General features: G+C 61.5%; 51 protein-coding genes and 2 pseudogenes (2 of these 53 running past the window's edge). 33 read left to right on the top strand and 20 right to left on the bottom strand.

The genetic code is table 11. The features are described from left to right. On the bottom strand, positions 1–387 hold the 5' portion of the coding sequence (locus tag AB4N64_RS13575) for an amino acid synthesis family protein (RefSeq protein WP_460126312.1). Its footprint begins 204 nt before the window's first position; the window shows 387 of its 591 coding nt (coding positions 1–387); the start codon lies at positions 385–387; the stop codon falls past the left edge of the window. Between the two features lie 336 nt (positions 388–723). Between AB4N64_RS13575 and AB4N64_RS13570 the strand changes: the two genes are divergently transcribed. Further along, positions 724–1,851 carry a GGDEF domain-containing protein gene (locus AB4N64_RS13570; protein WP_460126311.1) on the top strand — a complete coding sequence of 376 codons (1,128 nt, stop codon included), beginning with the start codon at positions 724–726 and terminating at the stop codon, positions 1,849–1,851. 6 nt (positions 1,852–1,857) lie between these two features. On the opposite strand, the gene AB4N64_RS13565 is transcribed toward AB4N64_RS13570, so the two are convergent. Next, positions 1,858–2,862 carry an AraC family transcriptional regulator ligand-binding domain-containing protein gene (locus AB4N64_RS13565; RefSeq protein WP_460126310.1) on the bottom strand — a complete coding sequence of 335 codons (1,005 nt, stop codon included), beginning with the start codon at positions 2,860–2,862 and terminating at the stop codon, positions 1,858–1,860. 227 nt (positions 2,863–3,089) lie between these two features. Here AB4N64_RS13565 and AB4N64_RS13560 point away from each other — a divergent pair, with 227 nt between their 5' ends. Both AB4N64_RS13560 and treS read left to right on the top strand, forming a co-directional pair. Next, entirely contained in the window at positions 3,090–3,839 is a 750-nt protein-coding gene (locus AB4N64_RS13560; RefSeq protein ID WP_460126309.1) for an EAL domain-containing protein, read from the top strand. Between the two features lie 100 nt (positions 3,840–3,939). Continuing rightward, positions 3,940–5,991: a maltose alpha-D-glucosyltransferase gene (gene treS / locus AB4N64_RS13555; RefSeq protein ID WP_460126308.1), complete on the top strand. Its 2,052-nt coding sequence runs from the start codon at positions 3,940–3,942 to the stop codon at positions 5,989–5,991. Between the two features lie 230 nt (positions 5,992–6,221). Here treS and katG read toward each other — a convergent pair whose 3' ends face one another. Both katG and AB4N64_RS13545 read right to left on the bottom strand, forming a co-directional pair. Beyond that, positions 6,222–8,480 carry a catalase/peroxidase HPI gene (gene katG / locus AB4N64_RS13550; protein WP_460126307.1) on the bottom strand — a complete coding sequence of 753 codons (2,259 nt, stop codon included), beginning with the start codon at positions 8,478–8,480 and terminating at the stop codon, positions 6,222–6,224. 307 nt (positions 8,481–8,787) lie between these two features. After that, on the bottom strand, positions 8,788–9,297 hold the full coding sequence (locus tag AB4N64_RS13545) for an Lrp/AsnC family transcriptional regulator (protein WP_460126306.1): 510 nt from the start codon (positions 9,295–9,297) through the stop codon (positions 8,788–8,790). 197 nt (positions 9,298–9,494) lie between these two features. Here AB4N64_RS13545 and AB4N64_RS13540 point away from each other — a divergent pair, with 197 nt between their 5' ends. From AB4N64_RS13540 to mdeB, 3 genes are all read left to right on the top strand, one after another. Further along, a complete protein-coding gene (locus AB4N64_RS13540) occupies positions 9,495–10,511 on the top strand; it encodes a 1-aminocyclopropane-1-carboxylate deaminase (RefSeq protein WP_460126305.1) in 1,017 nt (338 codons plus the stop codon). A 209-nt stretch (positions 10,512–10,720) separates the two neighbouring features. Then, a complete protein-coding gene (locus AB4N64_RS13535; RefSeq protein WP_460126304.1) occupies positions 10,721–11,128 on the top strand; it encodes a transketolase in 408 nt (135 codons plus the stop codon). An 18-nt stretch (positions 11,129–11,146) separates the two neighbouring features. Then, the gene (gene mdeB, locus AB4N64_RS13530; RefSeq protein WP_460126302.1) at positions 11,147–13,846 is read left to right on the top strand and encodes an alpha-ketoglutarate dehydrogenase; all 2,700 of its coding nucleotides are present in this window, start codon (positions 11,147–11,149) and stop codon (positions 13,844–13,846) included. Between the two features lie 19 nt (positions 13,847–13,865). Here the strand turns inward: mdeB and AB4N64_RS13525 are convergent, their stop codons facing one another. Next, positions 13,866–14,852, bottom strand: a complete 987-nt coding sequence (locus AB4N64_RS13525) for an EamA family transporter (RefSeq protein ID WP_460126300.1) — start codon at positions 14,850–14,852, stop codon at positions 13,866–13,868. Between the two features lie 204 nt (positions 14,853–15,056). Here AB4N64_RS13525 and AB4N64_RS13520 point away from each other — a divergent pair, with 204 nt between their 5' ends. The 13 genes from AB4N64_RS13520 (at position 15,057) to AB4N64_RS13460 (ending at position 29,206) form a co-directional block, all read left to right on the top strand. Further along, positions 15,057–15,257 carry a YbdD/YjiX family protein gene (locus AB4N64_RS13520; protein ID WP_460126298.1) on the top strand — a complete coding sequence of 67 codons (201 nt, stop codon included), beginning with the start codon at positions 15,057–15,059 and terminating at the stop codon, positions 15,255–15,257. A gap of 222 nt (positions 15,258–15,479) precedes the next feature. Then, positions 15,480–16,271, top strand: a complete 792-nt coding sequence (locus AB4N64_RS13515; RefSeq protein ID WP_460126297.1) for an enoyl-CoA hydratase/isomerase family protein — start codon at positions 15,480–15,482, stop codon at positions 16,269–16,271. Positions 16,272–16,293: 22 nt separating this feature from the next. Beyond that, positions 16,294–17,454, top strand: coding sequence for an acyl-CoA dehydrogenase family protein (locus AB4N64_RS13510; protein ID WP_460126295.1), 1,161 nt, complete (start codon positions 16,294–16,296; stop codon positions 17,452–17,454). A gap of 18 nt (positions 17,455–17,472) precedes the next feature. Continuing rightward, positions 17,473–19,560, top strand: coding sequence for an acetate--CoA ligase family protein (locus AB4N64_RS13505; protein ID WP_460126293.1), 2,088 nt, complete (start codon positions 17,473–17,475; stop codon positions 19,558–19,560). Positions 19,561–19,591: 31 nt separating this feature from the next. Next, a complete protein-coding gene (locus AB4N64_RS13500) occupies positions 19,592–20,293 on the top strand; it encodes an NAD(P)H-dependent oxidoreductase (protein ID WP_460126291.1) in 702 nt (233 codons plus the stop codon). A 48-nt stretch (positions 20,294–20,341) separates the two neighbouring features. Next, positions 20,342–20,977: a TetR family transcriptional regulator C-terminal domain-containing protein gene (locus tag AB4N64_RS13495; RefSeq protein ID WP_460126289.1), complete on the top strand. Its 636-nt coding sequence runs from the start codon at positions 20,342–20,344 to the stop codon at positions 20,975–20,977. 84 nt (positions 20,978–21,061) lie between these two features. After that, complete coding sequence (locus tag AB4N64_RS13490; RefSeq protein WP_460126287.1) at positions 21,062–21,751, top strand: winged helix-turn-helix domain-containing protein; 690 nt, start codon at positions 21,062–21,064, stop codon at positions 21,749–21,751. A 187-nt stretch (positions 21,752–21,938) separates the two neighbouring features. Next, entirely contained in the window at positions 21,939–23,573 is a 1,635-nt protein-coding gene (locus tag AB4N64_RS13485; RefSeq protein WP_460126285.1) for a 5-guanidino-2-oxopentanoate decarboxylase, read from the top strand. 279 nt (positions 23,574–23,852) lie between these two features. Further along, positions 23,853–25,859 (top strand): aminotransferase class I/II-fold pyridoxal phosphate-dependent enzyme, encoded by a 2,007-nt coding sequence (locus AB4N64_RS13480; RefSeq protein ID WP_460126283.1) that lies wholly within the window; start codon positions 23,853–23,855, stop codon positions 25,857–25,859. A 27-nt stretch (positions 25,860–25,886) separates the two neighbouring features. Further along, the gene (locus tag AB4N64_RS13475; protein WP_460126281.1) at positions 25,887–26,669 is read left to right on the top strand and encodes a transporter substrate-binding domain-containing protein; all 783 of its coding nucleotides are present in this window, start codon (positions 25,887–25,889) and stop codon (positions 26,667–26,669) included. Between the two features lie 121 nt (positions 26,670–26,790). After that, positions 26,791–27,495 carry an ABC transporter permease gene (locus tag AB4N64_RS13470; RefSeq protein ID WP_460126279.1) on the top strand — a complete coding sequence of 235 codons (705 nt, stop codon included), beginning with the start codon at positions 26,791–26,793 and terminating at the stop codon, positions 27,493–27,495. Between the two features lie 5 nt (positions 27,496–27,500). Continuing rightward, complete coding sequence (locus AB4N64_RS13465; RefSeq protein ID WP_460126740.1) at positions 27,501–28,199, top strand: ABC transporter permease; 699 nt, start codon at positions 27,501–27,503, stop codon at positions 28,197–28,199. Continuing rightward, entirely contained in the window at positions 28,199–29,206 is a 1,008-nt protein-coding gene (locus AB4N64_RS13460) for a DMT family transporter (protein WP_460126277.1), read from the top strand. The genes AB4N64_RS13465 and AB4N64_RS13460 overlap by 1 nt, the downstream gene beginning before the upstream one ends. On the opposite strand, the pseudogene AB4N64_RS13455 reads toward AB4N64_RS13460, so the two are convergent. Then, a pseudogene (locus AB4N64_RS13455) lies at positions 29,162–29,590 on the bottom strand (TetR family transcriptional regulator C-terminal domain-containing protein); the annotation flags it as partial. The gene AB4N64_RS13460 and the pseudogene AB4N64_RS13455 sit on opposite strands and share 45 nt — an antisense overlap. A 215-nt stretch (positions 29,591–29,805) precedes the next feature. Here AB4N64_RS13455 and AB4N64_RS13450 point away from each other — a divergent pair. Further along, positions 29,806–30,822, top strand: coding sequence for a M14 family metallopeptidase (locus AB4N64_RS13450; protein ID WP_460126275.1), 1,017 nt, complete (start codon positions 29,806–29,808; stop codon positions 30,820–30,822). An 18-nt stretch (positions 30,823–30,840) separates the two neighbouring features. Here the strand turns inward: AB4N64_RS13450 and AB4N64_RS13445 are convergent, their stop codons facing one another. Then, positions 30,841–31,119 (bottom strand): Rho-binding antiterminator, encoded by a 279-nt coding sequence (locus tag AB4N64_RS13445; RefSeq protein WP_460126273.1) that lies wholly within the window; start codon positions 31,117–31,119, stop codon positions 30,841–30,843. Positions 31,120–31,466: 347 nt separating this feature from the next. Here AB4N64_RS13445 and AB4N64_RS13440 point away from each other — a divergent pair, with 347 nt between their 5' ends. Continuing rightward, the gene (locus AB4N64_RS13440) at positions 31,467–32,732 is read left to right on the top strand and encodes an OprD family porin (protein WP_460126271.1); all 1,266 of its coding nucleotides are present in this window, start codon (positions 31,467–31,469) and stop codon (positions 32,730–32,732) included. A gap of 39 nt (positions 32,733–32,771) precedes the next feature. On the opposite strand, the gene AB4N64_RS13435 is transcribed toward AB4N64_RS13440, so the two are convergent. Then, complete coding sequence (locus AB4N64_RS13435) at positions 32,772–33,800, bottom strand: AraC family transcriptional regulator (RefSeq protein ID WP_460126269.1); 1,029 nt, start codon at positions 33,798–33,800, stop codon at positions 32,772–32,774. A gap of 159 nt (positions 33,801–33,959) precedes the next feature. Between AB4N64_RS13435 and AB4N64_RS13430 the strand changes: the two genes are divergently transcribed. Genes AB4N64_RS13430 through AB4N64_RS13420 form a run of 3 tightly spaced genes read left to right on the top strand, consistent with a single transcriptional unit; the run spans position 33,960 to position 37,072 of the window. Next, on the top strand, positions 33,960–34,898 hold the full coding sequence (locus AB4N64_RS13430; protein WP_460126267.1) for a beta-keto acid cleavage family enzyme: 939 nt from the start codon (positions 33,960–33,962) through the stop codon (positions 34,896–34,898). A gap of 46 nt (positions 34,899–34,944) precedes the next feature. Continuing rightward, complete coding sequence (locus AB4N64_RS13425; RefSeq protein ID WP_460126265.1) at positions 34,945–36,270, top strand: MFS transporter; 1,326 nt, start codon at positions 34,945–34,947, stop codon at positions 36,268–36,270. 10 nt (positions 36,271–36,280) lie between these two features. Next, complete coding sequence (locus AB4N64_RS13420) at positions 36,281–37,072, top strand: SDR family oxidoreductase (RefSeq protein ID WP_460126263.1); 792 nt, start codon at positions 36,281–36,283, stop codon at positions 37,070–37,072. A 41-nt stretch (positions 37,073–37,113) separates the two neighbouring features. Here the strand turns inward: AB4N64_RS13420 and AB4N64_RS13415 are convergent, their stop codons facing one another. Then, positions 37,114–38,016 carry a LysR family transcriptional regulator gene (locus AB4N64_RS13415; protein ID WP_460126261.1) on the bottom strand — a complete coding sequence of 301 codons (903 nt, stop codon included), beginning with the start codon at positions 38,014–38,016 and terminating at the stop codon, positions 37,114–37,116. 106 nt (positions 38,017–38,122) lie between these two features. Between AB4N64_RS13415 and AB4N64_RS13410 the strand changes: the two genes are divergently transcribed. Together AB4N64_RS13410 and AB4N64_RS13405 are read left to right on the top strand one after the other, a co-directional pair. Next, positions 38,123–39,460 carry an MFS transporter gene (locus AB4N64_RS13410; RefSeq protein WP_460126259.1) on the top strand — a complete coding sequence of 446 codons (1,338 nt, stop codon included), beginning with the start codon at positions 38,123–38,125 and terminating at the stop codon, positions 39,458–39,460. Beyond that, on the top strand, positions 39,457–40,731 hold the full coding sequence (locus tag AB4N64_RS13405; RefSeq protein WP_460126257.1) for a glucarate dehydratase family protein: 1,275 nt from the start codon (positions 39,457–39,459) through the stop codon (positions 40,729–40,731). Before AB4N64_RS13410 ends, AB4N64_RS13405 begins: the two co-directional genes overlap by 4 nt. Here the strand turns inward: AB4N64_RS13405 and AB4N64_RS13400 are convergent. Beyond that, a complete protein-coding gene (locus AB4N64_RS13400; protein WP_460126255.1) occupies positions 40,715–41,014 on the bottom strand; it encodes a DUF7693 family protein in 300 nt (99 codons plus the stop codon). The genes AB4N64_RS13405 and AB4N64_RS13400 overlap by 17 nt on opposite strands. A gap of 220 nt (positions 41,015–41,234) precedes the next feature. On the opposite strand from AB4N64_RS13400, the gene AB4N64_RS13395 reads away from it, so the two are divergent. The 3 genes from AB4N64_RS13395 (at position 41,235) to metE (ending at position 45,912) form a co-directional block, all read left to right on the top strand. Then, positions 41,235–42,242 carry an ABC transporter substrate-binding protein gene (locus tag AB4N64_RS13395; RefSeq protein ID WP_460126253.1) on the top strand — a complete coding sequence of 336 codons (1,008 nt, stop codon included), beginning with the start codon at positions 41,235–41,237 and terminating at the stop codon, positions 42,240–42,242. A gap of 107 nt (positions 42,243–42,349) precedes the next feature. Further along, entirely contained in the window at positions 42,350–43,390 is a 1,041-nt protein-coding gene (locus AB4N64_RS13390; RefSeq protein ID WP_460126251.1) for a GGDEF domain-containing protein, read from the top strand. Between the two features lie 233 nt (positions 43,391–43,623). Then, positions 43,624–45,912 (top strand): 5-methyltetrahydropteroyltriglutamate--homocysteine S-methyltransferase, encoded by a 2,289-nt coding sequence (metE, locus tag AB4N64_RS13385; protein WP_460126249.1) that lies wholly within the window; start codon positions 43,624–43,626, stop codon positions 45,910–45,912. A 70-nt stretch (positions 45,913–45,982) separates the two neighbouring features. On the opposite strand, the gene AB4N64_RS13380 is transcribed toward metE, so the two are convergent. The 3 genes from AB4N64_RS13380 to AB4N64_RS13370 form a co-directional block, all read right to left on the bottom strand. Beyond that, the gene (locus AB4N64_RS13380) at positions 45,983–46,576 is read right to left on the bottom strand and encodes an LOG family protein (protein ID WP_460126247.1); all 594 of its coding nucleotides are present in this window, start codon (positions 46,574–46,576) and stop codon (positions 45,983–45,985) included. A gap of 97 nt (positions 46,577–46,673) precedes the next feature. After that, positions 46,674–48,080, bottom strand: coding sequence for a MocR-like pyridoxine biosynthesis transcription factor PdxR (pdxR, locus tag AB4N64_RS13375; protein ID WP_460126245.1), 1,407 nt, complete (start codon positions 48,078–48,080; stop codon positions 46,674–46,676). Beyond that, positions 48,049–48,699, bottom strand: coding sequence for an FMN-dependent NADH-azoreductase (locus AB4N64_RS13370; RefSeq protein ID WP_460126243.1), 651 nt, complete (start codon positions 48,697–48,699; stop codon positions 48,049–48,051). Before AB4N64_RS13370 ends, pdxR begins: the two co-directional genes overlap by 32 nt. 199 nt (positions 48,700–48,898) lie before the next feature. Between AB4N64_RS13370 and AB4N64_RS13365 the strand changes: the two genes are divergently transcribed. From AB4N64_RS13365 to AB4N64_RS13355, 3 genes are all read left to right on the top strand, one after another. Continuing rightward, positions 48,899–49,348 carry a carboxymuconolactone decarboxylase family protein gene (locus AB4N64_RS13365; protein ID WP_460126241.1) on the top strand — a complete coding sequence of 150 codons (450 nt, stop codon included), beginning with the start codon at positions 48,899–48,901 and terminating at the stop codon, positions 49,346–49,348. Positions 49,349–49,412: 64 nt separating this feature from the next. After that, entirely contained in the window at positions 49,413–49,733 is a 321-nt protein-coding gene (locus AB4N64_RS13360) for a DMT family transporter (protein ID WP_460126239.1), read from the top strand. 86 nt (positions 49,734–49,819) lie between these two features. Beyond that, entirely contained in the window at positions 49,820–50,149 is a 330-nt protein-coding gene (locus tag AB4N64_RS13355; RefSeq protein ID WP_460126237.1) for a hypothetical protein, read from the top strand. A gap of 1 nt (position 50,150) precedes the next feature. Here AB4N64_RS13355 and AB4N64_RS13350 read toward each other — a convergent pair whose 3' ends face one another. Then, positions 50,151–50,933, bottom strand: coding sequence for an alpha/beta hydrolase (locus tag AB4N64_RS13350; protein WP_460126235.1), 783 nt, complete (start codon positions 50,931–50,933; stop codon positions 50,151–50,153). 209 nt (positions 50,934–51,142) lie between these two features. Between AB4N64_RS13350 and AB4N64_RS13345 the strand changes: the two genes are divergently transcribed. Next, the gene (locus AB4N64_RS13345) at positions 51,143–52,087 is read left to right on the top strand and encodes an aldo/keto reductase (protein ID WP_460126233.1); all 945 of its coding nucleotides are present in this window, start codon (positions 51,143–51,145) and stop codon (positions 52,085–52,087) included. 147 nt (positions 52,088–52,234) lie between these two features. Here the strand turns inward: AB4N64_RS13345 and AB4N64_RS13340 are convergent. The 6 genes and pseudogenes from AB4N64_RS13340 to AB4N64_RS13315 all read right to left on the bottom strand — a co-directional run. Further along, positions 52,235–52,402, bottom strand: a pseudogene (locus tag AB4N64_RS13340) (dienelactone hydrolase family protein); the annotation flags it as partial. Continuing rightward, complete coding sequence (locus AB4N64_RS13335; protein WP_460126231.1) at positions 52,392–52,796, bottom strand: heme-binding protein; 405 nt, start codon at positions 52,794–52,796, stop codon at positions 52,392–52,394. The pseudogene AB4N64_RS13340 and the gene AB4N64_RS13335, both read right to left, overlap by 11 nt. After that, positions 52,793–54,034, bottom strand: a complete 1,242-nt coding sequence (glcF, locus tag AB4N64_RS13330) for a glycolate oxidase subunit GlcF (RefSeq protein WP_460126229.1) — start codon at positions 54,032–54,034, stop codon at positions 52,793–52,795. Before glcF ends, AB4N64_RS13335 begins: the two co-directional genes overlap by 4 nt. A gap of 3 nt (positions 54,035–54,037) precedes the next feature. Continuing rightward, entirely contained in the window at positions 54,038–55,102 is a 1,065-nt protein-coding gene (gene glcE / locus AB4N64_RS13325; RefSeq protein WP_460126227.1) for a glycolate oxidase subunit GlcE, read from the bottom strand. Continuing rightward, positions 55,102–56,601 (bottom strand): glycolate oxidase subunit GlcD, encoded by a 1,500-nt coding sequence (gene glcD, locus AB4N64_RS13320; protein WP_460126225.1) that lies wholly within the window; start codon positions 56,599–56,601, stop codon positions 55,102–55,104. The genes glcE and glcD overlap by 1 nt, the downstream gene beginning before the upstream one ends. Before the next feature lie 168 nt (positions 56,602–56,769). After that, a protein-coding gene (locus AB4N64_RS13315; protein ID WP_460126223.1) for an L-lactate permease crosses the window boundary here: on the bottom strand, positions 56,770–56,931 show its 3' end. It continues 1,602 nt past the right edge of the window; the window shows 162 of its 1,764 coding nt (coding positions 1,603–1,764); its start codon lies off the right edge, out of view — the gene reads right to left on this strand; it ends in the stop codon at positions 56,770–56,772.

Genomic DNA, 56,931 nt, shown 5'->3' with positions numbered 1-56,931 from the left:
GCCCGGACCGCCGCGCTTGTTGGTGAAGCTCAGGTAGCTCTTGGCCTGGACCGCTTCGCGATAGTGGTTGCCGAAACGCAGGGTGTGGATCACCGCCGAAGCGTGCTCGATTTCGCCATCGGCACCGACCACTGCGGCCTTGCCGTACGCCTCGATCTTCTCGGCACCACCGATCAGGCCCACCAGGCGCTCGACCATCAGGGCACCGAGGTCGGAGCAGTTGGCGCGGATCTGCGGCTTGAGATCTTCAACGAAACCATTACCCACCCATGGGTTTTTCATGACCACGGCCAGGCCGATCATGGTGACGGGCTTGTCGGTGGCTTTGCCGCCTTCGATAAAGGTCTCTTCGACATAGCTGACGATCTTGCGAATTTCGAAACTCATGAGCTGCTCCATACGGGTGAAGGGTGTCTGTCCGTATGATGGTATACCATAATATCGGCAACGCAAGCGTCCGATACGGGTTTCTGTTGGTGAGGCGACAGAATGCTTATGGGTGCTGAGTCACTTGTAGGAGCGAGCATGCTCGCGATGGTCTCAAAGGCACCGCGGGGTATCAGTTAGCCAGCGTCATCGTTGACCTCCATCGTCGGAACGCCGCCCGGAGCATGCTCGCTCCTACAGGGGGAGGTGGACCGAGAATTGGAGTCGCGGTTGTGAGCGTTGCTAGCAAAGTGCCAGAATAGAGCCCCTGCGCAGCATCATTATCAGGCGGCTCTAATGGATGGCCCTGGATTGCGGTATCAACAGGAAGATTTCATCGTGAAACTGGTGCAATCAGATCGATTGCACCAACTGTTTCGTCAGTCGGTTTTAGCGGTGCTTGGCAGTTATCTCGCGGTGCTGATGCTGTGCTGGCTGTGCTGGGACCGTTTCGATCACCGGACGGTTGCGTGGTGGATCGCGCTGCTCACCGCCTCGTCGCTGGTGCGCATCATCATGTTTGCCGCTTATTTTCGCAGCCCCGACCGCGAGCGCACGCCCCAACGCTGGGAGCACATTTACTGGGTCACGCTGGTGCTGTCTGCCAGTATCTGGGGCGGCGGCGCCCTGGCGGTCATCCCGGTCGACGATCTGTTGGGCCAGACAATGGTCATGCTGTTTTGCGTGGGCATGTCGGTGAGTGCGGTGTCCTGCTATTCGGCGTACCGCTACATGACGGTCGTCTCGATCGTCCTGGTGCTGTTGCCTTGTACGGTGTGGTTGTTGGTCCAGCCTTCATCCCTGCAGGTCGGCATGGGCGTGGCGGTGATGGGGTTCGCCTCGTTCGTGTTCAGCGCCACGCGCAGCCTGTCCGAGGCGTTGGAAACCGCCTTTCGGTTGACCCGGGAAATGGAACACGCGCACAACGTATCCACCCGTGCCGCACAGACCGATGAACTCACCGGCCTCAAGAATCGCCGGGCGTTTTTCGAGAATGCACAGCATTTGTTCGGTTATTGTCGGAAAAACCACTTGCCGCTGTGCGCCCTCATGCTGGACATGGATCACTTCAAACACATCAATGACACCTACGGGCACCAGGTGGGCGATCAGGTGCTGCGGCAAATGGGTCAGGTCATCAGTTCCTCGTTCCGTGACACCGATGTGTACGGACGCCTGGGCGGCGAAGAATTCGCCGTCCTCCTGCCAAACACCTCCATCGAGGTGGCCCGTAATATCGCCGAAGAACTGCTGCAGTCGCTCGCTGGCATGATGAGTGCCCCGGTCAATCGGGTTTCGGCCAGCGTCGGTGTTGCCAGCATGAACGACGATGATCACGACCTGCATAGCCTGATGAACAACGCCGACAAGGCGCTGTATCGCGCCAAAGCTCGCGGGCGCAATCAGGTGGCAGTGGCTGAGTAACCGGGTTCAGGACGCTTGCCGATAGCATCCGGGCGTCATGCCGAACCAGCGGATACAGGCTTTGTGAAAGCTGCTCTGGTCGCGAAAACCCAGCAGCGCGCCAATGTATTTCACGCTGCGCACCGAGTTGCGCAGGAAGGTGTGCGCCAGCCTAAGACGCGCTTCATCCTGCAAGGCCGAAAAATGAATGCCTTCATCGGCGAGTCGCCGTTGCAGGCTGCGCGCGCTGATGCCCAACGCCTGGGCGATCCGGTTCAGGTCGCTGGGCACGCCTTGGGCCAGTCTCTCGGCCAGGACCCGACGAACTCGCTCGGTCATCGAGCCATTAAGCATCAGGTTCAGTCGCGTACGGGCATATTCGACATGCAGCACATCCAGTGCCGAATCGGCAGTGGGCAACGCCATCGCACAATCGTCAATGCTGAAACTCAGGCTGTTGTATGACGCACCGAAGGACAGGTTTCTGCCAAGCAGTCGCTCCAGTTGGCCGGTGTCTGCGGGCTTAGGGTAAGTGAAACTCGCTGCCACCGGGTCGGGCTTGCGATTGGGCAACAGCCAGTGGACCAGCCCCAGGATCTGCGCGGCCCCGGCATCGATGTAGGCCCGTGGCGTCAGCGACGGCTGGGTGCTGACATCCAGTCCGATCAGTTTTACCGCACCGGGTTCCTGATCCAGGCACATATGAAAGCCGTTGCAGATCAGCGATTGATAGTCCACAAAGCGTTGCAACGCCGCGCCGAGCGTCGGGCAGGACATCACCGCGTAACCCAACACCTCCAGGTTTGCCGGATGCGCGCGGGCATAGGCCAGCAGCCCAATGTCCGGGTTGCCGGTGCGTCCTGCCGCTGCCGCCATGACTTTGTAGACCAGTTCCAGCGGAACGCCATTGGGATTCGCCCAAACCTCCTCGTGGCTACTGCCGAACTCGTTGAGCAAGGCTTCCACGTTGGCTCCCGCGTCGGTCAGGACGTCGGCGAGCACCCGAAAACCGGTGCTGGTCATTCTGTGCATGCGTATTCCCGGCGTAATGGCTAAGTGATGTCGCGAAGCCGGCGCATGATCGCAATAAACAAATGCTCGCAGTCGATTAACACCACCGATGCGTTTCCAAGGACAAGCGAAAGGACTCCGGGAACACTTCCTGCGTGATGGGCGAGCGTTGATGATGGCCGGCAGTCCGCGGGTGCTGGCATAAAGCCAGTTCTGCGCCCGGCTCAATCCTTGTCTATGGATGTGACATGCACAGAGTCAAGAATTTCTACAATGAATTGGCCCAGGGCAAACTGGTGCTGGCGTTTCAACCGGTGGTCTGGATGCCCGACAGCGACCGGGTGCTGTACCAGGAAGGGCTGCTGCGACATATCGATGCCAGTGGGGAGGGGGTGTACCCGCTGGTGATGCTCGAACAGTTACAGTCCATGCGAGAGTTGGATCGCAGCGTGGTGGGGTGCGTGATTGATCGCCTGCTGCATGACGAGCACCTGCGCCTGGGCTGCAACATTTCTGCGCAAAGCGCGATCATCGACCCGTTCTGGCACTCGATTCTTGCGCGATTGCGCGAAACGCCTTCGGTGGCGGCGCGACTGGTTATTGAGATCACCGAGAGCGCCACGCCACCGAGCACTTCGGCGGCCATCGAATTTGTCCTGTGCCTGCGTGAGCTGGGCTGCCGGGTGGCCATCGATGATTTTGGCGCGGGTCTGGGCACCCTGGAATTCATCCGCAAAACCCGGCCGGACATCGTCAAGATCGACCAGGGCTACCTGCAACGCGCCCGGCTGGACACCAACAACGCGCAGACGCTCGGTCATCTGGTGCAACTGTGCAAAACGTTGGCACCGTGTGTGGTCATCGAGGGGATCGAGACCGAAGCCGACCGCGCCCTCGCCACTGCGTGCGGCAGTGAGTGGGGGCAGGGTTATCTGTTCGGTCGGCCGCGGATCGACGCGCTGGGTGAGCGCTGTCAGTTGCAGTCGATGCCTGCCTGACGCAGTACGATGCAACGAATGCCCCGCCAGGGCCTCATATGAAAACCGGTGGCGCCTTTGCGAGCGCAGGGCGCCGGCCATTTTCTGAAGGAGGGGTGCCATGACGGCAGCGGAAAAGAATCACGTGGACTGGTTGGTCGGGCAATCGATGCTGTTCGCCGCCAGGCAGCGGGCCAAGCTCTACTCGGGGCAAGGTCGGTTGTGGCAACAACCCTATGCGCAGACCCGTCCCCGTGACGCCTCGGCGCTGGCGTCGGTGTGGTTCACCGCGTACCCGGCGTCCATCGTTACCCGTGAAGACGGCACGGTGCTTGAGGCCCTGGGGGACCAAACCCTGTGGCACGCCCTGTCCAGGATCGGCATCCAGGGCATTCACAACGGCCCGCTGAAGAAGTCCGGCGGCTTGCGCGGCACTCGTCATACGCCGACGATTGATGGCAATTTTGACCGAATCAGTTTCGACATCGATCCGCAACTGGGCACCGAAGCCCAGCTTCAGGCGTTGACGCGCATGGCGGCGGCGCACAACGCGGTGATTGTCGACGACGTCATCCCCTCACACACCGGCAAGGGCGCGGATTTTCGCCTGGCCGAGATGGCCTACGAAGACTATCCGGGGCTCTACCACATGGTGGAAATCCGCGAAGAAGACTGGCCGCTGCTGCCGGAAGTTGCCGAGGGGCGCGACGCGCAAAACCTGAGCCCGCAGCAGGTCGATGCACTTCGTGACAAACATTACATCGTCGGCCAGTTGCAACGGGTGATTTTCTTCGAGCCCGGCGTCAAGGAAACCGACTGGAGCGCGACCCCCGTCGTGATCGGCGTGGACGGCAAGCCGCGTCGCTGGGTCTACCTGCATTACTTTAAGGAAGGGCAACCGTCGCTGAACTGGTTGGACCCCAGTTTTGCGGCGCAGCAGATGATCATCGGCGATGCGCTGCACGCTGTTGACGTGATGGGTGCGAAGATTCTGCGCCTGGACGCCAATGGCTTCCTCGGCGTCGAACGCAAACTCGACGGCACGGCGTGGTCGGAAAGCCATCCGCTGTCGATCACCGGCAATCAGCTACTGGCCGGGGCCATCCGCAAGGCGGGCGGTTTCAGTTTCCAGGAGCTGAACCTGACGGTCGACGACATCGCCGCCATGTCCCACGGCGGCGCGGACCTGTCCTATGACTTCATTACCCGGCCGGCCTACCAGCACGCATTGCTGATGGGCGACGCCGAATTCCTGCGCCTGATGCTGCGCCAGATGCACAACCTGGGCATCGACCCCGGCTCGCTGATCCACGCTTTGCAGAACCACGACGAACTGACCCTTGAACTGGTCCACTTCTGGACGCTGCACGCCCACGACACCTTCCTTTATCAGGGGCAGACCTTTCCCGGCAACATCCTGCGCGAGCACATTCGCGAGCAGATGTATGAGCGCCTGGCCGGCGAGCACGCGCCCTATAATTTGAAGTTCGTCACCAACGGCGTGTCCTGCACCACCGCGAGCATCATCACCGCTGCGCTGGGAATTCGTGACCTCGATGCGATCACTGCGGCAGACATCCAGCAGATCCGTCAGATTCACTTGCTGCTGGTCATGTACAACGCCATGCAGCCAGGGGTGTTCGCTTTGTCCGGCTGGGACTTGGTGGGGGCGCTGCCGTTGCCGGCGGAGCAGGTCGCCGACCTGATGCTCGATGGCGATACCCGCTGGATTCACCGTGGTGCCTACGACCTGGTCGACCTCAACCCGCAGGCGCAGGTGTCAAATGGGCAGATGCCACGGGCACGAACCCTGTACGGCAGCCTGACTGATCAGTTGCAAGACCCGGACTCCTTCGCCTCGCAGTTGCAGCGCATCCTTGCTGCACGGCGCGCTTACGACGTTGCCGCGAGCCGTCAGATCCTGGTGCCGGACGTTGAGCATCCGGCGCTGCTGGTCATGGTGCATGAATTACCGGCGGGCAAAGGCACGCAGATCACCGCGCTGAACTTCGGCGGCACGGCGATTACCGAAACCCTGCACCTGCCGAGCATTGCACCGGGACCGGTGGTCGACATCATCAATGAACGGGTGGAAGGTGATCTCACGCCCGAAGGGGAATTCACCATTACGCTGGATGCCTATGAGGGGTTGGCATTGCGCGTGGTTATCTGATCCGTATTTTCCGGTGCAATCTGCGCCTGTTATGTACAGGCGCAGCGGCTCACAATGGCAGCACGAACCACAGCAAACCAGGAGGCCGTCATGGCCAAGATGTCTCTGTTCCTCGGCGGCTTTCTCGTGCTGACCCTGTTGATTGGTGCGTTGGCGACGATCTCTCCGGTTTGATTGCTGCGCACACCTGACCTGTAGGAGCGAGCATGCTCGCTCCTACAGGGGCAGCATCACTTCAGATCAAACCGATCCAGGTTCATCACCTTGGTCCAGGCCGCCACGAAGTCCCTGACGAATTTTTCCTTCGAATCGCCACTGGCATAGACCTCGGCGAGCGCTCGCAACTGCGCATGGGAGCCAAAGACCAGGTCCACCCGTGTGCCGGTCCATTTCACCTGGCCGGTTTGGCGGTCCCGTGCTTCGAACGTTTCGCTCGAGGTGGGTTTCCATTCATTCTCCATGCTGAGCAGGTTCTTGAAGAAGTCGTTCGTCAGCTTGTCCTTCTCGTGGGTGAACACGCCGTGGCGAGTCTGCCCGACATTGGTCTCCAGCACCCGCAGGCCACCGACCAGTACCGTCATTTCCGGAGCCGTGAGGGTCAGCAGTTGCGCCTTGTCGACCAGCAGGTGTTCAGATCCAAAGTTGAAGTTGCCCTTGGTGTAATTGCGGAAACCATCTGCAATCGGTTCGAGGAAGCCGAACGACTCGACATCGGTCTGCTCCTGCGAGGCGTCCATCCGCCCGGGTGTGAACGCTACCGTCACGTTGTGTCCCGCATTTTTTGCCGCTTGCTCGACAGCGGCACTGCCGGCCAGCACGATCAGGTCGGCCAGCGAGATTTTCTTGCCTCCTCCTTGTGCGCTGTTGAACTCGCCTTGAATACTCTCGAGCTTGGCCAGCACGTTCGCCAGTTGTTCAGGCTGGTTGGCCTGCCAGAATTTCTGAGGTGCCAGGCGCAGACGACCACCGTTGGCGCCGCCGCGTTTGTCGGAGCCACGGAAGGTCGACGCGGCGGCCCAGGCGGTCGACACCAGTTGCGAAATAGTCAGGCCCGAGGCGAGGATTTTGCTTTTGAGCGCGGCGACGTCGGCGTCGTCGACCAGGGCATGATCGACTTTCGGGATAGGGTCCTGCCACAACAGTTCTTCGCTGGGCATTTCCGGACCGAGGTAGCGCGACAGCGGGCCCATGTCACGGTGGATCAGCTTGAACCAGGCGCGGGCAAAGGCGTCGGCGAGCTGATCGGGGTTTTCCAGGAAGCGCCGTGAGATGGGCTCGTAGATTGGATCGTAGCGCAAGGCCAGGTCGGAGGTGAGCATCCTTGGCGTCTGCCGTTTCGACGGGTCGTGGGCATCGGGAATCATCCCGGCGCCGGCACCGTTTTTCGGGATCCATTGGTTGGCGCCTGCGGGGCTCTTGGTCAGCTCCCACTCGAAACCAAACAGGTTTTCGAAGTAGTTGTTGCTCCATTTCGTTGGCGTGGTGGTCCAGGTCACTTCCAGTCCGCTGGTGATGGTGTCCGGGCCTTTACCGGTGCCGAAACTGTTTTTCCAGCCCAGGCCCTGGAGTTCCAGGCCAGCCGCTTCGGGCTCGGGGCCGACGTTGTCGGCGGGGCCGGCACCGTGGGTTTTACCGAAGGCGTGGCCGCCGGCAATCAGCGCCACGGTTTCTTCGTCATTCATGGCCATGCGGCCGAAGGTTTCGCGGATATCCTTGGCCGAGGCAACCGGATCCGGGTTGCCTTCCGGGCCTTCAGGGTTGACGTAGATCAGGCCCATCTGCACGGCAGCCAGCGGGTTCTCCAGATTGCGGCCATGGTCGGTGCGGCTGTCCTCGTTGCGTCCAGGTTCGGCCACCAGTGGCACGTCGCCTGGCGGCTGCACCGCCTCCTTGCCTTTGCCGTAGCGGGTGTCACCGCCAAGCCAGGTGGTCTCCGAACCCCAGTAGACGTCTTCGTCGGGCTCCCAGACATCAGGTCGCCCACCGGAAAAGCCGAAGGTCTTGAAGCCCATCGATTCCAGGGCGACGTTACCGGTGAGCACGATCAGGTCGGCCCAGGACAGGTTGCGCCCATACTTTTGCTTGATCGGCCACAGCAGCCGGCGCGCCTTGTCGAGGCTGACGTTGTCGGGCCAGCTGTTGAGCGGGGCAAAGCGTTGCTGGCCAGAACCGGCGCCGCCTCGGCCGTCGCCGGTCCGATACGTACCGGCGGCGTGCCAGGCCATCCGCACGAACAGTGGCCCGTAGTGACCGAAGTCAGCCGGCCACCAGTCCTGCGAGTCGGTCATCAGCGCCGTCAGGTCGCGCTTGACCGCGGCAAAGTCGAGTTCTTTAAAAGCGTTGGCGTAGTCGAAGCCCTCGTCCATGGGATCGGAAAGGGACGAGTGCTGGTGCAGGATCTTCAGATTCAGTTGGTTCGGCCACCAGTCGCGGTTGGTCGTGCCACCGCCTGCGGCGTGGTTGAAAGGGCACTTCGATTCATTTGCCATGTGCGGGATACCTCTGGTCGTGTTCGTCCGGCTATCGGGCCCGGAGTGGGCGTTAAACAGCGACGAGCGGAATCGATGCCACAGGTTGCAGGGCCAGCAGTGCGGATGGCCGGGTCAAGCTTGGCTCGTTCCTGACTCCTTTACAGCGCTAATCCGGCCGGCTTATGGCGCCAGCGCAGACTAAGGTTAGACCCGAGTGGGGAAGGCAGCTAATAGGGGCAGTGTTGCGCGTCGATAGGCAGAATCTTTCAGCCTGACGGTGGTGAAGGCGCCTTTGAGGTCGGGTTTGTAGGGGGCTTTTGCGATCTCAGAGGGGAATTTGCGTGGTCGACAGCACGTTACGCAGCCCCATGAAGGAACGGATCTGCCGCACGCCGGGCAAGTACAGCAACTGTTCGGCGTGCAGCCGGTTGAAGCTGTTGCTGTCCTTGGTGCGCAGCAACATGAAGTAATCGAATTCGCCCGTCACCACATGGCACTCCATGCAACCGGAGACCTTTTGCGCCGCTTCTTCGAAGGCGGCGAAGGATTCCGGGGTCGAGCGGTCCAGCACCACGCCAATCAATACCACCATCCCCGCGTCCAGCGCTTCGCTGTCGAGCAACGCGACAATGCCCTTGATCAAGCCGGCCTGCTTGAGACGTTCGACGCGGCGCAGGCAGGCCGGCGCGCTGAGTTTGACCTTGTCCGCGAGGGCCACATTGGAAATGGACGCATCGCGCTGCAACGTCTTGAGAATGGCGCGGTCGATGCGATCCAGCGCATGCGGCTCCGGTGTTGGCGTGGCGGTCTTGTTGCGATGATTTATTGCGCTCAAGGCGATTTCCACACAATAAAAAGATGATCAGTTTGTACATTATCGATTTATGTTTCTTTAACCGCCTGAAACTTGCAACACATATTTTTCGGTTTGTTCTTACCATGGAATTCATCGAAGCCGCCCTGAAACGGCCTGCACATTCAGACCTGTCTTCGGCCTGGCGCCTGGATATTCCATAACAAAGGAGCGCACCCATGAACCTGAATCAATTCAAGCGCTACCCGTTGACCTTCGGTCCTTCGCCCATCACCCCCCTGAAACGCCTGAGCGAGCACCTGGGTGGCAAGGTCGAGTTGTATGCCAAGCGCGAGGACTGCAACAGCGGCCTGGCCTTCGGTGGCAACAAGACCCGCAAGCTTGAATACCTGATCCCCGAAGCCATCGAACAGGGCTGCGACACCCTGGTGTCGATCGGTGGCATCCAGTCCAACCAGACCCGTCAGGTGGCCGCCGTTGCAGCCCACCTGGGCATGAAATGCGTGCTGGTCCAGGAAAACTGGGTGAACTACTCCGACGCCGTGTATGACCGGGTGGGGAACATTGAAATGTCGCGGATCATGGGCGCCGATGTGCGGCTCGACGCAGCCGGTTTCGACATCGGCATTCGCCCGAGCTGGGAGAAGGCCATGAGTGACGTCAAGGAGCGCGGCGGCAAGCCGTTCCCGATTCCCGCCGGTTGCTCCGAACATCCTTACGGCGGCCTGGGCTTCGTTGGTTTCGCCGAGGAAGTCCGCGAGCAGGAGAAAGCGCTGGGCTTCAAATTTGATTACATCGTAGTGTGTTCCGTGACCGGCAGTACCCAGGCGGGCATGGTGGTGGGGTTCGCCGCCGATGGTCGCTCGAAGAACGTCATTGGCATCGACGCCTCGGCCAAACCGGCACAGACCAGGGCGCAGATCCTGCGCATCGCCCGGCACACCGCTGAACTGGTGGATCTGGGCCGGGAAATTACCGAGGAAGACGTGGTGCTCGACACACGTTTCGCCCACCCAGAATACGGCCTGCCCAACGAAGGTACCCTGGAAGCGATCCGCCTGTGTGGCCGACTGGAAGGGGTGCTGACCGACCCGGTGTACGAAGGCAAATCCATGCACGGGATGATCGAAATGGTCCGCCGTGGCGAATTCCCCGAAGGTTCGAAGGTGCTGTACGCACACCTCGGCGGAGTGCCGGCGCTGAATGCCTACAGCTTTCTGTTCCGTAACGGCTGACTCTGGGCAATCAAATGAAACCCTGTAGGAGCGAGCTTGCTCGCGATCAGGTGTGTCAGGCGACCCGGTGCTGTTTGACACACCGCATCGCGAGCAAGCTTGCTCCTACAGATAGAGCACCAGCAGAACCTTCGAACCGCAGGAGCACTGTCATGCAGACGAGACCGCAATCCGCAATCTAGATCAAGGAACCTTCGGCGGACGCCGGGGTGGTCATTGTCAGCAGCGTCGAATTGCCCAAGTACATGATCGACCAGTTGCATCTGGCCATCGATGACTGGGACCAGGTGGCGTATCTGGCGGTCAATCAGTCGCGGCAACTGATGCTCGACTGGTTGCGGGTCGAATCCGGGACGCCACCTTCGTCGTTGGCCGATGCGAGCGATGCCAGGCAGCTATTGTGTCGTGTAGCCAAAGGCAGTTTCCTGTTGGAGGTCGAAGCCGGAACGAGCCCGGGCCTGGCCTGGCTGGGCTCCGTCTGCGGACATCCGTTGCGCGTGATCGACCTGGGCGCCGTGGCGTTGTCCATTGAACAGATGGATCAGCAAGTCGAACAGGTGCTGACGGCGATCCGTCGCTTGGCGAAAAGCTTGTTGCAGGAGCGTGGTGTCATTTAATCAGTGCAGGAGATGGCCATGAGTTCGTCCCAGTCGCAGGCTCACGCATCGGGGCCAATCACGCAAGATGAAGAAGAAATCACCGAGTGGCGCGACGCCCTGTTGTCGGTGATCGCCCATGGCGGTGCCGAACAGGCCAGGCGGATCATGGACAGGCTGGTGACACTGGCCAGCACCGCCGACATCGGTTGGCGGCCGCGTCATGGCACACCGTACATCAATACCATCAGCGTCGAGCAGCAACCGGTGTACCCCGGAGACCTGGCGATGGAGGAGCGCCTGGCTTCGATCATGCGCTGGAATGCGCTGGTCATGGTCGCACGTGCCAATCAGGCCTACGGCGAGCTGGGCGGCCACATCGCCAGTTATGCCAGCGCCGCCGATCTGTTCGAGGTGGGCTTCAACCATTTTTTCCAGGCCCGTAACGACAGCAGCGGCGGTGACCTGGTGTTCTACCAGCCGCACTCGGCACCCGGCGTGTATGCACGAGCGTATCTGGAAGGGCGCCTCGAAGAACAGGACCTGCAGCATTACCGGCAGGAGATCGGTGCGCGCGCTCACGGTGCCCGGGGGCTGTCGAGCTACCCGCACCCGTGGTTGATGCCGGACTTCTGGCAGTTCCCCACCGGCTCGATGGGCATTGGTCCGATCAGTTCGATCTACCAGGCGCGTTTCATGCGTTACCTGGACCATCGCGGCTTGCAGGACACTGCCGGGCGGACCGTCTGGGGTGTGTTTGGCGACGGCGAAATGGATGAGCCGGAAAGTATGTCGGCCCTGACCCTGGCGGCGCGTGAAGGCCTGGATAATCTGGTGTGGGTGGTCAACTGCAACCTGCAGCGCCTGGACGGCCCGGTGCGGGGCAATGGTCGAATCATCGACGAGTTGGAAGCGCTGTTCGGCGGCGCGGGCTGGAACGTGATCAAGCTGGTGTGGGGTTCTGACTGGGACGGCCTGTTTGCCCGCGATCATGAGGGGGCGCTGGTCAAGGCGTTGTCCAGTACGGTTGATGGCCAGTTCCAGACCTTCGCCGCCAAGGATGGACGCTTCAACCGCGACCATTTTTTTGGCCAGAACGAAGCCCTCGCGAAATTGGCCCAGGGTCTCACTGACGAGCAGATCGACCGCCTCAAACGTGGCGGCCATGACATGGTGAAAATTTTCAGCGCCTATCACAGCGCCATGCGTGAAGGCACCAAGCCCACGGTGATCCTGGCGCAAACCAAGAAGGGCTTCGGCATGGGGGATGCAGGGCAGGGCAAGATGACCGTGCACCAACAGAAGAAGCTCGACAAGGATGCGTTGATCGCCTTCCGCAACCGTTTCAATCTGCCGTTGAGCGATGAACAGGCCACCTCGCTCAGCTTCTTCAAACCGGCTGCCGACAGTGCCGAAATGCGTTACCTGCACGAGCGCCGCCAGGCTTTGGGCGGCTACCTGCCGTCGCGGCCAACGAGCGCTCCGTCACTCAAGGTGCCGGACATCGACAGCTACGCCAGCTTCGCCATTGCCGCCGACGACAAGGAAATGTCCACCACCATGGCCTTCGTGCGCCTGCTCAGCGGTTTGTTGCGCGACAAGCAGCTCGGCCCCCGCATCGTGCCGATCGTCGCCGACGAGGCCCGCACCTTCGGCATGGCCAGCCTGTTCAAGCAGATCGGTATTTACTCCAGTGTTGGTCAGCGTTACGAGCCAGAAGACATCGGTTCGATCCTGAGCTACCGCGAAGCGCTGGACGGGCAGATCCTCGAAGAGGGTATCAGCGAGGCCGGGGCGATCAGCTCCTGGGTGGCGGCTGCCACCAGTTATTCGGTGCACGGCCTGCCGATGCTGCCGTTTTACATTTACTACTCGATGTTCGGCTTCCAGCGCATCGGTGACCTGGTCTGGGCGGCGGCCGACCAGCGGGCGCGGGGTTTCCTGCTAGGGGCAACTGCGGGGCGTACGACCCTCGGCGGTGAAGGCTTGCAGCACCAGGATGGCAACAGCCATTTGATGGCGTCGATGGTGCCCAATTGCCGAGCGTACGATCCGGCGTTCGCCGGAGAGTTTGCGGTGATCCTGGACCACGGCATGCGTCAGATGCTCGAACGTCAGGTCGACGAGTTCTACTACATCACGCTGATGAACGAAAACTACCCGCAGGCCAATGTGCCGGAGGGGGCCGAGGCTGCAATCATCAAGGGCATGTACCTGTTCGGCCGACATGAAGTCGAGGATGCGCGCGGCACCGTGCAGTTGCTGGGCTCAGGGGCGATCCTGCGGGAAGTGATCGCCGCCGCCCAATTGCTGGCCAGCGACTGGAATGTCGACAGCGAGGTGTGGAGCGTCACCAGCTTCACCGAGTTGGCGCGTGACGCCCGCGACGTCGAACGCTGGAATCGCCTGCACCCCACCGAGCCGCAGCGACGCAGTCATGTCGGCGAGTCGCTGACAGCCACGGCGCCAATCGTCGCTTGCACCGACTATGTGCGCGCCTTGCCGCAACTGATCGCCAGTTATGTAGCGGCGCCGTACAGCGTGCTTGGCACCGACGGTTTTGGCCGCAGCGATACCCGCAGCCAGTTGCGCAGTTTCTTTGAAGTGGACCGCCATCAGATCGTGCTCAGTGCGCTGACCTCGCTGGTGCAGACTGGGAGTCTGGAGCCCGCCGTCTGCGCAAAAGCGATTGCGCATTACGCCATCGATATCGATGCGGTGGCGCCTTGGGACGCTTGAACTTGAGCCTGAGGGCGGTTCAGCGTCTGTCTTGGCAGTGTGCTGGCGGAGTACCGGCGGCGGGTGCTGTGACGGCGGATGGCGTGGGATTGGTCTTTCGGGAGGTCAGCAGGACGATCCCGGTCACGACGATCGCGCCGCCGATCACTTGTCCGGTGCTGAGCATCTGGTCCAGCACGACCCAACCCATCAGCAGCGTGGCCAGTGGTTCGATGTTCATCACGGGCGCGTTGCGGGGCATGTCCAGGCGCGGCACCGAAATGAACAGGACGATGAAGCCGGTTCCGTAGAGCACCACCAGCGTAGCCAGCGCCCACCAGCCCGTCGCGCTGGCCGGTAGGTTGAGGCCGCCGGGGAGGGCGCCGGTCAGCCCGGCCAGGTTGACGCTGCTGAATACGATGAAAATGGTCAGCAGACTGCGCACCGAACCGCGCACCTGAGACAGTTTGTGATCGGTGATCCATAACGCGCAGGCGAAAACGCTGGCGGCGCAGAATGCCAGCGCGACCCCGAGCAACCACTCGGGGCCGACGCTGCTGTTGGCGGCGAGACGTCCCGGTACGTCAAGCACAAACACCAGGCCCAGCAGTATCAGACTCATCAGTGCTGCGGTGCGCGCTGTCGGACGCGGGCCACCCAAGGCCCAAGTCAGCAATGCCAGCAGGATCGGAAACACGTTCCCCACCAGCAGTGCCAGGGCCACTGGCACCCGGGCGACCGCTGAGTAAAGACACAGGCTCTGGGTCGCGATCAGCAAACCCAGCAGCAATTGCCAGCGCCATGCACCGGCAGGCAAGCGCAAGCTCTGCCGCTGCCACAACACCAGCGCGGCCAGCACCAACAACGTTCCGCCCGAGCGCATCAGAATCGCCAGCAACACCCCGGCGCCGTCATCGAATGCCACGCGGGCGGCCACATGGTTGCCGGCAAAGGCGCAGCCCATGCACAGCAGGATCAATACGGCGAGGTGGCGGGGAAAGGGCAGTGGAGCGGTCTGGCGGTTCATGGCAGGTCTCTGGCGACGGCAGGATTTTTATTATGTTGTCGTACGACTTGTGGGTTTTTACCGCATATGGTTCGAAGGGACAAGGTTCCGGGTGCGATGAGGTCGTACGACTTGGGTTTGCCATCTTTTTTTCGTGCGGACACATTGCAGATACATGCGCGGGTTTTCATGGCAGTGTCCCATCCCCACACAGAGAGTTCTGCCATGTTCCGCAAACTGCAGCATGCCGCCCGATTCCTCAGTCAGAGCGCCCGCCTCATGGTGGGCGTTCCGGATTACGACAACTACGTGGCCCTGATGGCGCGCAATCATCCGGGGGAGACGGTGATGAGTCAGTCGGCGTTCTTCCGTGAGCGCCAGGAAGCGCGTTATGGCAAGCGCAGTTGCACGACTCGCTGTTGCTGAAGCTTGAAGCGAAGAGCCCTGGCTTGTGAGAGTCAGGGCTTTTTTGTGTCTGGCAGGTTTGTGTTGGCTGTGCTGGCCTCGTCGCGCCGCCGCGATGAGGCCGTGACTTGTTCGAAGATGTAACAGGCAAGCGAACCCCCCTTGCCGAGAAACTGAACAGGTGTTTAGTATCGGCGTCAGTTCGTACCTCAAGTCCAACTACAAAAACGACGAGGGCCTTTCATGACATCGCTACCTTCATTGCTCAATCGCGTTGAAAACGGCATCGCCTGGATCACCCTCAACCGTACCGAGCAACGCAATGCGCTGGACATTCCCACCCTCAAGGCCCTGATCGAGGCGCTGGAAGCCCACGACGCCAATCCCGCCGTGCGGGTGCTGGTTTTGACGGGCAACGGCAAGGGTTTTTGCGCCGGTGCGGACGTGGCGGAGTGGGCGGATGCCGAGCGTCGCGGCATCCTCGAAACCTACGGCTGGACTGAAACCGCGCATCTGCTGATGAACCGACTGCACGGCTTTAGCAAACCCACCATCGCCGCCATCAACGGCATCGCGGTGGGCGCCGGGATGGATCTGAGCCTGTGCTGCGACCTGCGGGTGGCTGCTCGGTCGGCAAGGTTCAAGGCCGGTTATACCGGCATGGCCTACTCGCCGGACGCGGGCGCCAGTTGGCACTTGCCGCGCCTGATCGGCGTCGAGCAAAGCAAGCGATTGCTGTTTCTCGATGAACTGTGGAGCGCCGACCGTGCGCTGGCCGCCGGCCTGGTGGGGGAAGTCTGCGCCGACGAAGAATTGCTCGCCCACACCACGGCACTGGCCACGCGCCTGGCCAACGGCCCAACCTTTGCCTTTGCCCAGACCAAGGTGCTGCTGCGCGACGGCGCAGGGCGCAGCCTCGCCGAACAACTGCACGCCGAACAGGCTGCCGGCCTGCTTTGCGGGCGCAGCCAGGACGGCGCCGAAGCCCTCAAGGCTGCCGTGGAAAAACGCACGCCACACTTCATCGGCCAGTAATCGAACCGCAGGTACGCTCATCATGAATTTTCAACTGACCCAAGAGCAGGACATGTTGGTCGAGTCCGTGCGCAGCTTCGTCGAAAAAGAACTGCTGCCCCATGAAGAGGCCGTCGACCGTGCCGATGCCGTTCCACCTGAACTGGCCGCGCACATTCGCGCCAAGGCGCTTGCCGCCGGTTTTTACGCGTTCAACATGCCCGAGGAAGTGGGCGGCGGTGGCCTCGATTACCTGTCCCAGGCGCTGATCGAGCGTGAACTGTCCAAGGTCTCGTGGGCGCTGCATGTATTCGTGGCGCGTCCCTCGAAAATCCTGATGGCCTGCCAGGGCGCGCAGATCGAGGATTACCTGCTGCCCTGCGTACGCGGGGAGAAAGTTGATTGCTTTGCGCTGACCGAACCGGGTGCCGGCTCCGATGCCAACGCGATCAAGACCCGCGCCGTGCGTGACGGCGACGACTTTGTCATCAACGGCAGCAAGCATTTCATCAGCCATGCCGGGCATGCCGACTTCGCCATCGTGTTTGCGGTCACCGACACCTTTGAGCACAAGGGTCGCCCACGCAACGCCGTGACTTCGTTCCTGGTCGACTGCAACACCCCGGGCATGACCATCCGCCGTGGTCCCAAGTGCGTGAGCAACCGGGGTTATCACACCAGCGAAATCTTCTTCGACGACTGTCGCGTACCCGCTTCCAAGGTGCTGGGCGAAGTCGGCAAGGGCTGGGACGTAGCCAGCGCCTGGCTGACGGCCGGGCGGGTGATGGTCGCGGCCAATTGCGTGGGCCAGGCGCAGCGGGCGCTCGACGTGTCGCTGCAATGGGCCGCGGACCGCAAACAGTTCGGCCATGCCATCGGCACGTATCAGGGCATCTCTTTCAAGTTGGCGGACATGGCCACCGAAATTCGCGCCGCCGAACTGTTGGCCTTGAACGCCGCCTGGAAAATGGACCAGGGCAGCATGACCGATGGCGATGCCGGCATGGCCAAGCTGTTCGCCAGTGAAGTGCTGGGGCGCGTCGCGGATGAAGCGGTGCAGATTTTTGGCGGCATGGGGCTGATGGACGAGGGACCGGTGGAGCGCATCTGGCGCAACGCAAGGATTGAAAGGATCTGGGAAGGCACTTCAGAGATCCAGCGGCACATCATTTCCCGTGAACTGCTGCGGCCGCTGCTGCGCTGATTGGCCAAGGAGCCTCCCATGTCGATCAGAGATAACCTCAAGCGTCTGCTCCAACCGCGTCACCTGGCATTCGTCGGCGGACGCAGCATGGCGCGGGCGCTCAAGCGCTGCGCCGAGGGTGGCTTTGCCGGCCCGATGTGGCTGGTCAATCCGCAGCATTCGAATCTCGAAGGCGTGCCCTGTGTGGCTTCTATTGCCGAGCTGCCGTGCGCACCCGACGGCGTATTTATCGCGACCAATCGTGAACTGACGCTGGACTGCGTCCGCGAGCTGGCCGCCAAGGGCGCCGGTGGGGCGATCTGCTACGCCTCCGGTTTCGCCGAAATTGGCGAAGCCGGCGCGGCGTTGCAACAGACGCTTTTGCAAGCAGCCGGCGACATGGCGTTGCTCGGCCCCAATTGCTACGGCTTGCTCGACTACCTCCACAACGTGGCTTTGTGGCCGGTGGCCCATGGCGGCAAGACAGTAGAGAAGGGCGTGGCGATCCTGACCCAGAGCGGCAACTTCGCCTACAACCTGTCGATGAGCGACCGCTCGCTGCCGCTGGCGTACATGGCGTCGGTGGGCAATCAGGCGCAACTGGGCGTCGCCGAGTTGATGGATGTCCTGCTCGACGAGCCTCGGGTCACCGCCATCGGTTTGCACCTGGAAGGGCTGAAGAACGTCCCGGGATTCGCTCGCGTCGCGCACAAGGCCTTGGAGAAAGGCATTCCGATCATCGCTTTGAAAACCGGCGTGTCGCAGATCGGCGCCGAGTTGGCGCTCAGCCACACCAGCTCGCTGGCGGGCTCCGATGCGCTGTACGACAGTTTGTTTGCGCGCCTCGGGGTGATCCGTGTCAGCGGTCCGGTGAGTTTTGTCGAAACACTCAAGGCGGCGGCCTGCGGTAACTTGCCGAAGGGGCCGAGCCTGATTGCGCTGGCCTGTTCCGGGGGTGACGCCGGGCTGATCGCCGACTACGCCGAACGCAACCACTTGAGCTTGCCCAAACTCGCCGCCGATCAACGGGCCGAGCTGGCGCAGGTGCTGCCCGGTTATGCCAATCTGGTCAATCCGCTGGACTTCACCACGGCCATCTGGGGCGACCGCGACGCGCTGGAAAAGATGCTCGAAACGGCCCTGCGATCCCCGGCCGACGCGGCGCTGTTGGTGCTCGACTATCCGGCCGAATTTACCGGCGAGCGCAAGGAGTGCGACCTGTTGCTGGACTTGTTTTGCCAGGGGCTCGAGCGACACGGCAAGGTGGGTTTCGTCACCTCGGCGTTCCCCGAGCTGCTGCCAGCCAGCGCCCGTGAGCGCCTGCACCGCCAAGGCGTGGCGGCGTTGCAGGGCGTCGAGGATGGCCTGGCCGCCTGGGCCCGCATCGCCCATTACCGCGCGCGCCGGGATGTTTTGCTCAATGAGGGCGAATCGTCGCTGGCGCTGCTCTGTCCGCAAGCGGTGCAAGGGCGGGGATGCCTGTTGGATGAATGGCAATCGAAACAGGCTTTGCGCCCGTTCGGCCTGCCCTTGCCTGACGCGCGCCTGTGTCGTCCGGACCAGGCCCTGGAGCAGGCGCGCAGCCTCGGCTACCCGCTGGTTCTCAAGGTGGTCAGCACTGATCTGCCGCACAAGACCGAAGCCGGCGGCGTTGCCCTCAACCTCAAGGACGAACAGGCCCTGAGCGCCGCACTTGAGCGCATGCGCAGCAACCTCGCGGAACATGCGCCGGGTGTGGCCTTCGATCAGGTCCTGCTCGAACGCATGGCAGCACCACCGCTGGCGGAGTTGATCGTCGGCATCAAGCGCGAAACCGGCTTCGGCCTGGCGCTGGTCATCGGCGCTGGCGGGATTCTGGTCGAGCTGCTCAAGGACAGTCGCAGCCTGTTGCTGCCTACCACCGACCAGGCCATTCATGACGCGCTGCTGGCGTTGCGTTGTGCGCCCTTGCTCACGGGTTTTCGCGGCGGCCCGGCAGTGGACATGCCGGCGCTGGTGCGGGCGATTCGCGCGGTGGCGGACTACGCCTGCGAGAACGCCGAGCGCCTGCTGGAGCTGGATGTGAACCCCCTGCTCGTCAATGCCGAAGGGGCGGTGGCGGTGGATGCACTGATCCGCCTGGCCTGAGCACTCACGATAAAATTTCAAGGTCTATCCAATGAATGTACTGATACTCCACGCCCACCCGGAACCGCAATCCTTCACCAGCGCCTTGCGCGATGAGGCGGTGCAGACCTTGCACGCCCAGGGGCACGAGGTGCGGGTTTCCGATCTATACGCGATGAACTGGAACCCGGTGGCCAGCGCCGAGGATTTCTCTGAACGCGATAACCCCGACTACCTGGTATACGCCCTCGAACAGCGCCTTGGGGTCAAGAGCAAAAGTCTCGCGCCGGACATTCAGCAGGAACTGGACAAGCTGCTGTGGGCTGACCTGTTGATTCTCAATTTCCCGATCTACTGGTTCTCCATGCCGGCCATTCTCAAGGGTTGGATCGATCGGGTGCTGGTGTCCGGCGTGTGCTACGGCGGCAAGCGCTTTTACGATCAGGGCGGCCTGGCCGGCAAGAAGGCGTTGGTCAGCGTGACCCTCGGCGGGCGCGAACACATGTTCGGCGAAGGCGCGATACACGGCCCGCTGGAAGACATGCTGCGGCCGTTGCTGCGTGGCACCCTGGCGTATGTCGGCCTGGAGGTGCTGCCGCCATTCGTGGCGTGGCACGTGCCTTACATCAGTGGTGAGGCCCGCGCGCAGTTCCTGACTGACTACCGTGAGCGTCTGACACATCTGGAACAGGATTCGCCACTGGTTTTCCCGCGTCTCGAGCAGTTCGACGAAGCGCTGTATCCCATCCGCTGACGCAATGTTGTACCGTCTGCCATCGACTGTCTTACGGGCTGGAACACTATGGCTGAAGAAGCGCGTTTTCTGCGCATGGACCCCCAATTGCGCAAGGCCAATCTGGTGGCCGCTACGCTGACATGCCTGAAAAAATACGGCTTTGTCGGCACCTCGATCCGCAAGATCTGCGCCGAAGCCGGGGTGTCGGTCGGGTTGATCAGTCATCACTATGCCGGCAAGGATGAATTGGTGGCTGATGCCTACTTGCACATCACCGGGCAGGTGATGAGCCTGCTGCGCGAAGCGGTGGCCAATGCAGGGGAAGGTGCCCGCGGCCAATTTTCGGCGTTCTTCGAGGCGTCGTTTTCCCCGCGCATGCTCGACCCGGAGCTGCTCGAAGCCTGGCTGGCGTTCTGGGGCGCGGTGAAAACCGCCGATGCGATCAACCGCGCCCACGATCACTCCTATGGCGAGTACCGCACGATCATGGGCGAAACCTTGCGATTGTTGGCGCACGAGGAGGGCTGGGAGGGCTTCGACGCAGGCTTTGCAGCCATCGGCCTGAGTGCCTTGCTCGACGGGTTGTGGCTGGAAGCCGGACTCAATCCCGACACCTTCACCCCGGCCCAGGGCGTGCAGATTTGCGAAGCCTGGGTCGATGGCCTGCAAATGGGCGGGTATCGTCGCTTCGTCGTGGCGTGAATCGCGCTTGTTGATCGACCGTTCAGCAGCGGCTAGAGTGCATTCACCGCTTCGAATAATTCCAAGACGAACAGGAGCCAGTTCATGACGGGGTGTGTGCTGATTGTGAGTGACAATGCGCAGGTCCACGAACAGCTGCGCAGCACCCTCGAGCCGCAGGGGTTCGAGATCCACGGCGCTGTCTCGCTCGATCAGGCCGATGCCTGCCTCGTCGGTCTGGCCATCGGACTGGTGGTGCTCGATGCAAGCTGGCCGGATGCCCTGGCCGTGACTCGACAATGGCGCGAGGAGTCGCAGGTCGGGATCATGCTCGTTGGCGACGACACCGAACGGCTTGCGGCGCTGGAATGCGGCGCAGACGAATATCTGGCGCAACCCGTGCATCCACGAGAACTGCTCGCCCGCGCGCGCAACCTGGTGCGTCGGGTACGCTCGTCCGTGCCGCTGGACACACACCTCAAGCGCTTCGCCGGCTGGACTCTCGACACCGGTCGCCGGCGCCTGAAGGCTGGCGATGGCCGCGAAACCCTGCTCAGCCATGGCGAGTTCCAGCTCCTCAATGTGTTCATGCGCAACGTCGGCCAGACCCTGAGTCGCGACCAGTTGATGGATCAGTTGCGCAACCGCGAATGGCTGCCCAATGACCGCTCCATTGACGTGCTGGTGGGTCGACTTCGGCGCAAGCTGCAGGACAACCCCGCCGACCCCGAGCTGATCATCACCATTCATGGGGCCGGGTATCTGTTTACCGCAGCCGCTTCGCTGGCAGCCTGAATGTTCGAAGATGTAACAACTCTCGCTCGGTGTTTTCGATAAAGCCAAGCAATTCTTGTTAAAACAATGAGTTAGCCAGTTTTTTAGCGACTTTGAGCGTTTCAGGAAAAGATTGCCTCACTGTTGAACGAGTGTTTAATATCGACAGCATCCGAATCCTCAACAGAACAATAAAACGAGGGCTGGCATGAACTCACCATCCACCGGGCAACCTTCATCCACGACCCTCACTGGCGGCCAGGCACTGGTGCGGCTGTTGTCCAATTACGGGGTCGATACCGTGTTCGGCATCCCCGGTGTTCACACCCTCGAGCTGTATCGCGGTCTGCCCGGCAGCGGCATTCGCCATGTGCTGACTCGGCATGAGCAGGGCGCCGGGTTCATGGCCGACGGTTACGCCCGAGTCAGTGGCAAGCCGGGGGTGTGCTTCGTCATCACCGGCCCCGGTGTCACCAATGCGGCAACCGCCATCGGCCAGGCCTACGCCGATTCGATTCCGATGCTGGTCATTTCCAGCGTCAACCACACCGCCAGCCTTGGTAAAGGGTGGGGTTGCCTGCACGAAACCCAGGATCAACGGGCGATCACCGCGCCCATCACCGCGTTTTCGGCGGTCGCCTTGCGCACCGACGATCTACCCGAACTGGTCGCCCGCGCCTTCGCCGTGTTCGAGAGCGAGCGGCCGCGGCCGGTGCATATTTCTGTGCCGCTGGATGTGCTGGCGGGGGCGATCAGCCGGGATTGGAGTGGCGAGGTGGTGCGCCGCCCCGGACGTGGTCTGCCCGATGCCAGCGCCCTCGACGAAGCAGCCAGGCGACTGCTGGACGCCAGGCGGCCGATGATCATCGCGGGCGGTGGTGCGTTGGCCGCCGGGGCCGAGTTGCGAGCCCTGAGCGATCGCCTCGCCGCACCGTTGTTTACCAGCGTCGCGGGCAAAGGCTTGCTGGCACCCGATGCGCCCTTGAATGCCGGAGCCAGCCTGTGCGTACAACCCGGTTGGGATTTGATCGCGCAAGCCGACGTGGTGCTGGCGGTCGGCACGGAAATGGCCGACACCGATTACTGGCGTGAGCGCCTGCCGGTCGGCGGCGAAGTGATCCGCATCGACATCGATTCGCGCAAGTTCAACGACTTCTACCCCAGTGCCGTCGCCTTGCACGGCGATGCCCTGCAAACGCTGGGTGCATTGTTGGCGCGCTTGCCCGGCGCCGCGCGTGATTCGGTTGAAGCGGTGGACGCCGTGGCCCGATTGAACGCTGCGGTCAGGGCCGGCCACGGCGATTTGCAGGCCCTGCACCAACGCATTCTCGACCGCATCGCCGCCGCAATGCCCGTCGACACCTTCATTAGCAGCGACATGACCCAACTGGCCTACACCGGCAACTACGCGTTTGCGAGCCAAGGTCCCCGATGCTGGTTGCACCCGACCGGTTACGGCACCCTCGGTTACGGCCTGCCAGCGGGGATCGGTGCCAAATTTGGCGCACCGCAGCGACACGGCCTGGTGCTGGTGGGCGACGGCGGTTTTCTCTACACCGCGCAGGAACTGGCCACCGCCGTCGAAGAGCTCGACAGTCCGCTGGTGGTGCTGCTGTGGAACAACGACGCGCTGGGGCAGATCCGCGACGACATGCAAAGCCTGGATATCGAACCGGTTGGCGTGTTGCCTCGCAATCCGGACTTCGCAATGTTGGCCACGGCCTTCGGCTGCACCGTGCGGCAACCGCAAAACCTGGCTGAGTTGGAGAGCGACCTGCGCGCAGGTTTTGCCCACGCCGGCGTGACGCTGATCGAACTCAAGCACGACTGCGCGATGCGCTAACCCCGGCCGCCCCATCGCCCCTGTAGGAGCGGGCTTGCCCGCGATGGCGGTGTGTCATTCAACATTCTCTTCGGCTGACACACCGCCATCGCGAGCAAGCTCGCTCCTACAGGGAGGTGTGCAGGCTCCCATGTACTGTCGTGAAAACGACCTGTTTACGCTGAACACGAACAAGTTTGTCTTTTCTGTTGAACGAGTGTTCAGTCTGGACTATGTTGGCTCCACCATCCCCCGGTTGGTTGCGGGCTTGCGTTTCTTCCATTCGAACGAGGCACTGGCATGCGGTTTTCACCTTTTGTTGAACGGATAGCCGGCGACGGCGTGGCCGCCTGGGACATTCACTACGCCGCGTATGAAGCCAAGCGTCGGGGCGAGGATGTGATCATCCTCAGCGTGGGCGACCCGGATTTTCCCACCCCCGATTTCATCACCGATGCCGCCATCCATGCGCTACGCGAAGGTGACACCCACTACACCGAAATTGCCGGTCGCCAGGCCCTGCGCGAAGCCATTGCGGGGCGCTACGGCAAGCTGTTCGATCGCCAGGTGCAAGCCGCTAATGTGATCATTGTCGCCGGCGCGCAAAATGCCTTGTTCGCCACCTCGATGTGCCTGCTCAGTGCCGGTGACGAAGTGATTGCCCTCGACCCGATGTACGTGACCTACGAGGCGACACTCAAGGCCTCCGGCGCCACGCTGGTGCGGGTGCCCTGTTCGGCAGACGCAGGGTTTCGCCTCGACGCCGCCGTGCTGGCCAAGGCCATTACACCGCGTACCCGCGCCATTTTCTTCTCCAACCCTAACAACCCAACCGGCGTGGTACTCAGCCGCGAAGAGCTGCAGGGCATCGCCGACCTCGCCATCGCCCATGACCTGTGGGTGGTGGTGGACGAGGTTTACGAAAGCCTGGCGTTCGAGCGCGACCACGTGAGCCTGGCGGCGTTGCCCGGCATGGCCGAGCGCTGCGTGGTGATCGGCAGCCTGTCCAAATCCCATGCGATGACAGGTTGGCGTACCGGTTGGATCGTCGCCGATCAAGCATTGGTGGCCCACGCTGAAACCCTGGTCTTGAGCATGCTGTATGGCTTGCCGGGGTTCGTCATGGAGGCTGCGTTGACGGCGGTGCAAGCCCATGACGAAGTGACCCGGGGCATGCGTGACATTTATCGTCATCGTCGTGACCTGGTGGTGGCGGGGCTGGCGGATTGTCCGGGCATTTCAGTGCTCACGCCCGACGCCGGGATGTTCGTGCTGATCGACGTGCGCGCCACCGGCCTGACTTCGCTGGAATTCGCCTGGCGCCTGCTGCGTGAAGGCGGCGTGTCGGTGCTGGATGCGGCGGCGTTTGGCGAACCGGCGCAAGGCTTTGTACGGCTTTCGTTCACCCTGGGTGAAGAGCGGCTGAGCGAGGCCTGCCGGCGCATTCGTGATTTCGTTCGGGTGCTGCACGGCGAAGCGCCGCGACCTGCACTCGCGTCTGTCACTTGCAACGCGATGGCCGCCGAACCGGTGGTGGCCAAGACCATGATCGAGGTCGATCAACTGCACAAACGCTTTGGCAATATCGAGGTGCTCAAAGGCGTCTCGCTGACCGCCCGCGAAGGCGATGTGATTTCGCTGATCGGCGCCAGCGGCTCCGGCAAGAGTACCTTGCTGCGCTGCATCAACATGCTCGAAGTGCCAGATCAGGGACGCATCCTCGTGGACGGTGAAAGCATCCAGCTCAACCACTCCCGCCCCGGCGCGCCGCTGGTGTCGGACACCAAACAACTGGTGCGCATCCGTTCCAGCCTGGGCATGGTCTTCCAGAACTTCAACCTCTGGCCCCATCGCACGGTGCTGGAAAACCTCATCGAGGCGCCTACCCAGGTGCTGCGCGAAAGCCGTGCCGAAGCGACTGAGCGCGCCGAAGCCCTGCTGGAGCGCGTGGGGCTGGCGGCCAAGCGCAACGAGTACCCGGCGTTCCTGTCGGGTGGGCAGCAGCAACGGGTGGCCATCGCACGCGCCCTGGCCATGCGACCCAAGGTCATGCTGTTCGATGAACCCACCTCGGCACTCGACCCGGAACTGGTCGGCGAAGTGCTGCGGGTGATCCGCTCCCTCGCCGAAGAAGGCCGGACCATGATCCTGGTGACCCATGAAATGGCTTTCGCCCGCGATGTGTCGACCAAGATCGCCTACCTGCACCAGGGGCTGATCGAGGAATCCGGTTCGCCGGATGAAGTGTTCGTACACCCACGCAGTGAACGTTGCCGGCAGTTCGTCAACGCTCACCAGACTCGCTAACGCATCATAAAAAGACGGGAAAACATCATGGGAAATCGACGTTTGGCAAACTGGTTGACCGGCGTGGCCTGCGTAATGCTGGCCGGTATGAGTGCGGCGCAGGCCCAGCCGATCAGGTTCGCGGTGGCCGCCGAACCCTATCCGCCGTACACCGAAAAGCAGGCCAATGGTGAGTGGAAAGGTTTTGAAGTGGACCTGATCCACAAGCTGTGCAGCGAGATGAAAGCCGAGTGCGAGATCAAGGAAGTGGCGTGGGACGGGATCATTCCTTCGTTGCTGGCGAAGAAGATCGACGTGATTTTCTCCTCGATGTCGGTGACCGAGGAACGCGAAAAACAGATCGCCTTCAGCAAGGCGTACTACGACTCGGTGGTTGCGTTGGTCGGTCCGAAAGACGTGTCGGTGAAGAAGTATCCCGATGACCTCAAAGGCAAGACCATCGGCGTGCAGAACTCGACGGTGAGCGCCAGTTACCTGAAGACCTACTACGAGAAAATTGCCGACGTTAAATACTACGACACCCAGGACTCGGCCAACGCCGACCTGATCGCCGGGCGCATCGACCTGATGATGGCCGACGGCACCGCCATGGCGGCCTTCGTCAAGACCCCGGATGCCAAGGACCTGGCCTACCTCGGTGCCGTCCCGTACGACCCGATTTTCGGCAAGGGCGTGGGCGCCGGACTGCGCAAGGACGATGCCGAGCTCAAGGCCAAACTCGACAAGGCGATCACCTCGCTGCTGGCCAGCAAGGACTATGACGACCTGTCCGAGCATTACTTCGGCACCAGCGTAAAACCCACGTTCTGATGTTGCTATTCCTGTAGGAGCGAGCTTGCTCGCGATCGCGGTTTGTCATTGAAATTGATGTCGGCTGACACACCTCATCGCGAGCAAGCTCGCTCCTACAGGGATCCAACCGGAGACCGAAATGTTCGAGTTGATCAGTTTCAGTGAAACCGGCTGGGGCGGGGCGTTGTTGCGGGGGTTGTGGATGACTCTGCAGATCTCCGCCGGGGCGTTCGCGCTCGGGTTGTTGATCGGGCTGGTGGTCGCCTGCCTCAAGCTCAACGGCCCCCGGCCGATTGCCGCGCTGATGCGTGGCTACACCACCTTGTTCCGTGCCGTACCGGAGTTGCTGCTGATCCTGCTGCTGTATTACGTCGGCTCGATGCTGATCAACTCGATGATGGCTGAGCTGGGTTATGGCGTCATGAACGTGAGCGGCCCATTAGCCGCCATCGTCGTGCTGGGGCTGGTGCAGGGCGCCTATGCCTCGGAGATCTTCCGCGCGGCGATCCAGGCGATTCCCTATGGCCAGATTGAAGCGGCAAAAGCCTTCGGCCTTCACGGCTTCGCCTTGTTCCGGCGCGTTACGCTGCCGATCATGGCGCCCTATGCCATGGCGGGCATGGCCAACCTGTGGATCAACCTGATCAAGGACAGTGCCCTGATCAGCGTGGTGGGCACCAACGAGCTGTTGTACACCGCCAAGCAAGGCGCGGGTTCGACGCGTCATTACCTGTTGTTCTACCTCACGGCCGCCGCGATGTATTACGCGGTGACGCTGGTGTCCAACTACCTGTCGGGACGGCTTGAGCGACGCATTCGTCGCTGGATGCCCTTGGTTGAGTGATCGAAATGATTCCAGCGTGGATAATCGAATACGCGGCGCTGTTGGGTCGTGGCCTGCAAACCACCGTGAGCTTGTTGTTGCTGTCCAGTGTGTTCGGTTTCCTGCTGGCCATCCTGGTGGCCCTGGCGCGGATCTCGAAATACAAAATAATCGCAAGAGCCAGCCTGTTCTACACCAGCGTCTTCCGTGGCACACCGCTGCTGATCCAGATCTACATCTTCTATTACGGGCTCGGCAGTCTGTTCGCTCAATTCCCGCTGATTCGCGGCAGCTTCCTCTGGCCCTATCTGCGTGATGGCTACTGGTACATCGTCTTCGCCCTGGTGGTGTCCATGGGCGCCTATGTCGGCGAGGTGATTCGCGGTGGCCTGCTCGCCGTGCCCAAAGGTGAAATGGAAGCGGCCTCGGCCTTTGGCATGACGTCACGTCAATCGCTGTTGCGGGTACGGCTGCCGCGTGCCATGCGGTTGCTGTTGCCCACCCTGGCCGGTGAGACGGTGATGCTGCTCAAGTCCACGGCGCTGGCCTCGACCATTGCCGTGATCGACCTGCTCGGCGCCGCCAACGTGGTGCGCGCGCAAACCCTGCAAGTGTACGAACCCTTGTTGCTGGTGGCCGGCGTGTACGTGTGCCTGACGTTCCTGATCGAAGCGTTGTTCGGTTTCATCGAGCGCAGCGGCACGCCCGTGCGCAGGTCGGCTTGATGCAAGCGACCGTTCGCGTTGACCGCTCGTTGCAAGGCATCGGCCTGTGCACGCTGGGTTACGCCTTTCTCGCTCTGCAAGACGCCGGCATCAAGTGGCTGGTGGCCGATTACTCGGTGGTCACCATCCTGTTCTGGCGCAGCGTCGTGGTGGTGCTGGCCTGCCTGTTGATCGGACGCGTGACCATGGTGAGGCGCGCCTGGCGTTCACCGAGCCGGCGGCTGCTGATCATCCGTGGCTTGTTGTCGCTGGTGGCGTGGGTGCTGTACTACACGGCGGCCCGCGACCTGACGCTGGCAGAGATGACCACCCTGTATTTTTCCGCGCCGATCATTGTCACGGTGCTGGCGACATTGATCCTCAAGGAGCGGGCCAGCGGCTGGCAGTGGTTGAGCCTGGTGATCGGTTTCGTTGGCGTGATCATCGCCTGTCGTCCGAGCCAGATGGCTGATCCATTGCCCGTCGTGCTGACGTTGCTGGCAGCGCTCTGCTGGGCGTTCACCTATATCCAGTTGCGTCAGGTCGATGAGCAGACGTCGGTACTCGAGCAGTTGCTGATTACCAATGTGGTGTTCGTGGTGTGCATGACCCTCGCTTTGCCCTGGACGCACACGCCAACACCCACCCCGGCCTGGCTGGGCATGATCGGCGCGGGACTGGTGGGCGGCATCGGTCAGTTCCTGGTGTTCGCCAGTTTCCAGCGCGCCACGGCCACGGTGCTCGCACCGTTCGAATACACCGGGCTGATCTGGGCTTTCCTGCTGTCGAGCCTGATCTGGGGCACGCTGATGGATGTGTCGCTGATCATCGGTGCCGGGCTGATCGCGGTCAGCGGCACCCTGGCGATGATCTTTGGCCGCCACCCGTCACAGGACGTCGTCGGTGCTGAATGCTCCGTGACGCAACCCCTTTACCCAACAACGACTGATGTGCAGGCCGTTGGCGGGGCTGAAGGTGTCAGGGTTCAGGCACCACTCGAGCCAGAGTCCGTCGAGCATCGCCGATAGACCGATGGCGGCCAGGCGGGTGTCGTGGATCACGAAGCCTTCACTGGCGGCCAGGTCGTCGAGCAAGGTGCGCAGCAGGTCGAGGTAGGCGCGGTAACTTTTTTCGTGGGACTGGCTGACGTCGTCCGAATGGCGGATCAGGCTCCAGAACACCACCCATACGCCCAGCAGTTTGGGGTCCATGACCCTGGGAGAAAAAGAGCCGACGAGAAAGGTGTCCATTTTCTGCGCTGGCGTACCGGCCTGCTGGATTTCCTGCTGCAGGGCAGTGGTCAGCTCGCTGGCGAGTTTGTGGTAGGTGTCGGCGATCAACGCGTCGATGCTGCCGAAATGATGATTGAGCAGGCCGACGGACACCCCGGCCTCGGTGGCGATGCGGCGCACGGAGATGCCCGCGTGACCGTCACGGGCGAGGCAGCGCAAGGTGGCGGCCACCAGCAGTTCACGGCGTTCGTCGGGTTCAACTCGACGGTATTTGGGGGAGTCGGTAGTCACATCGAAATCCTTGGTTACGTTGTTTCGGAGCTTAGTTGAGCGTCTGTTCAATAGCCAGCGTTCGCAGCAGTGGTTGGCACGGGTTTCAAGGGGAGGGCAAGGAAATGGTTCAGGATGTCTCGTTCGATGTTCACAACAATAACGGCGATCCGGTGCGTGTCGGTGCCTGGCGCTTCAGCGGCAATGGCAGCGGCCCCATCGTGCATTTGCAGGCAGGGGTGCATGCCGATGAAATCGCCGGCATGCTCGTGCTGCACCTGCTGATGCAACGCCTGCAAGTCGCCCAGGAGCAGGGCCGGCTCAATGGCCAGGTGACGGTGGTGCCCCAGGCCAATCCACTGGGTATCGGCCAGTTTCGCCAAGGGCGCATTCTCGGTCGTTTTCATGACGCCACCGGGCACAATTTCAATCGCGGGTTCGACCAGTCGACCGCCATGGCCCAGCCATCGACCAATGTGCAGCACTGGCAAAAAAGCCTGGTGCAACTGGCCGCCAGCGCGCAGGTGGTGCTGGACCTGCACACCGATGACGAAGCCTTGCCGTACCTCTACGTCCATCGCCGCTTCGCGTTGCAGGGGCGGCAATTGGCGGCGGCGATGAAGATGGAGCTGGCGATCATCTGGGATGACGGTGGCGACGGCTCATTCGAAGAAACCATCATTGCTCCCTGGCTGCGCGACGGTGTCAGCGACCGGCACATGGCCGCGACCCTGGAATTGCGCGGGCAGGGCGACGTCAACGACCACTTCGCCGAGCAGGACGCCCAGGGTCTCTACACCTGGCTCTGCCATTGCGGGGTTATCGATGGACCGTCGACGCTCGCCGACTGGCCTGTCGAGGTGAGGGACATGGCGCAGATGGAAACCCTGCTCGCGCCGAAGCCGGGCGTGCTGATCTTTGAAAAGGAGCTCGGGGATTTTGTTGAAGAGGGCCAGCGCTTCGCTCGTATCCTCGGCCGTCCGGGTGATCCGTCTTCCGAAGTGGTGCTCTGCGCCGAACAGGCTGGACGGATGGTGACGCGTTACCGCGATCGCCTGGTGTCCCAGGGCATGGTGGTGGCCAAGTTCACCGGCAGCCGCATTTCGCGCAACTGGAAGGGTGGGCTGCTCGACCCCAATTGAGGTCGAGCAAGCCGGGTGCTAGAACGAGCAGACTGCGCCCTGGAACTCCACACGACCAAATTGCGCATTGTCGTCCAATGGCGTGATGGCAAGCAGTTGATCGAGACGGATCTCCTGCTGGCCGTCGGCGTTTTCAACGCAGAAAAACTCTTCCTTGTCGCTGGACGTGCGCGTGGTCAACCCCCGGGCCGTAAGGCTCGCGCCATCGATCAACTCGATGTGTAACTGGTAACCACGCAGGCAGGCGATTTCCAGGTAGTCGTGTAGATCACAATCCAGGGGCTGATACTCATTCATGGCGTTACTCCGGGCAACCTTGCAGTTTGATGATGCATCGAAGTGTAGACAACTGCAGTCTCTGGTGCGTCCGCTGGGCCCGCTGGAGACCGAGCTGATCTGTCGGGTTACCCGAAACAACATCAGGCCAGTCCGCGCAACTTGTCCGATCAGGATCTCATGATGTCTGTTAGGGATCTTATGATCACCGGGCAATCTCGCTAGTATCGCCTCGTGCAAAACAACCGGTGACGGCTTTGGCAGTGTCGAAAAACGATACTTCGCCAAACGTGCAGTTGCGCCTTGAAAAAGGCCGCCGGGTTTTGCCTGACCGTCTCGCTCATGAATAAAAATAAAAGAGAGTCCCTATGCGAAATTGCACGCTGGTCAATGCCACGGCTGTTGGCGCTTCTTTCAATCTATTGCTCTTGAGCGCCTCGCTCATTCCCCCTTCGGCGTCTGCCGAGGGGTTCATCGAAGATGCGCACGTGAGCGCCAACTTGAGAAACTACTACATCAATCGCAACTTCACCGAGAGCGCCTACCCTCAGGCCAAGGCGCAGGAGTGGACCCAGAGTGTGATCATGGACGCCCGCTCCGGATTCACCCCGGGTATCGTCGGTTTCGGTGTCGATGCACTGGGCCTCTACTCGCAGAAGCTCGACGGGGGCAAGGGCACGACCAATACCCAACTGCTGCCGGTGCACGGTGACGGACGGCCTGCGGATGACTTCGGTCGCCTGGCGGTTGCGGCCAAAATACGCTTTGCCAAGACCCAGGCGCGTATCGGCGAGTGGGTGGTGACGCTGCCGGTCATTCGTTCTGACGACGGGCGCTCGCTTCCACAAACTTTCCGTGGCGCGCAGATCACCTCCAAAGATCTGGACGACTTCACGTTTTATGGCGGTCAGTTTCGCGGCAACAGTCCGCGCAATGACGCGAGCATGGAAAGGATGTCGATGTTCAATCGACCGGACGTGACCTCGGATCGCTTCAATTTTTCCGGGGTGGAATACGCCTTCAACGACAAGCAGACCCAAGTCGGTGCCTGGTACGCGCAGTTGGAAGATATCTACCATCAGCGCTATTTCAACTTGACGCACTCCCAACCTTTGGGGCAATGGGTGTTGGGCGCAAATCTGGGCTACTTCAGCGGCGAGGACGACGGGAAGAAACTGGCTGGCGATCTCGACAACAAGACTTGGTCAGCCTTGTTGTCGGCGCGTTATCAGGCCAGCACGTTTTACCTGGGGTTGCAGAAGGTAGAGGGTGATAACTGGATGCGCCTCAATGGCACCAGTGGCGCGACGCTGGCGAACGACAGCTTCAGCAACAGTTACGATTTTGCCAACGAGCGATCCTGGCAGGTGCGCCATGATTTTGATTTCGCCGCACTGGGTGTTCCGGGGCTGACCGTGATGAACCGCTACATCAACGGTTCGGATGTGCATTCCGCGGGTGTCACTGATGGCAAGGAGTGGGGGCGCGAAACGGAATTTACCTATGTGGTACAGAGTGGAGCGCTCAGGAACCTGTCCCTTCGCTGGCGCAATTCGGTGATCAAGCGTGATTTCAGCCTGGCGGACTTCAACGAAAACCGCCTCATCGTCAGCTACCCGCTGTCCATCCTCTGAGCTTGATACGTTGATGGTCGACTGCGTCGACCATCAACTTCACCCCTGGCGATAGTCTTTCGTGGTTTTGCCGGTCCAGCGCTTGAACGCTCGGCGGAAGTTGGTCGGCTCGGAAAAACCCAGCAGCAGCGCAATATCGTCGGTGCTCATGATGGTGGTCTTCAGGTACTCGATCGCCAGCGAGCAACGCACGTCATCGGTAATCGCCACAAATGAAGTGCCTTCGTCCTGCAATTTGCGACGCAGGCTGCGCGTGGTCATGTGCAACTTCTCGGCCACCGTTTCCATGTCCGGAAATGCCCCGGGGGTTTGCATCATCATCTGGTACACCTCGCCCGAAATCCCCGACGACACCTTTGCCTGGCCGATCAGACGGTCGCAGGTTTCCTGTAGAACGGTGGCCGTCAGACGGTGGGCCAGGTGGGGTTTGTGATCCAGGATCGAGCTGTCGTAATGCAATTCGCATTGGGGGTGATCGAAAATGCACGGGCAGCCCAGGTATTGCTCGTAGATATCGGCGTGGGGTGGCGCCGGGTAGGCAAAGCACGCCTTGGTGGGCGGACAGGTCTGGCCAAACACGTCCTGCAGGTGTGTGACGTGCTGGGTAAATTGTTGCTCGATCAGGAACCGCTTGATCTCCATCGAAGGCACCGGATTGGACGCGTCAGGGAAGGTCCAGACGGCCTCGCTCTCATATTCGTGCCATTCAATCGTCAGCGTTGGGGTGGCAAGCGAGTGGTATTTCACGCCGAGCCTGAAGTAGTCGCGCAATGACAGGCAGGACATCAAGGCGTACCCGTACATGCCATAGGCCGACAGATGCAGGCGCGAGCCGGTCTTGAACGGGGTGGCGGGGTCCTTGGACAGTGTCACCGCATTGCTGCAGACCGCTGCGTATTGCCTGACCGAAGTGAGCGCCGTTGCGTCGTAGATCGCTTCTTCGTCCACACCGCTGCCCTTGAGGCTGTCCGCCGGTGCGATGCCTTGTTCACTCAAGACTTCCACCAGTGCCGCGATCTTGTAGGGCGCGTAGATACGTTCGTTGAACAGCGGCGTTTTCGGCGGCATGGGCCGGCTCCTGAAGGTGTCCCTTAGGGATTCATTGATGTCCGTTAAGGATCTTACTAAGCCGTGGGAAATTCAATAAGCTCGTTTGCAAATGCAGTGGCGACAGTTCGGGCCTGTTCCCGGCGCACCTGCCCAACCAATAACAAGATCGGGTTACCCATGAGTTCAGTCAGCCGCAAAGTCATCATTTCCTGCGCGATCACCGGTGCGACGCATACACCGTCGATGTCCGAGTATCTGCCGCTCACTCCGGCGGACATCGAACGGCAGTCGATCGAGGCGGCCGAGGCCGGTGCGGCGGTGCTGCACTTGCATGCCCGCGACCCTCTGGACGGTCGTCCGACCCCGGACCCGGCGGTGTTCAGCCAGTTCGTGCCGGCCATTGCGCAAGCCACCGACGCCATCATCAACATCACCACCGGCGGCAGCACCCGTATGACGCTGGCGCAACGGCTCGCGTACCCGTTGCTCGCCAAGCCGGAGCTGTGCTCGTTGAACATGGGGTCGATGAACTTTTCGATCCATCCCATCGCCGGCAAGATTTCCAGTTGGCGGCACAGCTGGGAAAAGGAACACATCGAAGGCATGGAAGACGTTGTGTTCAAGAACACCTTCAAGGACATCCGCAACATCATGCTGGAGCTTGGCGAGTACGGCACCCGGTTCGAATTCGAGTGCTATGACGTCGGCCATCTGTACAACCTGGCGTACTTCGTGGAGCAGGGCCTGGTCAAGCCGCCGTTCTTCATCCAGTCGTGCTTCGGCATCCTCGGCGGCCTGGGCGCCGACCCGGAAAACATGAGCATCATGCGTGCTACTGCGGACCGCCTGTTCGGTCGGGAAAACTACCAGTTCTCCATCCTCGGTGCCGGTCGCCATCAGCTGTCGTTCGTGACCATGGGTGCGATCATGGGCGGCCACGTGCGGGTGGGGCTGGAAGACAGTATCTATCTGGCCAAAGGGGTGAAAGCCCGAACCAACGCCGAACAGGTGCGCAAGGTTCGCCACATTCTTGAAGAGCTGTCGTTCGAGATCGCAACGCCGGCAGAGGCGCGAGAGATGCTCGGTCTCAAGGGCAAAGACAAGGTCCAGCTGTAAACACGGCGTTTGAACCGTTAAAACAATAACAAGAAGAGGCTTCTCCATGACAATCATGCCAAGCACCAATGATTTGCATTGGCTTGCCACCCGGCGAGCAATGGCGCGACTCATCCCATTGATGTGTGCCATTTACTTCATGTCGTACCTGGACCGTACCAATGTCGCACTGGCCAAGGCTGCGTTGAACGCCGACCTCGGCATCAGTGCCGCTGCCTACGGTCTGGGTGCAGGGATTTTCTTCCTCGGGTATGCCCTGTTGGAGGTGCCCAGCAATTTGCTCGCGCATCGCATCGGGCCACGTCGCTGGATTGCCCGGATTGCGGTGACCTGGGGCACGCTGTCCTCGGCCATGATGTTTGTGCAGGGTGAATGGTCGTTCTACTTGTTGCGGGTCCTGCTGGGCATTGCCGAGGCCGGCCTGTTTCCTGCGCTGATGTACATGGTCACGCTGTGGTTCGCGCCCAAGGATCGCGCCATTGCCATCGGCTGGATCTACCTTGCCCCGGCGCTGGCCCTGGTCATCGGCAACCCGATTGGTGGCGCACTGATGAAAATGGACGGCATCGGTGGCCTGCATGGCTGGCAGTGGATGTTTTTGCTGGAAGGTCTGCCCAGCATCATTGTGGGGGTGATCCTGTGGTTCAAGCTGCCGGAGCGTCCACGGGACGCCCGCTGGCTGACGCCGGCACAAGCGCAATCGCTGGAAACCCATGCGTTGCTGCCCGGCCATGCGAATTCGCACGAATATTCCGGCCATTGGGTCAAGGCGCTCAAGCGTCCGACTACCATCCTGATCGGTTTGATTTATTTCTTGAACCAAGTAGCGTTTGTCGGGCTGGTGTTTTTCACGCCGTCGATCATTCAACAGATGCAAATTACGTCACCGCTGACCGTAGGGTTGCTGTCCAGCAGCGTCGGTTTCGGATTCCTCGCCGGGGTGCTGGTGTTGCCGCGAATCCACCGCAGGATCGCCCGGGACTGCTATTGCCTGGGGCTGTTCACCGTTGGCCTGATTGCCAGTTCGGTGGCGTTTACGCTCGTTGCTGATGCACCGGTTCGCATCGCGTTGTTTACCGCTACGGCATTCTTTGCCGGTGGGGTATTGCCGATCTACTGGGCCATCGCCATGAAACGCCTCCAAGGGATCCAGGCGGCCGCCGGCCTCGCGTTCATCAACACCATCGGTTTGCTGGGCGGTTTTGCCGGGCCGTACCTGTTCGGGATCGCCGAGAAAGCCACGGGGCTGAGTTCATCGGGTTTTTATGTGATTGTTGGCGCTGCGGTGCTGGGCTTGATCCTGGTGCCACTGCTGGCTAAAGCCATCGACAACGAAACAACGCCGGTTGCCGCCGAACTGGCCATCCAATAAGAGAGTTGCCATGAAAATTGTTGATTTGCTGACGCCGCCCGCCAACCTGAAAGTGATCATTACCGGTGGGGCGGCAGGCATTGGCGCGGTCATCGCCAGGGCCTTCCATGAAGTGGGTGCGCACGTCTATGTCTGCGATATCAATGCCGGTGCGGTCGAACGCATGAAAGTCGAGTTTCCCGGCATGCACGGCGGCGTCGTGGATGTCGGCATCAAGCAGCACGTTGACCGTGTGATGGATGAGGCAATCACGCTGCTCGGTGGTCTTGATGTGCTGGTGAACAACGCCGGAATCGCCGGCCCTACGGGTAACATCGAGTCGCTGGACAGCGATGCCTGGGAGCAGACGGTCGCGACCAACCTGAACAGTCAGTATTTCTTCCTGCGCAAAGCGGTGCCTTGGCTGAAAAAGTCTGGCCAGAACCCGCACATCATCGCAATGTCGTCCGTGGCAGGACGGCTGGGGTATCCCTTCAGGACGCCTTACGCGTCAACCAAGTGGGCAGTGGTCGGGCTGATGAAGTCGCTGGCCAGCGAGCTGGGGCCGGACAACATTCGGGTCAATGCAATCTTGCCAGGCGTCGTGGAAGGGGAGCGCATGGATCGGGTGATCGATGCCAGGGCGCAGACGCTTGGCATCAGCTTTGAGGCGATGCGCGATCAGTACCTGGAGAAAATCTCCCTGCGTCGGATGGTCACGATGGAGGACGTTGCCGCGCTGGCGCTGTTCCTGTCCTCACGCGCGGCGGTGAACGTTACCGGGCAGGCGATCAGCGTTGATGGCAACGTCGAGTACCTGTGACCGTAAAGCGATTGTTCCCGCGCAGCCTGTAAGCGCGGGTATCAACTCCCCCAACCCTCCCGTACCGCCCGGCGAATCGCCTCCAGCAGCATCGCGAACGCCGGGTTGTCATTGTTCTCCCGCCAGATCAGGTGCAGCTCGCTTTGCACCCCTTCGCCCAGGTCGATGTCGCGAAACACCACATTCCTGAACACCACACTGCTGGCGCAGCGCGGCACCAGGGCAAGGCCCATGCCGGCGTTGACCAGGGCCAGGATGGTCAGCGACGAGCCAAGCCATTGCACGTACTCCGGCGCCACCCGGGCGGAGCGGAGCATGCCGGTGAGCAGTTCGTTGAAGGGCGGATAGGCAGCGTGCGAGTACATGAGAAACGGCTGCCCATCCAGGTCGCTGACCGACACCGTGTCGGCGCGGGCCAGGCGATGCTGGCTGGGCACCGCCAGCACGAACGGCTCGCGGACCAGGCATTCGGTGGCGTAACCGGGCTCCAGCAACGGTGCGCGGGCAATGCCCAGGTCGATGCGCCGTGCGCGTAACGCCTCGTGCTGCTGATAAGTGTTCATCTCTGCCAGGTCGATTTTCACCTGGGGCTGCTTGAGCCGGGCTTCGGCGATCACCTTGGGCAAAAATTCATAGACGGCGCTGCCGACGAAACTGATGTTCACCGAACCGATGTCGCCCTCGGCGAAACGGCGGGCGGTGACGGCAGCCTGTTGCGCACGCTCCAGCAGGTTCTGCGCTTCGATGAAAAACGCCCGGCCCGCCGCGGTCAGCGCCACGCTGCGGGTGCTGCGGGTGAACAGTTCGACGCCCAGGTGATGCTCCAGCAACTGAATCTGCCGGCTCAGCGGCGGCTGGGTCATGTTCAACCGTTCGGCGGCCCGGCGGAAGTTGAGTTCGGTGGCCACCGTGGTGAAGCAGCGTAGTTGGGTCAGTTCGAACATTGATCTAATCCAGGTATCAATCAAGTGCCAAGTTAGATTAGACGGGATCAATGTCGGCGTCCATGATCGAACCGTCCCTAAAAAAACAATGAATGGGAGTCGCCCCTTGAATACCCTCCAGCCCGACCCGAACGTGCTCGCCCGCGCGGCGGCCAAGGTGAAACGCCACGTGCTGCCGCTCTTCGTGGTCATGTTCATCGTCAACTACATCGACCGGGTCAACATCGGCTTCGTGCGCAGTCACCTGGAAACCGACCTGGGCATCGGCGCTGCGGCCTATGGCCTGGGTGCCGGTCTGTTCTTCATCGGTTACGCCATCTTCGAAGTCCCGTCCAACATGCTGCTGCAACGCTACGGCGCCCGCGCCTGGCTCACGCGCATCATGTTCACCTGGGGCGCGGCCGCCATGGCCATGGCCTTCGTGCGTGGCGAGACCAGCTTCTACGTGCTGCGCTTCATTCTGGGCGCGGCCGAGGCCGGGTTCTTCCCCGGCATCATCTACTACTTCACCCAATGGCTGCCGGCCACCGAGCGCGGCAAGGCCATGGCGATTTTTCTCAGTGGTTCGGCCATTGCCTCGGTGATTTCCGGCCCGGTTTCCGGCGCCTTGCTGCACGTGAGCGGGTTGAGCCTGCACGGCTGGCAGTGGATGTTCCTGATCGAGGGTTTCGCCTCGATCGTGCTCTGCGGCTTCGTCTGGTTCTGGTTGCAGTCCCATCCACGCCAGGCCAACTGGTTGAGCACTGAAGAAAAAGACGCGCTGATCGACGCCATTGCCCTGGAACAGCAGGCCCGTGAAGCCACCCAAACGGTCAAGCCGTCGATGTTCAAGCTCCTAGCGGACAGGCAGATCGCGCTGTTCTGTTTCATCTACTTTTCCATCGCCCTGACCATATACGGCGCCACGTTCTGGTTGCCGAGCATGATCAAGAAGATGGGCAACCTCGGCGACTTCCAGGTCGGCCTGTTCAACTCGATTCCCTGGATCATCTCCATCGTCGCCATGTACGGCTTCGCGGCCATGGCCTCCAAGTGGAAATACCAACAGGCCTGGGTCGCGCTGACGCTGGTGATTGCCGCCACAGGCATGTTCATGTCCACCACGGGCGGGCCGGTGTTTGCCTTCGTCGCCATCTGTTTTGCCGCGATCGGCTTCAAGGCGGCCTCGGCCCTGTTCTGGCCCATTCCCCAAGGCTACCTGGATGCGCGCATCGCCGCGGCGGTGATCGCCCTGATCAACTCCATCGGCAACCTCGGCGGCTTCGTGGCCCCGGCGACCTTCGGTTTCCTGGAGCAGAAAACCGGTTCCATCGAAGGTGGCCTCTATGGTCTGGCCGCTACATCGCTGGTGGCGGCGGTGGTGATTTTCTTCGCCCGCACGTCGCCACACACCTCTTTTCGTCACCCCGCCTTGAAACCTGAGCCAAAGGGAGCAGCCTCTTGAAAATCACCCGAGTCACCGTCACCCCCATTGCTTTCCGTGATCCGCCGCTGCTCAATGCCAGCGGGATTCACGAGCCCTTTGCACTGCGGTCGATCATCGAGATCGAGAGCGACAACGGCTACATCGGTCTGGGGGAAAGCTACGGCGACGCACCCGCGCTGGCGATCCAGCAGCAATTGCAGTCGCAATTGATCGGCCTGGACCCATTCAACCTCAATGAGCTGCGGCGCATCGTCCAGGCCACCGTGGCGGCGAACAAGCCCGCGAGCCTGGCCGGCGCCGAGCTGGCACCGGGCTCCCACGCCAGCAAAGCGGTGAGCAACGCCTATTCGGCGTTTGAAGTGGCGTTCCTGGATTTGCAGGCGCATTCGTTGAACGTGCCATTGGTGGACTTGTTGGGCGGGGCGATTCGTGACGAGATTCCGTTCAGCGCCTACCTGTTTTTCAAGTACGCCGAACATGTGAACTCGCCCTACAAACCGGACAACTGGGGCGAGGCGCTGAACGAAGAACAGATCGTCGCCCAGGCTCGTCGGATGATCGAGGCCTACGGCTTCAAGAGCATCAAACTCAAGGCGGGCACACTGCCGCCGGAGCACGAAGTGTCGTGCATCAAGGCATTGAAAAAGGCGTTCCCCGGATATCCCTTGCGCATCGACCCGAACGGCAACTGGTCACTGGAAACCTCCATCCGCATGGCCGAATTGCTGGGCGACGATCTGCAGTATTACGAAGATCCTACCCCGGGCCTGGATGGCATGGCCGAGCTGCACAAACGCACAGGCCTGCCATTGGCGACCAACATGGTGGTCACCGATTTCGACGAGTTCCGCCGTAGCATCGCCTTGAACAGCGTGCAGATCGTCCTCGCCGACCATCATTACTGGGGCGGCCTGCGCGACACCCAGGCGCTGGCAAAAATGTGCGAGACCTTTGGCCTGGGCGTGTCGATGCACTCCAATTCGCATTTGGGCATCAGCCTGATGGCGATGGCGCACGTGGCCGCGTCGGTGCCCAATCTGGACTACGCCTGCGACACCCATTACCCGTGGCAGGAACCGGACGAAGAAGTGATCAAGGGTGGCAAGCTGCCGATTGTCGATGGCTGCGTGAAGATCACCCGCGCGCCGGGCCTGGGCCTGGAGCTGGATCACGATCAACTCGGCAAGCTGCATGACCAGTACCTGACCTGCGGCATTCGCCAGCGCGACGACGTCAAACAGATGCAGCGCTACAAACCGGAGTGGAAGGCGGTCAAACCGCGCTTCTAAGTCCGCCCAGCAACCGCTCGACCTGCGCCAGCTCCCAGGTACTGAGCAGGCTCACCGGGTCGGTGCGCAGCCAGAGGTCGTGCCCGGCTTCGCGACCATCCGGGCTGCGGCAATGTTGGCAGTGGCGCAGATGCGTGCCGTCGACCTCGAGGGTCAGGTGCCAACCCTCGATGTCGACGGTCACCAGGCCGGACTCGTCGGGTGCGCTCACCCGCCGCATCGGCCGAACCTCAAGCGCTGCATCGCGCAGCAATTGGTAAATCTCACGGGTGCCAAGTGACATAAAAATCCTGGTTTGCTGTAGGAGCGAGCTTGCTCGCGATAGCCGTGTGGTCATTCGACATGGATGTTGACTGATACGCCGCTATCGCGAGCAAGCTCGCTCCTACAGATAATTTATATTCTTATTGGGAATAACCAAATAATAATTAAGAATTATTTTGTATATAAAATTTCATGCACTATCGCTGCGACCATTTTTCTGACCTCACAGCGAGTATCTCATGGCAACCCCTAACAAGACCCTTCTGGCCATAACGCTTGCAGCGGCGGTTGCGCTGCTGACCCCCGGTGCCCAGGCCGAGGGCAAGATCAGCATCGCCCAGCAATTCGGCATCGGTTACCTGATCCTGGACGTGGTGCGCGACCAGCAGCTGATCGAGAAACACGGCAAGGAACAGGGCCTGGACATCAAGGTCGATTGGAACAGCATCTCCGGTGCTACGGCGATGAACGAAGCGCTGCTCGCTGGCGCCCTGGACGTGGTGTCGGCTGGCGTGCCGCCGATGTTGACCATCTGGGACCGCACCAAGGGCAAGCAGAACGTCAAGGCGATTGCCTCGCTGGGTTCGATGCCCAATTACCTGCTGACCAACAACCCGAATGTCAAAACCCTGAAGGATTTCTCCGACAAGGACCGCATTGCCGTGCCGGCTGCCGGGGTCGGGTTCCAGTCCCGCACCTTGCAGATCGAAACGGCCAAGCAGTTCGGCAACGAGCACTACAAGAAATTCGACGACATTTCGATCAGCCTGGCCCACCCCGATGCAACGGCTGCCCTGATTGCCGGTGGCTCGGAGATCAATTCGCACTTTTCCAGCCCGCCGTTCCAGTATCAGGAATTGCAGAACCCCAATGTGCACAAAGTGTTGAGTTCCTACGACGTGCTGGGTGGTCAGGCAACCTTCAACGTGTTGTACACCACGGAAAAATTCCACGACGAAAACCCGAAGACCTACAAGGCCTTCTACGACGCACTGGCTGAAGCGGAGAAGATCATCAAGGCCGACAAGTCCGCCGCCGCCAAGACCTACATCCGCGTCGAGCAGTCGAAGCTGCCGCTCGAACTGGTCGAGAAGATCGTCAATGACCCGGAAATCAACTTCACCGTCGTGCCGCAGCGCACGGGTGTCTACGCCGAGAAGCTGCAGGAGCTGGGCGTGCTGAAAAACAAGGCTGAAAGCTGGAAGGACTACTTCTTCGAAGAAGCCCACGGTGGTGCTGGCAGCTAATACGCCAGACTTCATCACTACCACCGAAGAGGGATGGCTGTTTGCCTCACGTGTGGTTATGCTCGGCAGGTTTTGCGTTTGCCAATCATTAACAACAAAGTGATGACATGAGCCCAATAGAGACGCGTGCGACGGCGCTGGCGCTGTATCCGGAAGACTCCCGCGAGGCCGCGGCTCTGCTCAAACAAGCTGTTCCCCTGATGGTGAAACACAACATCCCGCCCAATCCGGTGCATTACGCGCTGTGGTACACCTACAGCAAGGGCGAGGACACCGAGCTCAATCGTCACCTGGATCGCGTGGTCAGGGACTTCGACGGCTTTCCGCCGGAGTCGGCCACGCGGTTGTTTCGCGATTACATCATCCGTGATGAGCTGGAAGAGGCGCGCGCCGGGCAGCAACAGGCGATCAACCTGGTAGACGACATGCACCGCGACGTGTCCCGCAGCGTCGAGGGCAGTCTGGATTTCCAGAGCAGCCTGGGGCGTTGTATCGAAATGCTCGAGTCGCCGGCCAACGAACGCTTGCCGGACATCCTCAGCGAGCTGCAACACAGCACCCAACTCATGCAGACTCAACAGGAACGATTCCTGTCGCAACTGAGCACCGCGCAAAACGAGATCAAGAGCCTGCGGGACAAGCTCGAACGCGCACAACTGGCCGCGACCCTCGATGGCCTGACCGAGTTGCTCAATCGCAGCGCGTTCGCCCGCCTGCTGGATGAGGCGTTAGGTCACGGCGCTTCGGGTGTTGCGCTGGTGATGCTCGATATCGACCACTTCAAACAATTCAACGATCAATACGGCCATCCGTTGGGTGACCGCGTACTCAAGCATGTCGCGCAGGTGTTGCGCAGTTCGCTGCCGGTCCACGCCACGGCAGCGCGTTACGGCGGCGAGGAGTTCTGCGTGATTCTGGAACACTGCCCGGACCTGGAAACGGCTGTCGTATTCGCCGAGCAGATACGCACGAAGGTGCAGTCCTTGCGCATCAAGGCCCGTGGCGACGGCAAGGTGCTCGATACCATCACCGCGTCCTTCGGCGTGGCCTTCGCGCAACCGGGCGAGCAACCGGACAACCTGCTGACCCGGGCCGATGACGCCCTGTACCAGGCCAAGCGCACAGGGCGTAATCGCGTCCATCGCTGAATACCTGACTACTGTAGGAGCGAGCATGCTCGCGATGGTCGTTAACGATAACGCTGGCTACCAGATACCCTGCGGTGCCGGTGACACCATCGCGAGCATGCTCGCTCCTACAGGAGATCTGTGTCGCTTCTTATTATGAGAAAAACTCGCGATCATCGCGATTAAAATGAGTTTGTCTCACTGCATGCCTACTACCGACAATGTGCCCATCAAACACATTGGAGTTATTTGTCATGGCTTTGGCCCATTCCCTTGGATTTCCGCGCATTGGCCGCGACCGCGAATTGAAGAAAGCACAGGAAGCCTTCTGGAAGGGTGAGCTGAGCGAAGAGGGCCTGCGCGCCGTTGGCCGTGAGCTGCGCAAGAGCCATTGGGATCTGCAGAAAAACGCCGGCATCGAGCTGCTGCCGGTCGGCGATTTCGCCTGGTACGACCAGGTCCTGACCCATTCCCTGATGTTCGGGGTGATCCCTGAGCGCTTCCGCCCAGCCAATGGCCAGGCTTCATTGCAGACCCTGTTCGGCATGGCGCGTGGTGTCAGTGACAGCTGCTGCGGTGGCGCACATGCCCAGGAAATGACCAAGTGGTTCGACACCAACTATCACTACCTGGTCCCTGAGTTCACCGCCGACCAACCATTCCATCTGGGCTGGGAGCAGTTGTTCGAAGAAGTCGAAGAAGCCCGCGCGCTGGGTCACAACGTCAAGCCCGTGGTGATCGGCCCGCTGACTTACCTGTGGCTGGGCAAGACCAAGGGCAGTGATTTCGACAAGCTTGACCTGCTGGACCGCCTGCTGCCGCTTTACGGCCAGATCTTCCAGCGCCTGGCCGCGCAGGGCGTCGAGTGGGTTCAGATCGACGAGCCCATCCTGGTACTCGACTTGCCACAAGCGTGGAAGAACGCCTTTGAACGCGCCTACAACCTGATTCAACGCGACCCGCTGAAAAAACTCGTCGCCACCTACTTCGGCGGTCTGGAAGAAAACCTCGGCCTGGCGGCGAACCTGCCGGTCGATGGCCTGCACATCGATCTGGTCCGCGCTCCAGAGCAATACCCGACCATTCTCGATCGCCTGCCGGCCTATAAGGTGTTGTCGCTGGGTGTGGTCAACGGCCGTAACGTGTGGCGCTGCGACCTGGAAAAAGCGCTGGCCACCCTGCAACACGCCAACGAGCGTCTGGGTGATCGCCTGTGGGTGGCGCCGTCCTGCTCGCTGCTGCACAGCCCCGTGGACCTGGGGCGTGAAGACAAGCTCGATGCCGAACTGAAAAGCTGGCTGGCGTTTGCCGTACAGAAGTGTGAAGAAGTGGCGGTCCTCGCCCAGGCCGTCAACGAACCGCAGGCGCCACACGTGCTGCGTGCCTTGACCAACAGCCGATCCGTCCAGGCCAGCCGTGCCGCTTCGCCGCGTATCCACAAACCCGAGGTGCAGGCCCGTGTGGGGGCGATCACCGCCAACGATAGCCAGCGTCACTCGTCCTTCGACGGCCGTATCGGCAAACAACGCGTGCGCCTGAACCTGCCATTGTTCCCGACGACTTCCATCGGCTCGTTCCCGCAAACCTCGGCCATTCGTCTGGCTCGCCAGTCGTTCAAGCAAGGCAAGCTGACGGCAGCCGAATACACCGAAGCGATGCACAGCGAAATCCGGCATGCGGTGCAGGTGCAGGAACGCCTGGGGCTTGACGTCCTCGTGCACGGCGAAGCCGAGCGTAACGACATGGTCGAATACTTCGCCGAGCAGATCGACGGCTACATGTTCACCCGCTTTGGCTGGGTGCAAAGCTACGGTTCGCGCTGCGTGAAACCGGCGGTGATCTTCGGCGACCTCAGCCGTCCGCAAGCCATGACCGTGGAGTGGATCCGTTACGCCCAGGGCCTGACCGACAAGGTCATGAAAGGCATGCTGACGGGCCCCGTGACCATGCTGATGTGGTCGTTCCCCCGCGAAGACGTGTCTCGCAAGGTCCAGGCGCAACAACTGGCACTGGCCCTGCGTGACGAAGTGGTGGACCTGGAAACGGCCGGCATCAAAGTCGTGCAGATCGACGAAGCCGCCTTCCGCGAAGGCTTGCCGCTGCGTCGTGCGCAATGGCAGGACTACCTGGACTGGGCCGTGGAAGCGTTCCGCCTCACCGCCAGCGGTGTACGCGACGAAACGCAGATCCACACCCACATGTGCTACAGCGAGTTCAACGACGTGATCAAGTCAATCGCGGCCATGGACGCCGACGTGATCACCATCGAAACCTCGCGTTCGGACATGGAACTGCTCGACGCCTTCGAAGCGTTCGACTACCCGAACGACATCGGTCCGGGCGTCTACGACATTCACTCGCCACGGGTCCCGGATGCCTCGGAAATGGCCAACCTGCTGCGCAAGGCTGCCCAGCGTATTCCCGCCGAGCGCTTGTGGGTCAACCCGGATTGCGGCTTGAAAACTCGCGGCTGGCCGGAAACCGAAGCGGCGCTGGTCCACATGGTCACGGCGGCGCGCCAACTGCGTAAAGAATTGGCCTGATACGCCGCGCAAAGCCCGGCGGAAATACGTCTGCGTGTTTGCGCCGGGAGCTGCTCGCGATGCGAGCTGACTAGGGCCGTTCAATCCATTTGGTCGTCAACGGCGGTTGCCATTTTTCCAGCGCGTCAATCAGTGCCGCCGGGTCTTTGTCGATCATCAGCATCCGGCTATGTTCGGCCTTCATGAAACCTTCCTGTACCGCGTGGTCCAGCAGGCTGCGCACCGGTTTGAAAAAGTCACTGATGTCCAGGCAGGCGACGCCCTTGCGGTGTTCGCCCAACTGCGTCAGGGTGGCCGCTTCGAACAGCTCTTCAAACGTGCCCAGCCCGCCGGGCAAAGCGATGAACGCGTCGGCGGACTCACTCATGCGGGTCTTGCGGCTGCGCATGTCCGCGGTCACTTCGTGTGCGGTCAGGCCCTGGTGCAGGTGTCCGAGGTCGAACAGCAGACGCGTGATGATGCCGACCACTACACCGCCCTCGGCCAGTACCGTGTCGGCCATGACGCCCATCAAGCCCTTGTCGGTGCCACCGTAAATCAGGCGGATACCGCGTCTGGCGATCTCCCGACCCAATGCCTGGGCACCCGCGACGTAGTTGGCGTTGAAGCCAAAATTGGAGCCTGAGAACACGGCGATGCTGCGGATGGGGGAAGGGCTGGTCATCGAATCTTATTCCGGGTGAAGTAAACACCCATGATGCGATGCTCCGGCTCGGCTCGACAGGTCCAAGAACCGCCTGCACGCCTGGGCCATGCCCGCACTACATCAGCGCAAGAATGCGCCTGGCCAGTTGTTCGGCGACGTCCTGGGACGCGATATTGGCAAACCCCAGCAACAGCGCAGAATCGGTCGGCTCGCGCACGCCCCAGTCACTCAGCGCCTCGGCGTAAATGCCTGCATTCAACAGCCGCTCGACCAGCGCCCGATCAGACTGAGTGGGTGTCAGGCGCAGGATCAGGTGCATGCCGCCGGGTGGCGGATCAATGAGGATGCGCTCGCCCAACACTTTCTTCAAACCGCGCGCGGTGGCTTCGCGGCGTTCGCCATAGAGCTTGCGCATGCGCTGGATATGCCGGGCGAAATGACCTTCGGTCAGGAACGTGGCGACGATCGCCTGGGTCAATTCCGGGCAACCGCCGAGGAAGGTCTGGCTGACGAGTTCGAAGCGTTCGACCTGGGCAGGCGGCACCACCAGATAGGACAGGCGGATTCCCGGGAACAACACTTTGCTGAAGGTGCCGGCGTAAAGTACGCGGCCCTCGCGATCGAGGCTTTTCAGAGCCGGTAGAGGGCGGCTGACATAGCGGTACTCGCCGTCGTAGTCGTCCTCGACGATCCACGCCTGTTCGCGAGCGGCCCATTCCAGCAGTTGCAGCCTGCGCGGCAACGACAGCGACACGCATAACGGACTCTGATGCGCCGGGGTGACGATGGCCGCCCGTGCCTGCGCGCGACTGATCCCCTGCGCGACGCGCATGCCATCCTGATCGACAGGCACGGCTGCCACCTTGATCCGCAGGTACTCCAGCAATTGCCGGGTAGGCGGGTAGCCGGGGTCTTCGACGAGCACACAATCATCGGGCTTGAGCAGCGCATGGGCGATCAGCGCCAGGCTATTGCGATATCCCGAGGTGATGAACACTTGGGCGGGCGAACAACTGATACCCCGGGCCACTTGCAGGTAAGTGGCAATTGCACTGCGCAGGGATTCCAGGCCCAACGCCGAGGGGTTAGCCATGTCCGCGACTTGCGTGGCCCGCACGCAGCGAGCGCCGATCTGCGACCAGATTTTGCGCGGAAACGCATCCAGCGCCGGCAACGCCATTTGAAAGGGCAGGACCGCAGCCTTGTGCCTGATTGATGGCCCAGGGTGAACGGCGGGTTGCGAATGGATGGCAGGCTGGCTGACGCTGATTCCCGCTGCGACCACCGTGCCTGCTTGACCGCGGGCCAGCAGGTAACCTTCCGCCGTCAGCAATGAGTACGCGGTGTCGATGGTACCTCGCGCCACGCCCAGTTCCTTCGCCAGGGCCCGGGCCGCCGGCACCCGACTACCAGGCGCCAGCAGCCCATCGCTGATCGCGCTGCGAAAGCGCCAGTAAATCTGCCGGTAGATCGGCTCCGAAGAGCCAGGATCAAGCGAAAAATTTTGGTTGTGAAGGGTCATTGGCCTCGACCGTTGGGTAAGCGCGGAAATGCTCCTCGAGTGCCTGTTGCGCTGTGTGTCGTGCGGCGCTGAGAGCGTTTGGGCCCATGGCAGTTCCTTCGACGGAGAAAAACTGCACGTCATGGAGCCCGATCATACCCAGAACGGCCTTCAGGTAGGGCGTCAGAAAGTCCGGTTGACGTGGAGTCTCCCCGGAAATCCGGCCGCCCGAGGCGACCGCCACATACACTGGGCGGTCGTGCAGCAGGCTGGTCTTGCCCTGCGCGCCCACGTTGAACGTGCGCCGGACCCTGGCCACATGATCAATCCAGAGCTTGAGCGTGGAAGGCACGGTGAAGTTATGCATCGGTGTCGCGATCAGCAGAATGTCCGCCGCTTGCAGTTCGTCGATCAGCTCGTTGGAACGGGCAATCGAACCCGTCTCGGTGACGTCTGCAGAGGCTTGCTGAGACACTGCATACGGCCCGTCGATCGGCAGCAACCCGCCCGCGCTCAGCAGCCGATTGGTCACGGTGGCCGTCGGGTAGGCATTGAGCAGAAAGCCCAGGATGCCTTGCGCCAGTCGATAGCTTTCGGACGATTGGCCGCGCGGGCTGCAAATGAGGTGAAGGATGTTCATGGTCGACCCTGGAGGCACTGTGAGAGGTCACCGATTTTAAGAAGCCTGTGACCCAGGCCGAAGGTCCATGAATCGCGTTTTCGACAAGGCCATGATTGCTCATTCATGGCCTATGACTCAAGGCCGATCATGGACCTTAACCACAGGGCCAAGAACACCCACCATGGCGTCTCTCCATCAGCAGTCACAAGGATTCACCATGAATAATCGTCTCGACTACGCCAAGGCTTCTCCCGAAGGTTACAAGGCTTTCGGCGGGGTCTACGTTTACCTGCAGAACAGTGGGCTGTCCCACGAACTGATCGACCTGGTCTATCTGCGTGTGTCGCAAATCAACGGCTGTGCCTTTTGCATCGACATGCATTCGCGGGACCTGGTGAAGCTTGGCATCAACGTTGAAAAACTGGTGCTGGTGCCGGTCTGGCGTGATGCCGGGAACGTCTTCACTGACCGCGAACGCATCGCGTTGGGCTGGGCGGAATCCGTCACCAACGTGGCCCTGAGCGGGATCCCCGACGCCGACTACATCGCCGCGGCGGGCGAGTTCGGCGAAAAGGAGTTGGCGGACCTGACCTATGCCATTGGCTTGATGAACGCCTTCAACCGGTTAGGTGTAGCGTTCCGCGCCAAACCGGCCGCCAGCGCCTGACACTGTCTATCCACCGCACCCGCCGGACGTTGCAGCCCGGCGGGTCAACCAGAGGATCACTTGCATGGCATGGTCACTGCTCGGTTTCGCCGGCATGCTCGAAATTGCTTTCGCTTTTTTCATGAAGGGCTCGGATGGATTTACTCGCCTGACGCCGGGGCTGTTGGCGGTCGTCACGGGCTTGTCGAGCGTCTTTCTGTTGTCACTGTCGCTGCGAACGCTGCCGGTCGGCACCGCCTATGCGGTATGGACCGGAATAGGCGCGGCCGGTACCGCCATTCTGGGCATGGCGGTGCTTGGCGACTCTACCTCCGCGCTGCGCATCACCTGCATTGGCGTGATTTTGCTCGGCGTGATCGGCCTCAAGCTGGTTTCGGTAAACTGAGCCAGTTAGAGGCAATTTGCTGGCCCCCAGGGTTGCGAGTAACAGTCAGAATCACTTTACTTTCAGGTGGTTAGGGCCAACTTTAAATGCGCAATCTATGGATTCCACTGATTTCCCTGGGCCTGGCGGGTCTCGCCTTCCAGGCCCAGGCAAGGGAGCTGCAAGCCAATGACCGCTATATGTGCAGTTGGGGCGCGGGCACAGCAGCCAAGGCTCAGGAGCTGAAGCTGGCGGGTGTTTCGTTGTATGCCGCGCGCAAAAAGCTGCAGACCTACAAGTTCAGCAAACCGTGGATGCGCATGATGGCGATGGGCATCACCGAGCAAACCTACGACAGCCCTACACGGATGAAACCTGAAGCCTTGCGACGCAGTTTCAACGAGGACTGCCTGCGCTACAAGGTGGCGCGCAAGTGATCTACAGCGCCTGGTCGATCAGCTTAAGGTAAGCGGGGCTGGCGGAGATCGAGTTGTGTCCCACGCCCGGAATCACCTTTAGCTGCGCCACACCCTGGGCGAAGTGCCGATAGAGCGCTTCTGTGCTGGAGCGGGGGATGATGTCGTCCTGTTCTGCGGCCAGCAGCAGGGTCGGGATCGAGATATGCGCGGCGTATTTCCAGGAGTCGAAGCGGTCCTTGAGCAGCCACTTCACCGGAAAGATCGGGTACTGGCGCACGGCGAGTTCTTCCAGGCTGTTGTAGGGCGTGATCAGGATCAGCCGCGCCGCCGGGCGCTGGCTGGCGAGGCGCACCGCCACCCCTGAACCGAGGCTGCGGCCGACCACTGCGACTTGCGTATGGCTGCCGTATACCTTGTCGAACAGGGTCAGGGCGTCGCGGGCAATCGCTTCTTCCGAGGGCTTGCCCGTGCTGCCGCCAAAACCGCGATAGTGCATTAAATAAAGGGCGTGGTCAGGAAACGCCTGGGAGAATTCCTCCAGGTTGCGCGATACGTCCTCTGCATTGCCACCAAAATAAATGAGCGCTTTTGGCCCATCGTGTGGTCTGACGGTCACTTGCACCTGCGCGTCGTCCACCTCCAGAGTGAGCCTCGGTGCTTCGATCGTGGCGGGCTGCGGGAAGTAGATCAGCGCACGCTGGAACACCAGCAGCGCGACACAGAGTGCCAGGTACAAACCCGCGAGGATGGCGACGAGAATTATCAGGGTGCGTGACATTCGGCTAACGTTAGTGCGTGGCATTGATTGCTCGGGGTTCTGAAATACGAATTGCCGGTACCTGTCCCTGTCCCTGTAGGAGCAGCCGGTCGACGCTCGAATGCTCGCGATGGTCGTCAACGATGACGCTGGCTGTCTGAATGCCTGCGGTGCCTGGACCACCATCGCGAGCATTCGAGCGTCGACCGGCTGCTCCTACAGGAATCGAGTGTAGTTGAACGTAGGGGCAAACCATGGACCACACGAATGGACTCACGCGCAGACGACTGCTCACGCTGACGGCCGGAGCCACGGCGGTGCTCACTCTCGATCCGACCTTCGCGATCACCGCGTCGTTCGAGGAAACTGGAGGCAAGAACATGCTGACCCGCGCCATTCCTTCCAGCAACGAACCCTTGCCGATGGTTGGCGTGGGCACCTATCGCGGTTTTGACGTGGCGCCTGCCGATCCCGCCTACAGACAGTTGCCTGGCGTGCTCAGTGCATTGTTCGAGAAAGGTGGCACCGTGATCGACAGCTCACCCATGTACGGCCGCGCCGAGCAGACCACGGGTGAACTGTTGTCGATTCATGAGCCGCGCTCGCCGGCCTTCCTGGCCACCAAGGTATGGACCCGGGGACGTGAGGAGGGCATCGCTCAGATGGAACAATCCTTCCGGCTACTGCAAACCGATCGTATCGACCTGATGCAAATCCACAACCTGCTGGACTGGAAAACCCACCTGCCGACCCTGCGCCAGTGGAAGGAAGAAGGGCGTATTCGCTACATCGGCATCACCCATTACACCGCTTCGGCTTACGACGAAGTTGAAGCTGTGCTCAAGGCCGAGGCGCTGGACTTTTTGCAGATCAACTACGCGCTGGACGACCGTGGAGTGGAAAAACGCATTCTGCCGCTGTGCCGGGAGCGCGGCGTTGCGGTGATCTGCAATCGGCCCTTTGGCGGCGGTAATCTGCTCGCACGTTTCAAGGGTAAACCGCTGCCGGGCTGGGCCGCACAAGTCGGCGCCACCAGTTGGGCGCAACTGGCGCTGAAATACCTGCTGGCGCACTCGGCGGTGACCTGCGTGATTCCCGGCACCGGCAACCCGCGCTACATGGCCGACAACGCCGGCGCCGGCTTTGGCCCGATGCTGACCGGCGCGCAGCGGGAGCAGTTGATCGATATGGTGAGTTGAGCCCTGTGGGCGCGGGCTTGTCGAATCGTCGCACCGCCGCGATGGTCGTCAACGATAACGCGATAAGCCTGATGCCCCCGCGCCGGCCTTGAGTCCATCGCGAGCAAGCTCGCTCCTGCAAGCGAGCCTGCTCGCGATGATTCCCGGTTAAACGAGATACCGCCGAAACCACGCCAACGTCCGATCCCAGGCCAGTTTTGCCGCCGCTTCGTCGTAGCGCGGGGTGGAGTCGTTGTGGAAGCCGTGGTTGGCGCCGGCGTAGATGTGCGCTTCGTAGGTCTTGTCCGCCGCTTTCAATGCCTGTTCAGACGCCGGCGCACTGCGCCCCGGTCCTGGCCACCTGTGCATCCTGTTCGGCCTTGACGCCGGATACGCCGACCGCGCCTATCACCTGGCCGTCAACGACAACCGGCACGCCACCTTCCAGCGGGGTGAGCACAGGCGCCGACAGAAAGGCAAAACGGCCGCCATTGACCATGTCTTCGAAACCCTTGGACTCGCGTCGGCCCAGCGCCGAGGTGCGGGCCTTTTCCGTGGCGATGTAGGCGCTGCTCGGCGTGGCGCCGTCCAGGCGTTCCAGGGCCAGGGGATGACCGCCGTCATCGACGATCGCGATACTGACCGCCCATCCGTTGCTCTGGGCTTCATTGCGGGCGGCGGCGAGGATCTGGCTGACTTCGGCCTGTCCGAGGATGGCTTTGCTTTTCATCGCGATTCTCCATTGAGCGGTGAGGGCAGGGCAGCGTCGACCAGTTCGATCCAGTGCCGCACCGGCGTGCGGTTGGCGCCGTCCAGGTGCGACTGGCAGCCGATGTTGGCGGTGACAATCACGTCCGGCTGACCGCTTTCCAGGGCGTTGAGTTTGTTGTCGCGCAACTGCCGGGCCAGCACGGGTTGCGTGATTGAATAAGTGCCTGCCGAACCACAGCACAGGTGAGCATCCGGCACTTGGGTGAGGTTAAAACCCAGGCGCACCAGCGTCGCTTCCACCGCGCCGCCGAGCTTTTGCGCGTGCTGCAAGGTACAGGGACAATGGAAGGCCAAGCGCTGATCGCTGGAGACGCCGAGCGTTTCCAGCGGTTCGTCCCGCAGCACTTCCACCAGGTCGCGGGCCAGCGCGCTGATCTTTTTCGCCTTGGCCCCATAGGCCGGGTCGTGTTCGAGCAGATGGCCGTAGTCCTTGATGAACGCGCCACAGCCACTGGCAGTTTGCACAATCGCCTCGGCGCCATTTTCGAGGTGCGGCCACCAGGCGTCGATGTTGCGCCGGGCGCGGTCCAGCCCCGCCTCCTGGGCGTCGAGGTGGTAATCCACTGCGCCGCAGCAGCCTGCCTCGCGGCAGGCAATGACGCTGATCCCCAGATTATCCAGCACGCGCGCGGTCGCCGCATTGGTGTTGGGCGACAGCCCCGGTTGCACGCAGCCCTCAAGTAACAGCACCTGTCGTGCGTGACGGTTGTGGGGTAGGGCCTTCATCGGCGCCGAACTGCGCGGCAATTTCGCCTGCAGCGTATCGGGCAACCAGGTCCGGAACACTTGGCCACTGCTGACCAGTCGCCTGAACAGCCCGGGATTGGGCACCACCCTGCGCAAGCCTTCGCGCAACAGCCGCTGGCCGAGCGGACGCGGCACAGCGGCATCCACCACCGCACGGCCAATGTCGAGCAAGTTGTGATAATCGACGCCGGAGGGGCAGGTGGTTTCGCAATTGCGGCACGACAGGCAACGGTCCAGATGCTCCTGGGTCTTGTGCGTGACTTCATGGCCTTCCAGCACTTGCTTGATCAGGTAGATACGCCCCCGCGGCCCATCGAGCTCATCGCCGAGCAGTTGATAGGTCGGACAGGTGGCGTTACAGAACCCGCAATGCACGCAGGTGCGCAAGATGCTTTCGGCTTCGTCGGCGCGGGGCAGGCGGCGGGCGGTGTCGCTCAGGGTGGTCTGCATGGCTCAGAGTTCCGCGTACAGGCGTGCGGGGTTGAAGATGCCCCGTGGGTCCAGTTGCTGTTTGAGACGGCGGTGGTAGCGCAAAAGTGCCGCCGACAAAGGCTGGAAAGGACTGTCGATCAGGCCGTGGCTGTAGCAGGTGACGTGGCCGCCGACTTCTGCGACGACCTTGCGAATGAACTCCGCTTCGGCGTCCGACTTCAGCCAGCGCTGGGCGCCGCCCCAGTCGATCAATTGTCGGCCTGGAAGGGACAGTCGCGGCGTATTGTGCGGCACGGACAAACGCCACAACGGCTGAGTCTCGTCGAAGAAACGCAGCCGATGCTCATTCAGATCGGCCCAGAAAGCGGAGTCCAACCGTTCGCCGCCCAGGCGATCATGGGCTGCCGATACCGAACCTTCGCCGCCTTCAAGGCGCAGGTGCAGGCGCTGCCCGTCGTGGCAGGCAGCGCTGATGGGCAGCGGTTGCTGGCCCCATTCAGCCAGGCGCAACAAGGCGCGGTCGCTGTCCATTTCCAGGCTGATGCTCAGGGTTTGCCGAGGTTTGGGCAGGACCTTGAGCGACACTTCGGTGATCACCCCCAGGCTGCCGAAACTGCCGGCCATCAGGCGCGACAGGTCATAGCCGGCGACGTTTTTCATCACTTCGCCACCAAACCGCAGATGCTTGCCGTGCCCGGTGATCACCCGCGTACCGAGCACGAAATCGCGCACCGAACCGGCCCAGGGTCGCCGTGGCCCCGACAGCCCGCTGGCAATCATCCCGCCGACTGTGGCGTCGTCGCCAAAAGCAGGCGGTTCGCACGCGAGCATCTGCTGCGAGCCGTCCAGGATGTAGGTCAACTCGGACAGCGGTGTGCCGCAGCGGGCGGTGATCACCAATTCGGTCGGGTCATAGCTGACGACCCCGCGATGGGTGCGGGTGTCGAGCACTTCCCCGGGCACGATGCGACCGAGGAAGGCCTTGCTGTTGGAGCCCTGAATGCGCAGTGGCGTGGCGTTTTCCAGCGCCTGGTTGACTTGTTCCAGCAACGCGGCGCTGTCATCGAATGCCTGTTCACGGTACATCAGAAACGCTCCAGCTCGGGAAAGGGCAACTGTCCGGCGTGCACATGCATGGCGCCAAACTCGGCGCAGCGGTGCAGGGTGGGAATGTTCTTGCCGGGATTGAGCAGGCCGCTGGGGTCGAACGCAGCTTTGACGCCATGGAACAGCGTCAACTCGTCGCTGTTGAACTGCGCGCACATCTGATTGATTTTCTCGCGGCCCACCCCGTGTTCACCGGTGATGCTGCCACCGACGCTCACGCACAACTCAAGGATCTTGCCGCCCAGGGCTTCTGCACGCTCCAGCTCACCCGGTTGATTGGCATCGAACAGGATCAGCGGGTGCATGTTGCCGTCGCCGGCATGGAAGACGTTGGCCACACGCAGGTCGTATTCGGCGGACAACGCCTCGATCGCCTGCAACACGCCTGGCAGTTCCCGACGCGGAATGGTGCCATCCATGCAGTAATAGTCGGGCGAGAGGCGACCCACCGCCGGGAAGGCGTTCTTGCGCCCGGCCCAGAAACGAACGCGTTCGGCCTCATCTTTGGCCTGGCGCACTTCGGTGGCGCCAGCCAACTCCAGCACCTTGCGCACACGGTCGCAATCGTCGTGGACATCGGCTTCGACGCCATCGAGTTCGCACAGCAGAATGGCCTCGGCGTCCACCGGGTAACCCGCGTGAATGAAGTCTTCGGCGGCCCGAATCGCCAGGTTATCCATCATCTCCAGCCCACCCGGAATGATGCCGGCGGCGATGATGTCGGCCACGGCGCGGCCAGCCTTTTCCACGGAGTCGAACGACGCCAGCAGCACCTTGGCGGTCTGCGGCTTGGGCAGCAGCTTGACCGTGACCTCGGTGATCACCCCGAGCATGCCTTCGGAACCGGTGAACAATGCCAGCAAGTCGAAGCCCGGGGTGTCGAGGGCGTCAGAGCCCAGCGTCAGGTGCTCGCCTTCAACGGTAAGAATTTCGACCTTGAGCAGGTTGTGCACGGTCAGGCCGTATTTCAGGCAGTGCACGCCGCCGGCGTTTTCCGCGACGTTGCCGCCAATCGAACAGGCGATTTGCGAGGAGGGGTCCGGCGCGTAGTACAGGCCGAATGGTGCGGCCGCCTGGGAAATCGCCAGGTTGCGTACGCCCGGCTGCACCCGTGCGGTACGCGCGGCAGGGTCGATATGCAGGATATGGTTGAAGCGCGCCATCACCAGGAGCACGCCTTTTTCCAGGGGCAGGGCACCGCCCGATAAACCCGTGCCGGCACCACGGGCGACCACCGGGACGCGCATCTCGTGGCACAGGCGCAGCACGCCTTGTACTTCATCGAGCTGGCGCGGTAGCACCACCAGCAGCGGCGTGGTGCGATAGGCCGAAAGGCCGTCGCACTCGTACGGCTTGAGCTCTTCCTGCTGATGCAACACCTGCAGCTTCGGCAGGCGGGTCTGCAGGGCCTGCAACAGGGCGGCCCTGTCGACGTCGGGCAGCGCGCCGTCGACGGCTTCATCATAGAGAATGTTCATGGCCGTTTTACTTTACTCCATTCAAATTGCCGCGAGGTCTCTGTAGGAGCGAGCACGTCGAGGCGTCGAACCGTCGCGATGGTAGCTCAGAGGCCGCGGATATCCTGGCAGCCAGCGTCATCGTTGACGACCATCGCGAGCTTGCTCGCTCCTACAGGGGTTGAAGGCTCAATGCCCGCCCACCACCATCTGCGTGAACGGCGCCACATAAGCCTGCAACGTCACCAACCCACCCACCAGGATCGCCAGCACAATGGAATGGAAGAACACATAGCGCAGGATTTCCCCCTCATGGCCGTACCAGCGCGTGGCAGTGGACGCCACCACAAT

This window comes from Pseudomonas sp. S2_C03 (genome assembly GCF_054668405.1).
This window is presented reverse-complemented; position numbering and strand designations above follow the sequence as displayed.

Coding starts and splice junctions, on each gene's coding strand:
- AB4N64_RS13345 (WP_460126233.1), top strand. CDS start 51,143: ATGGACCACACGAATGGACTCACGCGCAGACGACTGCTCACGCTGACG.
- AB4N64_RS13570 (WP_460126311.1), top strand. CDS start 724: ATGGATGGCCCTGGATTGCGGTATCAACAGGAAGATTTCATCGTGAAA.
- AB4N64_RS13450 (WP_460126275.1), top strand. CDS start 29,806: ATGGTTCAGGATGTCTCGTTCGATGTTCACAACAATAACGGCGATCCG.
- mdeB (WP_460126302.1), top strand. CDS start 11,147: ATGAGTTCGTCCCAGTCGCAGGCTCACGCATCGGGGCCAATCACGCAA.
- AB4N64_RS13370 (WP_460126243.1), bottom strand. CDS start 48,699: ATGAACATCCTTCACCTCATTTGCAGCCCGCGCGGCCAATCGTCCGAA.
- AB4N64_RS13490 (WP_460126287.1), top strand. CDS start 21,062: ATGACGGGGTGTGTGCTGATTGTGAGTGACAATGCGCAGGTCCACGAA.
- AB4N64_RS13510 (WP_460126295.1), top strand. CDS start 16,294: ATGAATTTTCAACTGACCCAAGAGCAGGACATGTTGGTCGAGTCCGTG.
- glcE (WP_460126227.1), bottom strand. CDS start 55,102: ATGTACCGTGAACAGGCATTCGATGACAGCGCCGCGTTGCTGGAACAA.
- katG (WP_460126307.1), bottom strand. CDS start 8,480: ATGGCAAATGAATCGAAGTGCCCTTTCAACCACGCCGCAGGCGGTGGC.
- AB4N64_RS13495 (WP_460126289.1), top strand. CDS start 20,342: ATGGCTGAAGAAGCGCGTTTTCTGCGCATGGACCCCCAATTGCGCAAG.
- AB4N64_RS13360 (WP_460126239.1), top strand. CDS start 49,413: ATGGCATGGTCACTGCTCGGTTTCGCCGGCATGCTCGAAATTGCTTTC.
- metE (WP_460126249.1), top strand. CDS start 43,624: ATGGCTTTGGCCCATTCCCTTGGATTTCCGCGCATTGGCCGCGACCGC.
- AB4N64_RS13460 (WP_460126277.1), top strand. CDS start 28,199: ATGCAAGCGACCGTTCGCGTTGACCGCTCGTTGCAAGGCATCGGCCTG.
- treS (WP_460126308.1), top strand. CDS start 3,940: ATGACGGCAGCGGAAAAGAATCACGTGGACTGGTTGGTCGGGCAATCG.
- AB4N64_RS13425 (WP_460126265.1), top strand. CDS start 34,945: ATGACAATCATGCCAAGCACCAATGATTTGCATTGGCTTGCCACCCGG.
- AB4N64_RS13565 (WP_460126310.1), bottom strand. CDS start 2,862: ATGCACAGAATGACCAGCACCGGTTTTCGGGTGCTCGCCGACGTCCTG.
- AB4N64_RS13415 (WP_460126261.1), bottom strand. CDS start 38,016: ATGTTCGAACTGACCCAACTACGCTGCTTCACCACGGTGGCCACCGAA.
- AB4N64_RS13400 (WP_460126255.1), bottom strand. CDS start 41,014: ATGTCACTTGGCACCCGTGAGATTTACCAATTGCTGCGCGATGCAGCG.
- AB4N64_RS13465 (WP_460126740.1), top strand. CDS start 27,501: ATGATTCCAGCGTGGATAATCGAATACGCGGCGCTGTTGGGTCGTGGC.
- AB4N64_RS13445 (WP_460126273.1), bottom strand. CDS start 31,119: ATGAATGAGTATCAGCCCCTGGATTGTGATCTACACGACTACCTGGAA.
- AB4N64_RS13515 (WP_460126297.1), top strand. CDS start 15,480: ATGACATCGCTACCTTCATTGCTCAATCGCGTTGAAAACGGCATCGCC.
- AB4N64_RS13430 (WP_460126267.1), top strand. CDS start 33,960: ATGAGTTCAGTCAGCCGCAAAGTCATCATTTCCTGCGCGATCACCGGT.
- AB4N64_RS13420 (WP_460126263.1), top strand. CDS start 36,281: ATGAAAATTGTTGATTTGCTGACGCCGCCCGCCAACCTGAAAGTGATC.
- AB4N64_RS13395 (WP_460126253.1), top strand. CDS start 41,235: ATGGCAACCCCTAACAAGACCCTTCTGGCCATAACGCTTGCAGCGGCG.
- AB4N64_RS13480 (WP_460126283.1), top strand. CDS start 23,853: ATGCGGTTTTCACCTTTTGTTGAACGGATAGCCGGCGACGGCGTGGCC.
- AB4N64_RS13525 (WP_460126300.1), bottom strand. CDS start 14,852: ATGAACCGCCAGACCGCTCCACTGCCCTTTCCCCGCCACCTCGCCGTA.
- AB4N64_RS13440 (WP_460126271.1), top strand. CDS start 31,467: ATGCGAAATTGCACGCTGGTCAATGCCACGGCTGTTGGCGCTTCTTTC.
- AB4N64_RS13435 (WP_460126269.1), bottom strand. CDS start 33,800: ATGCCGCCGAAAACGCCGCTGTTCAACGAACGTATCTACGCGCCCTAC.
- AB4N64_RS13505 (WP_460126293.1), top strand. CDS start 17,473: ATGTCGATCAGAGATAACCTCAAGCGTCTGCTCCAACCGCGTCACCTG.
- glcF (WP_460126229.1), bottom strand. CDS start 54,034: ATGCAGACCACCCTGAGCGACACCGCCCGCCGCCTGCCCCGCGCCGAC.
- AB4N64_RS13500 (WP_460126291.1), top strand. CDS start 19,592: ATGAATGTACTGATACTCCACGCCCACCCGGAACCGCAATCCTTCACC.
- glcD (WP_460126225.1), bottom strand. CDS start 56,601: ATGAACATTCTCTATGATGAAGCCGTCGACGGCGCGCTGCCCGACGTC.
- AB4N64_RS13355 (WP_460126237.1), top strand. CDS start 49,820: ATGCGCAATCTATGGATTCCACTGATTTCCCTGGGCCTGGCGGGTCTC.
- AB4N64_RS13520 (WP_460126298.1), top strand. CDS start 15,057: ATGTTCCGCAAACTGCAGCATGCCGCCCGATTCCTCAGTCAGAGCGCC.
- pdxR (WP_460126245.1), bottom strand. CDS start 48,080: ATGACCCTTCACAACCAAAATTTTTCGCTTGATCCTGGCTCTTCGGAG.
- AB4N64_RS13540 (WP_460126305.1), top strand. CDS start 9,495: ATGAACCTGAATCAATTCAAGCGCTACCCGTTGACCTTCGGTCCTTCG.
- AB4N64_RS13380 (WP_460126247.1), bottom strand. CDS start 46,576: ATGACCAGCCCTTCCCCCATCCGCAGCATCGCCGTGTTCTCAGGCTCC.
- AB4N64_RS13475 (WP_460126281.1), top strand. CDS start 25,887: ATGGGAAATCGACGTTTGGCAAACTGGTTGACCGGCGTGGCCTGCGTA.
- AB4N64_RS13350 (WP_460126235.1), bottom strand. CDS start 50,933: ATGCCACGCACTAACGTTAGCCGAATGTCACGCACCCTGATAATTCTC.
- AB4N64_RS13390 (WP_460126251.1), top strand. CDS start 42,350: ATGAGCCCAATAGAGACGCGTGCGACGGCGCTGGCGCTGTATCCGGAA.
- AB4N64_RS13335 (WP_460126231.1), bottom strand. CDS start 52,796: ATGAAAAGCAAAGCCATCCTCGGACAGGCCGAAGTCAGCCAGATCCTC.
- AB4N64_RS13560 (WP_460126309.1), top strand. CDS start 3,090: ATGCACAGAGTCAAGAATTTCTACAATGAATTGGCCCAGGGCAAACTG.
- AB4N64_RS13365 (WP_460126241.1), top strand. CDS start 48,899: ATGAATAATCGTCTCGACTACGCCAAGGCTTCTCCCGAAGGTTACAAG.
- AB4N64_RS13485 (WP_460126285.1), top strand. CDS start 21,939: ATGAACTCACCATCCACCGGGCAACCTTCATCCACGACCCTCACTGGC.
- AB4N64_RS13470 (WP_460126279.1), top strand. CDS start 26,791: ATGTTCGAGTTGATCAGTTTCAGTGAAACCGGCTGGGGCGGGGCGTTG.